The 57,671-nt window shown below is 43.4% G+C and carries 55 protein-coding genes and 1 pseudogene (1 of these 56 only partly in view); 4 read left to right on the top strand and 52 right to left on the bottom strand.

Annotation, left to right across the window (positions count from 1 at the left end; genetic code table 11):
* Positions 1 to 162: 162 nt before the first annotated feature.
* Complete coding sequence (locus AB5Y61_RS03640) at positions 163 to 1,332, top strand: CynX/NimT family MFS transporter (RefSeq protein WP_368403210.1); 1,170 nt, start codon at positions 163 to 165, stop codon at positions 1,330 to 1,332.
* Between the two features lie 84 nt (positions 1,333 to 1,416).
* On the opposite strand, the gene AB5Y61_RS03645 is transcribed toward AB5Y61_RS03640, so the two are convergent.
* The 19 genes from AB5Y61_RS03645 to AB5Y61_RS03735 form a co-directional block, all read right to left on the bottom strand.
* Complete coding sequence (locus AB5Y61_RS03645) at positions 1,417 to 2,550, bottom strand: LysM peptidoglycan-binding domain-containing protein (protein ID WP_368403211.1); 1,134 nt, start codon at positions 2,548 to 2,550, stop codon at positions 1,417 to 1,419.
* Positions 2,551 to 2,920: 370 nt separating this feature from the next.
* Positions 2,921 to 3,544: a V-type ATP synthase subunit D gene (locus AB5Y61_RS03650; protein ID WP_368403212.1), complete on the bottom strand. Its 624-nt coding sequence runs from the start codon at positions 3,542 to 3,544 to the stop codon at positions 2,921 to 2,923.
* A gap of 3 nt (positions 3,545 to 3,547) precedes the next feature.
* Complete coding sequence (locus AB5Y61_RS03655) at positions 3,548 to 4,933, bottom strand: V-type ATP synthase subunit B (RefSeq protein ID WP_003002370.1); 1,386 nt, start codon at positions 4,931 to 4,933, stop codon at positions 3,548 to 3,550.
* Positions 4,920 to 6,710: a V-type ATP synthase subunit A gene (locus AB5Y61_RS03660; protein ID WP_195424260.1), complete on the bottom strand. Its 1,791-nt coding sequence runs from the start codon at positions 6,708 to 6,710 to the stop codon at positions 4,920 to 4,922. Before AB5Y61_RS03660 ends, AB5Y61_RS03655 begins: the two co-directional genes overlap by 14 nt.
* A 33-nt stretch (positions 6,711 to 6,743) precedes the next feature.
* Entirely contained in the window at positions 6,744 to 7,448 is a 705-nt protein-coding gene (locus tag AB5Y61_RS03665; protein ID WP_368403213.1) for a GNAT family N-acetyltransferase, read from the bottom strand.
* Positions 7,445 to 7,765, bottom strand: coding sequence for a V-type ATP synthase subunit F (locus tag AB5Y61_RS03670; protein WP_003009443.1), 321 nt, complete (start codon positions 7,763 to 7,765; stop codon positions 7,445 to 7,447). The genes AB5Y61_RS03665 and AB5Y61_RS03670 overlap by 4 nt, the downstream gene beginning before the upstream one ends.
* Positions 7,746 to 8,765, bottom strand: a complete 1,020-nt coding sequence (locus tag AB5Y61_RS03675; protein WP_368403214.1) for a V-type ATPase subunit — start codon at positions 8,763 to 8,765, stop codon at positions 7,746 to 7,748. Before AB5Y61_RS03675 ends, AB5Y61_RS03670 begins: the two co-directional genes overlap by 20 nt.
* Before the next feature lie 9 nt (positions 8,766 to 8,774).
* Entirely contained in the window at positions 8,775 to 9,365 is a 591-nt protein-coding gene (locus AB5Y61_RS03680) for a hypothetical protein (protein WP_368403215.1), read from the bottom strand.
* Positions 9,366 to 9,435: 70 nt separating this feature from the next.
* Positions 9,436 to 9,915 (bottom strand): V-type ATP synthase subunit K, encoded by a 480-nt coding sequence (locus tag AB5Y61_RS03685; RefSeq protein WP_003009435.1) that lies wholly within the window; start codon positions 9,913 to 9,915, stop codon positions 9,436 to 9,438.
* A gap of 30 nt (positions 9,916 to 9,945) precedes the next feature.
* Positions 9,946 to 11,907, bottom strand: coding sequence for a V-type ATP synthase subunit I (locus AB5Y61_RS03690; RefSeq protein WP_368403216.1), 1,962 nt, complete (start codon positions 11,905 to 11,907; stop codon positions 9,946 to 9,948).
* Entirely contained in the window at positions 11,897 to 12,220 is a 324-nt protein-coding gene (locus tag AB5Y61_RS03695; RefSeq protein WP_049523811.1) for a hypothetical protein, read from the bottom strand. The genes AB5Y61_RS03690 and AB5Y61_RS03695 overlap by 11 nt, the downstream gene beginning before the upstream one ends.
* A gap of 123 nt (positions 12,221 to 12,343) precedes the next feature.
* Positions 12,344 to 13,240 (bottom strand): ROK family protein, encoded by an 897-nt coding sequence (locus AB5Y61_RS03700; RefSeq protein WP_247920023.1) that lies wholly within the window; start codon positions 13,238 to 13,240, stop codon positions 12,344 to 12,346.
* Positions 13,237 to 14,073, bottom strand: coding sequence for a MurR/RpiR family transcriptional regulator (locus tag AB5Y61_RS03705; protein WP_049485587.1), 837 nt, complete (start codon positions 14,071 to 14,073; stop codon positions 13,237 to 13,239). Before AB5Y61_RS03705 ends, AB5Y61_RS03700 begins: the two co-directional genes overlap by 4 nt.
* Positions 14,074 to 14,283: 210 nt before the next feature.
* Positions 14,284 to 14,733, bottom strand: a complete 450-nt coding sequence (locus AB5Y61_RS03710; RefSeq protein ID WP_368403217.1) for a YhcH/YjgK/YiaL family protein — start codon at positions 14,731 to 14,733, stop codon at positions 14,284 to 14,286.
* Between the two features lie 150 nt (positions 14,734 to 14,883).
* The gene (locus AB5Y61_RS03715) at positions 14,884 to 15,993 is read right to left on the bottom strand and encodes a Gfo/Idh/MocA family protein (RefSeq protein WP_000248712.1); all 1,110 of its coding nucleotides are present in this window, start codon (positions 15,991 to 15,993) and stop codon (positions 14,884 to 14,886) included.
* 188 nt (positions 15,994 to 16,181) lie between these two features.
* The gene (locus AB5Y61_RS03720; RefSeq protein ID WP_000587140.1) at positions 16,182 to 16,640 is read right to left on the bottom strand and encodes a YhcH/YjgK/YiaL family protein; all 459 of its coding nucleotides are present in this window, start codon (positions 16,638 to 16,640) and stop codon (positions 16,182 to 16,184) included.
* A 25-nt stretch (positions 16,641 to 16,665) separates the two neighbouring features.
* A complete protein-coding gene (locus tag AB5Y61_RS03725; protein WP_061591044.1) occupies positions 16,666 to 18,207 on the bottom strand; it encodes a sodium:solute symporter in 1,542 nt (513 codons plus the stop codon).
* Positions 18,208 to 18,234: 27 nt separating this feature from the next.
* Positions 18,235 to 19,158: a dihydrodipicolinate synthase family protein gene (locus AB5Y61_RS03730; RefSeq protein WP_061591045.1), complete on the bottom strand. Its 924-nt coding sequence runs from the start codon at positions 19,156 to 19,158 to the stop codon at positions 18,235 to 18,237.
* 16 nt (positions 19,159 to 19,174) lie between these two features.
* The gene (locus tag AB5Y61_RS03735; protein ID WP_347112534.1) at positions 19,175 to 19,849 is read right to left on the bottom strand and encodes an N-acetylmannosamine-6-phosphate 2-epimerase; all 675 of its coding nucleotides are present in this window, start codon (positions 19,847 to 19,849) and stop codon (positions 19,175 to 19,177) included.
* Positions 19,850 to 20,325: 476 nt separating this feature from the next.
* On the opposite strand from AB5Y61_RS03735, the gene AB5Y61_RS03740 reads away from it, so the two are divergent.
* Entirely contained in the window at positions 20,326 to 21,165 is an 840-nt protein-coding gene (locus AB5Y61_RS03740) for a MurR/RpiR family transcriptional regulator (protein ID WP_347112533.1), read from the top strand.
* 116 nt (positions 21,166 to 21,281) lie between these two features.
* On the opposite strand, the gene AB5Y61_RS03745 is transcribed toward AB5Y61_RS03740, so the two are convergent.
* From AB5Y61_RS03745 to AB5Y61_RS03830, 18 genes and pseudogenes are all read right to left on the bottom strand, one after another.
* Positions 21,282 to 21,668 (bottom strand): ABC transporter permease, encoded by a 387-nt coding sequence (locus AB5Y61_RS03745; protein WP_368403218.1) that lies wholly within the window; start codon positions 21,666 to 21,668, stop codon positions 21,282 to 21,284.
* Positions 21,669 to 21,826: 158 nt separating this feature from the next.
* Positions 21,827 to 22,246: pseudogene (locus AB5Y61_RS03750) on the bottom strand (zinc-binding dehydrogenase); the annotation flags it as partial.
* A gap of 172 nt (positions 22,247 to 22,418) precedes the next feature.
* Positions 22,419 to 22,742, bottom strand: coding sequence for a hypothetical protein (locus AB5Y61_RS03755; RefSeq protein WP_003009394.1), 324 nt, complete (start codon positions 22,740 to 22,742; stop codon positions 22,419 to 22,421).
* Positions 22,742 to 23,047 carry a hypothetical protein gene (locus AB5Y61_RS03760; RefSeq protein ID WP_368403219.1) on the bottom strand — a complete coding sequence of 102 codons (306 nt, stop codon included), beginning with the start codon at positions 23,045 to 23,047 and terminating at the stop codon, positions 22,742 to 22,744. The genes AB5Y61_RS03755 and AB5Y61_RS03760 overlap by 1 nt, the downstream gene beginning before the upstream one ends.
* A gap of 9 nt (positions 23,048 to 23,056) precedes the next feature.
* Positions 23,057 to 23,608 (bottom strand): hypothetical protein, encoded by a 552-nt coding sequence (locus AB5Y61_RS03765; protein ID WP_368403220.1) that lies wholly within the window; start codon positions 23,606 to 23,608, stop codon positions 23,057 to 23,059.
* Positions 23,609 to 23,919: 311 nt separating this feature from the next.
* The gene (gene adhE / locus AB5Y61_RS03770) at positions 23,920 to 26,571 is read right to left on the bottom strand and encodes a bifunctional acetaldehyde-CoA/alcohol dehydrogenase (RefSeq protein ID WP_070845585.1); all 2,652 of its coding nucleotides are present in this window, start codon (positions 26,569 to 26,571) and stop codon (positions 23,920 to 23,922) included.
* Between the two features lie 403 nt (positions 26,572 to 26,974).
* Complete coding sequence (locus tag AB5Y61_RS03775; RefSeq protein ID WP_368403221.1) at positions 26,975 to 28,777, bottom strand: acyltransferase family protein; 1,803 nt, start codon at positions 28,775 to 28,777, stop codon at positions 26,975 to 26,977.
* Positions 28,767 to 29,171 carry a hypothetical protein gene (locus tag AB5Y61_RS03780; RefSeq protein WP_368403222.1) on the bottom strand — a complete coding sequence of 135 codons (405 nt, stop codon included), beginning with the start codon at positions 29,169 to 29,171 and terminating at the stop codon, positions 28,767 to 28,769. The genes AB5Y61_RS03775 and AB5Y61_RS03780 overlap by 11 nt, the downstream gene beginning before the upstream one ends.
* Positions 29,172 to 29,199: 28 nt before the next feature.
* Positions 29,200 to 29,625: a low molecular weight protein-tyrosine-phosphatase gene (locus AB5Y61_RS03785; RefSeq protein ID WP_070666655.1), complete on the bottom strand. Its 426-nt coding sequence runs from the start codon at positions 29,623 to 29,625 to the stop codon at positions 29,200 to 29,202.
* Positions 29,626 to 29,798: 173 nt separating this feature from the next.
* Positions 29,799 to 30,365, bottom strand: a complete 567-nt coding sequence (locus AB5Y61_RS03790; RefSeq protein WP_368403223.1) for a nucleotidyltransferase family protein — start codon at positions 30,363 to 30,365, stop codon at positions 29,799 to 29,801.
* A 6-nt stretch (positions 30,366 to 30,371) separates the two neighbouring features.
* Positions 30,372 to 31,370: a Holliday junction branch migration DNA helicase RuvB gene (gene ruvB, locus AB5Y61_RS03795; protein ID WP_368403224.1), complete on the bottom strand. Its 999-nt coding sequence runs from the start codon at positions 31,368 to 31,370 to the stop codon at positions 30,372 to 30,374.
* Between the two features lie 435 nt (positions 31,371 to 31,805).
* Positions 31,806 to 32,846: an aldose epimerase family protein gene (locus tag AB5Y61_RS03800; RefSeq protein ID WP_368403225.1), complete on the bottom strand. Its 1,041-nt coding sequence runs from the start codon at positions 32,844 to 32,846 to the stop codon at positions 31,806 to 31,808.
* 81 nt (positions 32,847 to 32,927) lie between these two features.
* Positions 32,928 to 34,097, bottom strand: a complete 1,170-nt coding sequence (locus AB5Y61_RS03805; RefSeq protein ID WP_368403226.1) for an SIS domain-containing protein — start codon at positions 34,095 to 34,097, stop codon at positions 32,928 to 32,930.
* Between the two features lie 82 nt (positions 34,098 to 34,179).
* Positions 34,180 to 34,584, bottom strand: coding sequence for a PTS sugar transporter subunit IIA (locus AB5Y61_RS03810; protein ID WP_155169899.1), 405 nt, complete (start codon positions 34,582 to 34,584; stop codon positions 34,180 to 34,182).
* A gap of 11 nt (positions 34,585 to 34,595) precedes the next feature.
* On the bottom strand, positions 34,596 to 35,417 hold the full coding sequence (locus AB5Y61_RS03815; protein ID WP_368403227.1) for a PTS system mannose/fructose/sorbose family transporter subunit IID: 822 nt from the start codon (positions 35,415 to 35,417) through the stop codon (positions 34,596 to 34,598).
* Positions 35,404 to 36,318, bottom strand: a complete 915-nt coding sequence (locus tag AB5Y61_RS03820) for a PTS mannose/fructose/sorbose/N-acetylgalactosamine transporter subunit IIC (RefSeq protein ID WP_368403228.1) — start codon at positions 36,316 to 36,318, stop codon at positions 35,404 to 35,406. Before AB5Y61_RS03820 ends, AB5Y61_RS03815 begins: the two co-directional genes overlap by 14 nt.
* 39 nt (positions 36,319 to 36,357) lie before the next feature.
* Complete coding sequence (locus AB5Y61_RS03825; protein ID WP_006595287.1) at positions 36,358 to 36,834, bottom strand: PTS system mannose/fructose/N-acetylgalactosamine-transporter subunit IIB; 477 nt, start codon at positions 36,832 to 36,834, stop codon at positions 36,358 to 36,360.
* Positions 36,831 to 38,618 (bottom strand): beta-galactosidase family protein, encoded by a 1,788-nt coding sequence (locus tag AB5Y61_RS03830; RefSeq protein WP_368403229.1) that lies wholly within the window; start codon positions 38,616 to 38,618, stop codon positions 36,831 to 36,833. The genes AB5Y61_RS03825 and AB5Y61_RS03830 overlap by 4 nt, the downstream gene beginning before the upstream one ends.
* 132 nt (positions 38,619 to 38,750) lie before the next feature.
* Here AB5Y61_RS03830 and AB5Y61_RS03835 point away from each other — a divergent pair, with 132 nt between their 5' ends.
* Positions 38,751 to 39,467: a GntR family transcriptional regulator gene (locus AB5Y61_RS03835; protein ID WP_023920049.1), complete on the top strand. Its 717-nt coding sequence runs from the start codon at positions 38,751 to 38,753 to the stop codon at positions 39,465 to 39,467.
* A 340-nt stretch (positions 39,468 to 39,807) separates the two neighbouring features.
* Here AB5Y61_RS03835 and purB read toward each other — a convergent pair whose 3' ends face one another.
* From purB to purD, 7 genes are all read right to left on the bottom strand, one after another.
* Positions 39,808 to 41,106 (bottom strand): adenylosuccinate lyase, encoded by a 1,299-nt coding sequence (gene purB, locus AB5Y61_RS03840; RefSeq protein ID WP_368403230.1) that lies wholly within the window; start codon positions 41,104 to 41,106, stop codon positions 39,808 to 39,810.
* Between the two features lie 148 nt (positions 41,107 to 41,254).
* On the bottom strand, positions 41,255 to 42,526 hold the full coding sequence (locus AB5Y61_RS03845) for a DUF4041 domain-containing protein (protein WP_368403231.1): 1,272 nt from the start codon (positions 42,524 to 42,526) through the stop codon (positions 41,255 to 41,257).
* 13 nt (positions 42,527 to 42,539) lie between these two features.
* Complete coding sequence (locus AB5Y61_RS03850) at positions 42,540 to 42,767, bottom strand: phosphoribosylaminoimidazole carboxylase (RefSeq protein ID WP_368403232.1); 228 nt, start codon at positions 42,765 to 42,767, stop codon at positions 42,540 to 42,542.
* Positions 42,768 to 42,782: 15 nt separating this feature from the next.
* The gene (locus tag AB5Y61_RS03855) at positions 42,783 to 43,445 is read right to left on the bottom strand and encodes a hypothetical protein (RefSeq protein WP_368403233.1); all 663 of its coding nucleotides are present in this window, start codon (positions 43,443 to 43,445) and stop codon (positions 42,783 to 42,785) included.
* Positions 43,445 to 44,536 carry a 5-(carboxyamino)imidazole ribonucleotide synthase gene (gene purK, locus AB5Y61_RS03860; protein WP_368403234.1) on the bottom strand — a complete coding sequence of 364 codons (1,092 nt, stop codon included), beginning with the start codon at positions 44,534 to 44,536 and terminating at the stop codon, positions 43,445 to 43,447. The genes AB5Y61_RS03855 and purK overlap by 1 nt, the downstream gene beginning before the upstream one ends.
* Positions 44,523 to 45,014, bottom strand: a complete 492-nt coding sequence (gene purE, locus AB5Y61_RS03865; RefSeq protein WP_368403235.1) for a 5-(carboxyamino)imidazole ribonucleotide mutase — start codon at positions 45,012 to 45,014, stop codon at positions 44,523 to 44,525. The genes purK and purE overlap by 14 nt, the downstream gene beginning before the upstream one ends.
* Before the next feature lie 186 nt (positions 45,015 to 45,200).
* Complete coding sequence (gene purD, locus AB5Y61_RS03870; protein ID WP_368403236.1) at positions 45,201 to 46,463, bottom strand: phosphoribosylamine--glycine ligase; 1,263 nt, start codon at positions 46,461 to 46,463, stop codon at positions 45,201 to 45,203.
* Between the two features lie 182 nt (positions 46,464 to 46,645).
* On the opposite strand from purD, the gene AB5Y61_RS03875 reads away from it, so the two are divergent.
* On the top strand, positions 46,646 to 47,665 hold the full coding sequence (locus tag AB5Y61_RS03875) for a GBS Bsp-like repeat-containing protein (RefSeq protein WP_368403237.1): 1,020 nt from the start codon (positions 46,646 to 46,648) through the stop codon (positions 47,663 to 47,665).
* Between the two features lie 51 nt (positions 47,666 to 47,716).
* Here the strand turns inward: AB5Y61_RS03875 and purH are convergent, their stop codons facing one another.
* The 8 genes from purH to purC form a co-directional block, all read right to left on the bottom strand.
* Positions 47,717 to 49,264: a bifunctional phosphoribosylaminoimidazolecarboxamide formyltransferase/IMP cyclohydrolase gene (gene purH / locus AB5Y61_RS03880; RefSeq protein ID WP_368403238.1), complete on the bottom strand. Its 1,548-nt coding sequence runs from the start codon at positions 49,262 to 49,264 to the stop codon at positions 47,717 to 47,719.
* Position 49,265: 1 nt separating this feature from the next.
* The gene (locus AB5Y61_RS03885) at positions 49,266 to 49,730 is read right to left on the bottom strand and encodes a GNAT family N-acetyltransferase (RefSeq protein WP_195529586.1); all 465 of its coding nucleotides are present in this window, start codon (positions 49,728 to 49,730) and stop codon (positions 49,266 to 49,268) included.
* Positions 49,731 to 49,772: 42 nt separating this feature from the next.
* Positions 49,773 to 50,147 carry a hypothetical protein gene (locus AB5Y61_RS03890; protein WP_195529587.1) on the bottom strand — a complete coding sequence of 125 codons (375 nt, stop codon included), beginning with the start codon at positions 50,145 to 50,147 and terminating at the stop codon, positions 49,773 to 49,775.
* Positions 50,144 to 50,701 (bottom strand): phosphoribosylglycinamide formyltransferase, encoded by a 558-nt coding sequence (gene purN / locus AB5Y61_RS03895; protein WP_195529588.1) that lies wholly within the window; start codon positions 50,699 to 50,701, stop codon positions 50,144 to 50,146. The genes AB5Y61_RS03890 and purN overlap by 4 nt, the downstream gene beginning before the upstream one ends.
* Positions 50,701 to 51,723, bottom strand: a complete 1,023-nt coding sequence (gene purM / locus AB5Y61_RS03900) for a phosphoribosylformylglycinamidine cyclo-ligase (protein ID WP_195529589.1) — start codon at positions 51,721 to 51,723, stop codon at positions 50,701 to 50,703. The genes purN and purM overlap by 1 nt, the downstream gene beginning before the upstream one ends.
* A 29-nt stretch (positions 51,724 to 51,752) precedes the next feature.
* Positions 51,753 to 53,192, bottom strand: a complete 1,440-nt coding sequence (gene purF / locus AB5Y61_RS03905; RefSeq protein ID WP_049475214.1) for an amidophosphoribosyltransferase — start codon at positions 53,190 to 53,192, stop codon at positions 51,753 to 51,755.
* Positions 53,193 to 53,204: 12 nt separating this feature from the next.
* Complete coding sequence (locus AB5Y61_RS03910; protein ID WP_368403239.1) at positions 53,205 to 56,930, bottom strand: phosphoribosylformylglycinamidine synthase; 3,726 nt, start codon at positions 56,928 to 56,930, stop codon at positions 53,205 to 53,207.
* 208 nt (positions 56,931 to 57,138) lie between these two features.
* Positions 57,139 to 57,671, bottom strand: partial view of a phosphoribosylaminoimidazolesuccinocarboxamide synthase gene (gene purC, locus AB5Y61_RS03915; RefSeq protein ID WP_023920025.1) — the 3' portion only. 175 nt of this gene lie beyond the right edge of the window; 533 of the gene's 708 nt are visible here — the last part of the coding sequence; its start codon lies beyond the right edge, outside the window; it ends in the stop codon at positions 57,139 to 57,141.

The following is a 57,671-nucleotide window of genomic DNA, read 5'->3' on the forward strand; positions in this document are numbered from 1 at the left end:
TGGCTTTTTCTACGTACCTTAGCAAACGTTAGTGAGCTTAGGTACGTTGACGCAGTTGGAACGACAGTGAGAACTACGATCCTAACCCTTCATTTGTACAAATACTCCAATTTATGCTCGATCTATGTTATAATGAATAGAATTTTTGTCAGAGGAGGATTTATGAAAAAAACACATTCTATATTATTCGTCCCAGGCATCATTATGCTTGGGATTGTTTTACGAACACCATTTACTACGCTTCCGACGGTCTTGTCTGACATCGCAGCTGGTTTGGGGGTTGATGTGAGCTCTCTGGGACTATTGACTAGCTTGCCCCTTCTTACCTTTGCCATTTTCTCACCTTTTGCGATTCAGTTTGCTCAAAAATTAGGAATTGAGCGCCTCTTCTTTCTTGTTTTGATCGCAATGACGATCGGATCTGCCATTCGGATTATCAATCTTCCCTTTCTCTATCTGGGAACCATCTTAATTGGAGCAAGTATTGCCTTTCTCAATGTTCTGCTTCCAAGCTTGATTCAGGCCAATCGGCCTAAGCAACTCGGTGTGCTAACAACTCTCTACATCACCTCTATGGGGATGTCCACAGCGATCGCCTCTTCTGTAGCGGTTCCTATTACCAAAGCCACTTCTTGGCAAGGTCTAGTGACTCTTTTGACTGCCTTGTGCGCTCTTGCTTTGGTCATCTGGATTCCTAACCTTCGCTACAACCACCGTCTCAAAAAGGCTGCTACTGCTGAAGCTAGTAACAAATGGTATACCAATAAATATGTCTGGTCTATCATGATTTTTGGAGGCTTGCAGTCATTACTTTTCTACACAAGTATGACTTGGCTTCCGACCATGGCTGTTCAAGCTGGCCTTTCAAAGGTTGAATCTGGACTACTTGCCTCCGTGTTCACCTTGATCAGTCTCCCATTCTCCTTGACGATCCCAAGTTTAACGACACGGTTATCCGATCGCAATCGACGCTTGATGCTTGCTATTGTTGTTGGAGCAGGGATTCTGGGAGTAGCCATGCTCTTAATCCCAACCAGCAACTTCTTTTACTGGCTCGTCATCAATGCCCTGATAGGAAGTTCCGTTAGTTCGCTCTTTCCTTACCTCATGGTCGCTTTCTCCATGAAATCCAGTACACCTGAAAAGACAGCTCAACTTTCTGGTCTTGCCCAAACAGGAGGCTACGTCTTTGCAGCCTTTGGTCCCATCCTCTTCGGCTACAGCAAATCTCTCTTCGACTCTTGGACACCAGCTATCCTCATGCTACTGGTCTTAACCATTATCATGGCGATTGCCCTTTATCAGGTGGAAAAAGTCGATCATATTTTATAACCATTGACCGGCTGGAAGATTCGTCTTCCGGCTTTTTTGTGTGCACAAAAAAGAACTAGGCTCTAGGCCTAGTTCAATGTTTTATTATCCGTTAAATGAGATATGTACGTGGTCATTGTGGTTTGCTGTATCTCCACCGCGGTCTGGCATTTGGTTCCATGTATTAGCTGGTCCGTAAATGTTATTTACTGGCATGTAGAATTGTTGTTTCCAAATAATATATGAGATACCTGCACGGTCCATGTTATCAATCGCATACTGTGCAACTTGATCTCCAAGCTCTGAATTTGTTGGAACCATCACGTCTACTGCAAGCCCTTTACCATGGTCTTCTGGATCCCCTTCACGATATCCTCCGATATTGGTGATACCGAATTTCGCTGCAATTTCTTGACGGAAAGCTTCCGCTTGCGGTTGAAGATTTGGATCAGTTGGAATAGCATTTGCAGATGTTGGAGTTGATGCTACTGGTTGTACTTCAGGGGCAGCTGCAGTTTCTACTGCTGCAGGTTGCGCTGCCGGAGCTTCCTCTGCTGGTGCTGGTGTTTCAGCAGGAGCTGCTTCTGCGGCTGGAGCAGATTGAGGAGCAGCAGCTGGGGCTGCTTCTTGATTTTGAACTTCAACATTGACAGCTGGAGCACCGTAGCTTGGTGTTTCTGGAACAGCTGGCTGAGCTGGTGTTTCTGCTGCTGGAACTTCAACAACTGGAGCTTCCGCTGGTGCTTCTTGAGTTTCCGCTGCTGGAGCAACTGGAACAGCTTTGTTATCTTCGTTTACTGGTTTTGACAGATCGTTGACAGCGACTGTTTGATCAGCTACTGTCACCTGATTCGTTGTCAAGTCGGCACTTGCAACGGTTGCGTCTGTCGCACCTACTTGAGGAGTTTGGATTTCAACTGAAGTTACTTCTTTTTGATCGTTTACTGTTGTTTTCAAAACAGTACCTGGGTAGATCAAATCCATGTTGCTGATGTTATTCAAGTTTGCCAACACATGGACATCGATTCCTAGTGCTTCTGCGATAGAGCTCAATGTATCGCCGTATTTAACAGTGTAAGTTTGTTGGTTGTCACCACTTTGTTGGATATCATGTTTGATTTCATCTACTGAGCGAGCTACCCAATCTTCAAGTGTTTCTGCAGTGGCTTTTGTAAATGGAATCACTGCAAGAGCTACTGTTGAAGCGATCAAGGCTTTCGTATTAACTTTTAATTTCATCTTTTATCCTCTTTTTTCTTTGTTTTTTTGCTCAAGATTATCTTGGACAAATGAACTACTCTACTATCTTATCACAATTAAAAAATAATTAAAGGCCTTTTTGGCTATTTAACAAAACTGTATTTTTCTTGTAACATTTCGTCTTTCTTGTCACATTGTTACAAACTAGTAACATAAAAAGAGGGTGGTGGAAGAAGAGTGCGAGGGTGCAAAAAACCTCATCTAGGAATGGTCCCTAGATGAGGTTCTTGTCTTTATAAAGCAACTGAACACGCCTACAACTCTTTGGAAAAAGATAAATCCAACTAGAAGCAGACGCTTCGTCGTTGGATTTCCTATTTTCCTTTGAGTTGCTTAACGGCTTTGTATCTTATTTTACCTTCATGATTCTGACGAGGTTGGCGCGTTCGGCTTCTTCGAGTTTCATTTCGATATAGTAGATGGTCTCTTTGAGATCTGGGATGGTCGCATACTCCAGTCCATTTACTCGACGGCGGGTTTTCTCAATTTCGTCTGCCATGAGTTGGCAACTTTTTTCGATTTCCGCTAATTTGAGCAAATCTGGGAGGAGATCTCCCATTTCTTGAATGGTGCTGTCCATTTGACTGTTAGAGGCGAGATAGCTATAAACCACGTCCCCTTCATCATCTCCGTATGGATTATCGATACGAGCATGGAGCTTGGGCACGCGCACACTCATGATATTTTCTTCCTCAATGTGTAGCATCACTTCTCGAGTGGGAACAGCGAAGATTTCTTCCACCATGAGGTCGCTCTCTAGTGACTTGGCCATCACGAAATCTTGCATATTGACCACAAGTGCCGCCTCTACCTTTTGGCGCAGGCGATTATTCTCACGTACAGCTTCAATAAAGCGGCGCATGAGTTCATCCCGCTTATCCTTGAGCAACTTGTGACCCCTGGTTGCTGTCTTGAGGCGCTCTTTGAGAATATTAAGCTCCATCCGAGTTGGTTTTACATTTAATCGTGCCATAGGCTAGTCCTCTTTGTTTGGCAGATACTTGTCAATCATCTCATCCTTGATCCGTTTGAGCTCTGTTCGTGGAAGGATGGATAAGAGTTCCCAACCGAGATCCAAACTTTCCTCAATCGTCCGATTGGTGGTAAAGCCTTGGTTGATGTATTCTTGCTCAAAGCGGTCGGTAAATTTGACATAAAGCTTGTCAGTATCTGACAAGGCAGACTCCCCAAGCACTACAGCCAGTTCTTTGGCTTGTTTTCCTTGGGCATAGGCCGCAAAGAGCTGGTTCATGGTCGCCGCATGGTCTTCCCGAGTCTTGCCTTCACCAGAACCCTTGTCCTTCAAACGAGAAAGGGATGGAAGAACATTGATCGGTGGGCGGTAACCGCTATTGTAGAGATCGCGGGACAAGATAATTTGTCCTTCCGTGATGTAGCCTGTCAAGTCAGGGATGGGGTGGGTGATGTCATCTTCCGGCATGGAGAGGATCGGAATCTGAGTCACAGATCCTTTCTTTCCAACCAAGCGGCCTGCACGTTCGTAGAGGGTTGAGAGGTTAGTATAAAGATAACCTGGATAGCCCCGACGTCCTGGAACCTCCCGGCGGGCAGCGGATACTTCCCGAAGAGCTTCACAGTAGTTGGTCATGTCGGTCATAATGACCAAGACGTGCATGTCTTTTTCATAGGCCAAATATTCTGCCGCGGTCAAGGCGATCCGAGGAGTCGCAATCCGCTCGATAGCTGGGTCATTAGCTAGGTTGATAAAGAGGACTGAGCGGTCAATAGCTCCTGTTTCCCGAAGGTCGTTCATAAAGAACTCGGCTTCTTCAAAGGTAATCCCCATAGCCGCAAAGACCACGGCGAAGTTCTCTTCAGAATTAAGAACCGTCGCTTGACGGGCAATCTGAGCTGCCAACTCCTTGTGAGGGAGACCAGAACCTGAGAACACGGGGAGTTTTTGGCCCCGAACCAAGGTATTCAAATGGTCAATGGCTGAGATCCCTGTCTGGATAAATTCATCCGGATAGTCCCGCGAAACAGGGTTGATGGCTTGACCATCAATGTCCAAGTACTTCTCTGGGATAATCTCTGGACCACCGTCAATGGGTTTGCCCATCCCGTTAAAGATGCGGCCCACCATGTCTTCAGACACAGGGAGTTCTAGGGGACGTCCGGTAAAGCGAACCTTGGCTTTTTCCAAGTTGATCCCGCTAGATCCTTCAAAGAGCTGGACCATGGCCTTGTCTTCTTGGACTTCGAGGACTTGTCCCTGACGGGTTGTTCCGTCATGGAGCTTGATTTCTACCAGTTCATTGTAGTGAACCCCCTCGACCTGATCGACAATCATCAAGGGGCCAACAACTTCGCTGACAGTACGGTATTCTTTAATCACGCTCATTGTCTACTCCTCCTTTTGCGACGATTTGGTGTAGGGTTTCTACGATTTCTTCTTTCAAGGCTTGAATGGTTGCCAACTGATCCTCATGGATGAACTTGCTCCGGGCAATGCGGTCTCGAAGAGTTACGGTTCCTTCCATAATTTCTGTGAAGTAAGCCCCTAATTCCAACGCTTTTTGACTTTCTTGGTCAAAGGTCAAAATGTTGGTCAACAAGGCCACCTGCTTGCTGAAAGAGGTATAGGTATCGACCTCATCAAAGGCATTTTGTTGCAGGTAGTCTTCACGGATCATCTTGGCCGCATTCATGGTCAAGCGGTCTTTTTCAGACAAGGAATCTAGACCAACCAAGCGGACGATTTCTTGCAATTCACTTTCCTTTTGAAGCAAATTCATAGCGCGGGTCACTTTTTCAGACCAGCTGATTTGTTCATGTAGATCGATATAGCGACCGACTTCATCTTGGTAAAGCGAATAAGAACTCAACCAGTTGATGGCTGGGAAGTGACGACGTTGGGCCAATTGAGCATCTAAGCCCCAGAAAACCTTAACAATTCGCAAGGTATTTTGCGTTACGGGCTCTGAAATATCTCCACCTGGAGGGGAAACGGCACCGATAGCGGTAATCGAACCTTCACGCGCAGTGGTCCCGAGTGTCTTGACCCGACCTGCACGCTCGTAATATTCGGCGATCCGGCTACCAAGATAGGCTGGGTAGCCTTCATCCCCTGGCATTTCTTCTAGACGACCAGACATTTCACGGAGAGCTTCTGCCCAACGTGAAGTCGAATCTGCCATGATGGCAACGGAATAGCCCATGTCACGGAAGTATTCGGCGATGGTAATCCCTGTGTAAATGGAAGCTTCACGCGCCGCTACCGGCATGTTCGAAGTATTAGCGATCAGAACCGTCCGCTGCATAATGGATTGACCAGTCGTTGGATCGATCAATTCTGGAAATTCATTCAGAACATCCGTCATTTCATTTCCGCGTTCCCCACAACCAACGTAAATTACAATGTCTACATTGGCAAACTTGGCCACCTGGTGTTGCACAACTGTTTTCCCAGCTCCGAAAGGACCAGGAACAGCTGCAGCTCCACCTTTTGTCACAGGGAAGAAGGTATCGATGACCCGTTGACCGGTAACCAAAGGCTCTACTGGAATGAGTTTTTGTGCAAAGGGACGGCCTCGACGAACTGGCCATTTTTGCATCAAAGTACCAGTAAAGAGACTGCCATCTGCCTGCTCGATCTCATAAACCGGCTCTTCTACTGTGTAAGAACCTGCTGCGATCTTGGTCACACGTCCACTGACACCAAAGGGTACCATGATGCGGTGTTCCACCATATTGGTCTCTTGAACAGTACCGACGATGTCTCCTGCAACCACCTCTGTCCCTTCAGTCACGCTTGGTTCGAAGGCCCATTTGGTGTCCCGATCTAGATTTGGAACTTGCACCCCACGAACCAAAAAGTCACTGGCAGTCACTTCTTGGAAGCGTTCCAAGGGGCGTTGGATCCCGTCAAACATCTGAGAGATCAAGCCTGGTCCCAATTCAACAGAAAGGGGGGCTCCGGTTGTGACCACTGGTTCTCCTGGACCGACTCCAGACGTTTCTTCATATACTTGGATAGAGGCTTCGTCCCGCCGCATCTCAATAATTTCGCCAATCAAACCAAGATCGCCAACCCGGCAAATATCTTGAATATTGGCCTCCTGCATCCCTGATGCAACCACCAAGGGACCGGAAACTTTGATAATTTTTCCTTGAGTCATGTATTCCTCCTGGGAATCCTTTGTTTCTTTGTTTTACTTTTGTGCTATCTCTCTTAGAGATTGCTTTTGTTGGCCATTGGCATCGAAATTGCTTGGATCCAACCAAGCTTCTAGCCGCTGTTTGATAGCTGGCCATTCTTGGTCAATGATGGACAACCAGTCTGTATCACGGGTACGACCTTTATAAACAACAGCCTGACGGAAACAGCCTTCATAGGTGAACCCTAAGCGCTCAGCTGCTTTGCGAGATGCTTGGTTTAAGGCATCGCATTTCCACTCATAGCGGCGGTAGCCTAAATCTTCAAACACGTAGCGCGCTAACAGATACTGGGCTTCCGTAGCCATGCGTGTCTTTTGGAGCGCTGGTGAGTAGGTCACTGCTCCGACTTCGATCACCCGGTTGGCTTGATCGATCCGCATGAGAGAGAATGTCCCCAAAGCTTTGCCTGAATCTTTGTCTACAATCGCATAGTAAAAGCGACCTTGGGCTGTCATGAGATCATCTAACAAGCGGTCCCACTCCTCTTCATTGCGGGCAGGACCTTTGAACAGAAAGGTCCACATAGCTGCTGGAGAGTCCGGCCCGTAAACCTGATAAAGATCTGCTCCATGTTTTTCTTTTGAGAGGCGCTCGATCACGGTATAGCGACCTTCGATCCGCTCAATAGCTGGCAAGCGCCCCGGTGTAAACTCCAGCAGTGCATCGCCAATCGCTTGGCCAAATTCATTTGTTCTCATAAAATATCCTGTCCTACTGCTTTTTCGACATTATCACGAATCCGCTGTTGGCCGAGTCCCGTAGTCCCTCTATGGGTCGGGATAAGGATCAGAGCCGGTGTCAGCTGCTGGTCGTAAAAAGCCACTGTATCTGGAATGGCCTGAGCAATATCCTCTGTCAGGTAGATAATCCCGAAGTTTTCCCGACTGAGTTTTCGCAAAGTATTGATCGCTTCTTGTGGCTCCGTGACCGGATAGGTTTGAAAGCCAATCAGGCGGAAAGGAAGGATGGCGTCCCGATTGCCCACAACGGCGATCTTATAGGTCTGTTTGTCCATAAATCGGTCTCATCCTTTCTTTGATTTCTGCTAGCGGAAAACCATTGTCCAAACCAGAGAGGACCAAACGAAGGTTGGTCACCTCTAACTCTTTTCCGTAAAGATAACGAACAAGGGGTAGGGGTCCATCGACTTCAAAACGGCCAGCGTCTAGAAGACTGAATTTCACCAAACTTTCTAAATACTCCAACTCTGTTGTCTTAAGTTGACCGGTGCGCATCTTTTCTTCATAAGTCTCTAAGGCGAGATCGTACTCTAGCGGATTGACTTGATAAAACCAGGTCAACCACTGACCCGATTCTAGCAGGTCGATCACCTGATGGGCACTGAGGCTTCCTTCATCCGAGAGCAATTGGTGCATAAAACTATGCGGTTTTTGCTGATCCAAGGCCCGTTTGACCGTAATCGCATTGTAAAAATCAATGGTCACATCTACCAACTGCTTCAAAATCGGATGATCTAGGCTGTCTCCTAAGTATCTTAGGTGTTTAAAATAAGCTAAGTCCATCCCGATTTCGAGGACCCGCAAGTCCTGATAGTCTTGGAATTCTTGCCAAGTTGCAGCCACTTCTTCCGCCATAAAGGCCGGACAATGCTCTGCAGAAAAGGTCGCCACCAAATGCTCGAGCACATCGAGAGAATAAGGTCCGATAGGGATCAATAAATGTCCCAACTTGCGCTCTGTAGCCTTGTTTTTCAGATATACCTTGAGATTGTGATAGGTGTACTTCAAGGTGAAGAGGCTAACCAGGTCTGACTGAGGGGTTACCTCAAAAGTCCATTGGTATTCTGCCAACAAGGCTGCCATCAGGCGCTCTTCAAGGGCTGATATATCCTTGATCTCCTGGCTGTCTAAAGCATAAGGTGTCCCTTGCAGCAAGCCTTCTCGGCTCTCACTAGAGGGACTTGCAAGCAACTGCTCGAACTGACTGGGACTGACAAAACTAGCCTCACGTACGCTGATTCCTGTATTAACTTGAGAATAGGTCCGTTCGCTCATTGCAACCTCCTAGTTCTCTTCATCGGTGAAAATGCTGGCTGCCATCTGGTAGCTTTCTTGCTCCCAAATGGAATCCACCAAATCACGGTAGAGATAGTTGTCATCAATCTTCCCAACCGACAAGACAAAGCCTGCCTGAGCTGGAATCGTCGCATCCGCAACTGTCACATTCTGATGAGTTTGCTTTAATTTCTCGAGAGCTGCTGGATCAAATTTGCTAGCACTCACCGCCCCAAAGGTCAGGGTCACAACTTGTCCCTGATAGCGGTCTAAAATCGCATCTACAAACTGCATTTCCTTTTCAAGGGGCCAAGCCGCCATTGCTTCATAAGCATCTGCAAAGAGATCCTTTAAGACTCGTTGCTTGGTGACAAGGGTTGATTGACGTTTTTTATTTTCTATTTGTTGGGTTTCACGTTGCAATTGACGTTGAATCCGCTTGAGCTGCTCGGAGCGTTGATTGAGTTTATCTTGGATCAACCGCTCTTCTTGCGCAGTCTCTTCTTTTAGGATGGTTTCCTTGGCCTCTTCTAAGAGTTTACGCCCTTTTTCGTGGGCTTGGGCCAAGATCGAATCCTTTAATTGGGTTTGTTCATCCATATCGTTTTTTCTCCTATTGCATGCGTCTTGTGTTTTTCGCCTCGCGAGGCGAATTCATCAAAGCTAGCTCTTAGCCGACGCGTAGGGTCAATAGGAAGGACACAACGAAAGCCAAGATGGCATAGGTTTCAACCATGGCCGCAAGGATAACCCCTTTCATCATGTCTTCTGGGCGTTTGGCCAAGATTTGCATCCCTGCTGTCGCAACATTTCCTTGGTGTTTGGCTGAGAAATAACCAACGATCGCAACTGGAAGAGCTGTAAAGAAGTAAGCAACCCCTGTTTCAAGTGGCATATCTGGCTTAATTTGCAACCAGATCAAGATCCCGATAACGAAACCGTACAAACCTTGTGTACCTGGCAACAATTGCAAAATCAGGGCTTGGGCAAATTTTTCGGGTTGTTCTTTCAAGAGCGCTGCTGCTGCTTGACCCGTTTTACCAACCCCAAGGGCAGATCCCATCCCACTAAGTGCAACTGCGATCGCCACACCAAATGCTGCAAAGAAGGCGCCCCCATGGGCTGAAAAATATGATGCTAAAGATTCCATGAATATACTCCTATTTATAAAAGATAATACTTATTTTTTTGTTTTAATATAGCGTTCAGAAGGTTTAAGAGGACGAAATGGCTTGCCTCCTCCTTCGTAGAATTTACCGAAGAACTCCACAAAGATTAAACGGGCTCCATGCACATATCCTGACAAGAAGGACAGGAACATGTTAATGGCATGTAGGACGATAAAGAGCACAAGCCCTACCGTAAAACGTCCAAGCGGTGGGAAGAGATTGACAATAAGGTTAAAGGCTGAACCGATACTAGCTCCAGACAAGCCCAGGGCCATCAAACGGGTGAAGCTGACCAAGTCTCCGACGTACCCACTGACATTGTAGAGGTTAAAGAGACCAGACGCTAAACCGGACAGCTTCTTGGCACTGACAATGGAAACAATCAAGATCCCAATGGCATTCAAAATAGCTAGCCACTTGCCAATCGGAACTAGGACGCTCATCCCTGGTAAGATATTGCCTACTGCTAGAAGCATTAAGCCAAGTAGGATCAAAACCCAAGCAAAGCCCGCATTATAGGCTTCCGTGTAGTCTTTGAGGCGGATATTTTTCATCCCCCCTAGGAACAGTCCAACTAAGACAGTGACAAAACCAAAGACCACTGAGAGGATCAGGATGGTCATAGCGTTGCTGGTCGTACTGATCAGGGCAAAAGGCATCTCAAATCCAAAGAAAGAGCCATAGACCACACCCCAAAGGGCCACTGAAATTCCGAGGAGACTGAAGAAACGAAGATTCTTCGCTGTCCCAGGCTTGAGTTTAAAGGCTTTAAGGGCAAACCCTGTCGCTACCGTTAGCAAGAGTCCATAACCGATATCTGCGACCATCATGCCAAAGAAAACAAAGTAGAAGAGAGATACGATCGGTGTCGGATCTTTCTCGTAATACTTAGGCAGGGCGTACATCTCTGTGACTAATTCAAAGGGCTCTACCAAGGCGCTATTTCGCAACTGGATCGGCACGTCATCCCAATCTTTTTCCGTCACATCGCGTGTCTCTAGTAAGACCCGAGAACCAAAGCCTTGTTGTAAGAAGTCTCGTAACGAGGCCACTTGGGATGTTTCAATCCAACCCTCTAGGGCTACCAAACTTTGCGTGCTGGCTAGCAGCGACTTGGCTTCCTCACGAGCTCCCAAGCTCAACAAGTAATCCATCTGATACTTGAGTTGGTCCAACTCCTTCTGGGAGTTTTGTAACTCAGCTAGGGTTGCTGCAACGACAGCTTCCTGCTCTTTGATTTCCCCTTCTAGGCGATCCAAGTAAGCGGCTGGGACTTGCTCTTCTTCATAGTCCAATTCTTTGAACCCATGGTCTTCTAGAAGCTCCTGAACAGCTACACGGTCTCCCGAACGATACAAGATGACATAGCCGTGTTCAGTCTCAGACGTAAAGACTTCTTCCAACTCAAGCTCAGGATGAGCTTTTAAGGAAGAACGAACAGTGTCTGTATCACTATTCGGGATGGTCCCAATCAAACCATGCACATAATGAAAGGTAGCAAGAGCTGTTGGTGTCACCTCTAACGGTCGCCATTTTTCTAAGCGCTCGATCTCTCCCTTTGCATCCGCAATCTTCTGGCGAGCCTTGTCTAACACGCGCAATTGGCGTTTCAACTTGGTCAATAGAAGATCCTCATCTCGAATCATCCCGTGGGCCTGCAGATCATCAAAAGACAAACTTAAAGGTTCTTCCTTCAGAGCTTGCAGGGCCTTCTTCTCAGGCATATAGGGCTCCAGAGTCTGAATCATTTTTTCGACTTGTTCTTGACGTTTTTGCAGCTCTACCAAGACTTGACGATTGTCCTCTGTCAAGGGTTGAGACAAGGTATTTGCCTCAAAGGCAGCCTGCCACTCTTCCTGTTCACTTAGGTCATAAATCTGGATTTTCGCCTCAGACTGTAGCGCTAGTAGGAGACTGTCCAAGTCATCTTTGGACAAGATAAGGGACAGTTTTTTCATCTGACTAACGGCCATAGCTTGCTACCACCTTTTCTACAATGGCTTCAACTAACCCAGCTCGCTTGTCGGTCATCGCCTGTTGTACCTTGGCATCATTGCGCGCAACCGTTTCTTCCAGATCTTTCGTTAAACGGACGAGTCTTTCCTGAGCGTTTTTTTCTGCCTCTGTGACCAATTGCTTGGTTTCCTCATCGTAATGCTGCGCCACTGTTGCAAGGCGATCGCGCGAATCCGTACGGACTTGCTCGACCTGATCTTCATAAGTAGCGATCACTCCTTGAGCAGCCTGTTCGATCTCTTGCATCATCTCGAGTGTTGCATTCGACATCGTCACACCTCCTTATTCAACTATTGTTCTTCGAACAACAGTACAATTATCTTAAATTATACCATATTTTACATAGTTTTGTTCGGGGATTTAGGGATCGATCACTCCTAAAACGACCGTTTTTTAAGACAAGTTCTTCCCCTGATCCATTAAAAATTTGGCTACTGCTCCCAATCTTCCTGCTTCATTTCCTAATGTAGCCGTTACAATTTCTCGCGGTAAGAATCGTTGGTCCTGAACCGCATGATACAACTCATTTTGCAACAGAGGCAGCAAAACATCTGAGCGAGCAAAGATGCCACCTCCTAAAATCATTTTCTCTGGATTTAAGACATAAGAAAGAGTAACCAATCCTTGTGCCAGATGATGAACGTATGTTTCTAAGACCTTCAAAGCAACTGGTTCACTCTTATCCACCGCCTCAAAAAAAGTTTTACCGGTTTGATGGTGTAAGCCAGATGCTTCCTCATACATCTGAACGAGTGCTGACGCAGACGCTAAGGATTGCCAATCTGTATTCCCAATCGGTAAATATCCGATTTCACCTGCTGTAAAATTATGCCCGGATAAGATTTGTTCATTGGTGAAAATACCACCACCAATACCGGTACCAACCGTAATCATAACAGTAGAATGGCTATTTCTGGCTGCACCTTTCCATATTTCTCCTAACAAGGCACAATTGACATCATTTTCTACTGTAACGGGGATGGAAAATCGTTTCTGAATCTCGCTGGAAAAATCAGTCCCACTGTAAGAAGGAATGGTGTAACCTGCATATACGATTTTCCCTAATTGGCTGTCGACAACACCTGCTGTCGAAATAGCAACTCCATCTAAATCAATAATAGATTGATAGCCAGCAATGAGGTCACAAATTTGATCCAGTATACCATTTGTTTGGTTCTCATGGCATATATTGGTTCTCTGTTCTGAAAAATGTCCCAAAGCATTGCCATCTTCATTATATACATCCGACTTAATAGATGTACCTCCAATGTCGATCCCTAAAATATTCATTGTTCATCCTCCGTTTTATGTAAATTGAGGGCCGAAAGTGTATTAGTGAATATATGATTCCTTCTCTCTCTATCCAAGTCAACATAATAGGCATAAAAAATATCGACTACAACTAAGACTGGGAATTGTGGTGATATGAGCGTACCTTGGGGCAAACTTTCCTTTACTGCCACAGACACCAGTTCATCACACCGCCCTTTTAAAAACGCACTTATTTTCGATGTTATTAGAACAGCCCTAGAACCTTTTTGCTTTGCTTGATACACAGCATCCAGAATTTCTTTTGTCTCACCGGATAACGAAATCCCAATAACCAGACACTCATCATCCAGCATGACCTCATTGACTCGTATCATGTGGTCATCGGTAATAGCCTTACAAATCATTCCCAGCCTCATAAAGCGAAATTCCATCTCACGCGCTACAAGACCTGAACTTCCAATTCCGTATATATAGACCCGCTTAGCCTTGTCTAACATCCGACTAACACGTAATAACTGTTCTTCATCAATCAAAGAAAAAGTCTTATTTAACAACTCTCCATAATCAGATAAGACACTTTTTGTAATATGTCGACTAACATTTTGAATGTCCTGATTTGACTCCTCAAACTCATAAACAAATTGACGATATCCTGTGAACCCACACTTCTTAGCAAATCTTGTCAAAGAAGAGAGGGAAACATACAATCGTTTAGCCACTGATTTTGCAGATAAATCATCTTGCATGACATGATCAGATAAAAAATAGTCAGCTATTTTCTTTTCTAAATCTGTTAAGCTTTCATAGACTGACTCAATGACAGGTTGTATACTTTTTTCTAATGTAACCATTTCTCCTCCACTCTGACAACATCTTCTAAAAACGGGGAAAGAGGCTGGGAATAGTCTCCAACCTCCATTAACAATTCATGAGAACATCCATCATCTTATAGGACCTTTCGATCCACTCAATGAGAGAAATCAGTGACTAGATAACAAGATCCTTCTCTCAAAAATTGTTCTATTTCTCCCGCTCGGAATGAAAAGAATGAATAATGCGCGCTATAACCGCACTTTAAATACTATCTTGCGAATATCTTGAGCCTGATCGACTTTCAAACCTGTCTTATGCGCATCATTTGGATCTAATAATAAAATAGCACCAGGTGTGAAATGAATATCAAACATCGAATGGCCAGACATTTGTTGCCAATCCTCTTCTTTCACATAATCTTCCAAGTTCATATTGGACAGAAAATTATATGAGATTCGTTCTTTTCCTTCGAATAGAACATGAACGTCATAGTAGTCTCGGTGACTTTCCCATACACGATGGTCTTCATCCGTTGTTTCCATTTCAATCACATTGTAAAAGAAATCATCAGAGACTGAATGTGTCCCCTTTTCATCTTGACTGACATCATGTGTTTTTAAATAATCTACAACTTTCTTGAGTGCAGGGTGTTGAATGTCCCGTGCAATCACTGCATCTTTATATTGTACTAATTCCATACTGGAACTCCTTTCGAATTCAACCTGGGCTTCTTAGAAATAGCAAGCAACATCTTCTGATTGCTCTTATTCATTGAAATAGGGCCTTATTTTCTTATCGTATCAATAGCCTATAAAATGACAAGAATTTACTATTCTGTTTTACAATAGTTAAGCATTTGTGATTTCTGAAAGACTTACTTTTCGATCTTCTTTAACTGATAAAGTACATGCATCAGCAGTAGCGATTGATTCTAAAGCAGCTACACCATTGAGAAGTTTTTCGTATTCTTCTGTAATTTCTCCACCTTTAATGATGTCATGTAGATATTCCATTTCTTTATCAATACATGTTTGTAACCATAATGGACAACGTACTCCTGGTTTACCGTACGCAATCGCTCCATCCATACCACGACCGGTATAGATAGCTGTACGGTCATCATCTTCCTCTTGAGTTTCATGTACTAAGAAGTGTGATTCTCCTTCACCTTTAACACGAAGAGTACCTCCAGTATTGAACAAGTCAAGTTTGATAGCTCCTTCAGTTCCTTGAATCAAGACATAGTGTTCACCCCAACGGAAAGCATTACCATATTCCAAAACAGCATAACGATCATCAGAGTATTCTAGGTTTACAATGAGCATATCATCTTCATCACCAAAGTTTTCACCTTTATGATATACATTGCCTCCTACCATTGTCGCTTTTTCAGGAAGTCCTCCCATGATGAACTGAATGCAATCTAATTCATGAATATGGTGGTACAAATGTCCTCCAGATTGAGAACGAAGTTTCTTCCATGATACAGTTGGTTGTTGTTCTTCCCAACCTGTACGAGCGGCATGGCAATAAAGAACTTTACCAATTTTACCTTGAGTAATCAATTCTTTAGCATGGTGTACACCATTAAAGAAGTTCATGATGTGACCAGCCATAAAGATAACATTATTTTCTTTACATGCGTCAACCATGGCTTTACAATCTTCATAAGACAATGCAATTGGCTTTTCACAAAATACGTGTTTGCCATGTTGAGCAGCTTTCACAACAGGTTCACGGTGAAGGTAGCTAGGTGAAGCTACGATCACACAATCAATATCTTCACGTGCTACAAGTTCATCTAAACTTGCACAAACATCTGATCCCAACTCTTGAGCAACTTCTTCTCCATGATTTGGGTCAAATACCGCAACCACTTTTGCATCTTCAATTTTGTTCATTGAGCGAGCCAAATCAGCTCCAAAATATCCAGCTCCAACAATACCGTAATTTACCATAATTTTTATTCTCTTTCTATATATTTTTAAATTTCAGCTTTAATTCTTTTTCAAATCTTCAATCTTAAATGTTATATATGGTACAACATTTTTCATATGAAGTTCATTACGATACCATGAATCAAATTTTTCAAACATCAATCCAATACAGTACCTAAGGTTACATATTGTTTAATATTTTTTTCATTTTATTTTTCCTCGTTTAAAACTTTGATAACAAGTTTTTTAACAGTTTCATCATTGCAATGAATCTTTGGTTGGTGAAGATCTTCTTCAAAAGTCACCAACATATTCCCTGGAAGCAATTCAACAATTTGATAGTCTTTGCTATCGTAAAAAGCAATATCCTTCTCTTCGCTAAAAGGTACACGTGACTGAGCACGAACTGGGGAAGTTACTGCCATTTTTTCCGTATTTTCAACAACAATATGAATATCTAAATATTTCTTATGAGTTTCAAAAATATCTCCTGGAACTCCATCAGCTAGATAAGTCATACAATTTGCAAAAACATTTTCCCCGTCAATATCAATTTTTCCATCAACTAAATCTGTCAAATTTGTATTTTCTAAAAAATCACAGACTTTTGAAAAATGTTTATTAACAGAAGCATATCGTCTAAAATCAGATTGTTCAGAAATAATCATATTATTTTCTCTTTTCTATTAGTGACTAGTGACGAACTTCCCAACTTGAATCCGCTTTAATTTCTGAAATATCATAAATCGTTGTATATTTAGGTGCAGATACTTTATTTTCAGTAAGAACAGATACAATATAACCTGAAACTACTGATACAGAAATTGAAATCAATGAATATGCCCAGTAGCTAACAGCTGTTGGAGGAAGGAAGTATTTAATAAATACCATAACGATGGTTGATACAATCAGCGCTGCATAAGCACCTTGTTTATTTGCTTTTTTAGAAACAAAACCAAGAATGAATACACCACCAAGTAGACCAAGTACAAGTCCCATGAAACTATTGAACCATTCGTATGCAGATTTAATATCTGAATGAGCCATGATAACGGAAACAACAATTGAGAATAAACCTACTGCTAGAGATACGAATTGTGCAATTTTCGTACGACGATCGTCTGACATATTTTTAGAAATGACATCTTGAATATCCAATGTCCATGAAGTTGCAACAGAGTTCAAACCTGTTGAAATAGTTGATTGAGCTGCTGCATAAATCGCTGCCAAGATCAAACCTGTGACACCTACTGGTAACTGGTATGCAATAAAGTACATAAAGATTTGGTCTTGAGGGATATTGCTAGCTGCACTACCTGCATTTTGTACTTGATAGAATACGTACAAGCCTGTACCGATCAAGTAAAAGACTGTTGCAGTTGCAAGTGACAAGACACCATTTGTGAACAACATTTTATTAAGTTTCTTAATATTTTGTGTTGTAGTAAAACGTTGAACCAAATCTTGAGATGAAGCATAGGAAGACAAGATTGTAAAGCCTGAACCCATCACAATTAAGAAGATGGAGTTTGAAAGCAAGTTAGGATCGAAAAGTTTTTCATTTGCAGCAAGGAATTTCCCGTTTGCTAATGTTTCTGCTACTGCACCAAAGCCACCTTTAATATTAGCCATCAGTACAAATAAAGCTACAACGACACCACTAATCAGAACCACACCTTGAATAAAGTCTGTCCATAATACGGATTTTAGACCACCAGTATAAGAATAAACAATTGCAATTGCACCCATCAAAATGATCAAAATATTGATGTCAATTCCTGTCAATACTGATAAACCAGCTGATGGGAGGTACATAATGATAGACATACGTCCCAATTGATAAATAATAAACAAGAGTGCTGAAATAATACGAAGTGCTTTAGAATTAAAACGTTTATCCAAGTAATCATATGCCGTATCGATGTCTATCCGTGCAAAGATAGGTAAGATAAAACGAATTGTCAGTGGAATAGCTACAACCATCCCTAATTGAGCAAACCATAAAATCCAGCTACCTGCATAAGAGTTACCAGCGAGTCCCAAGAAGGAAATCGGACTGAGCATTGTGGCAAAAATGGATACCGAAGTAACATACCAAGGAACCGAACCATCTCCTTTAAAGAACTCTTTTCCTTTCATCTCTTTTTTAGAGAAATAGATACCTGCAACCAATACCACAAGTAAATAAACAATCAAGATAATTAAGTCAATTATTGTAAATCCTGTTGTGCCCATAACATATCTCCATATTGATTTTATTTATTATAAAAATTCTTTTCGTGCTTGTTGAATAAGTTCTGCTGCTTCTTTTGCAATTGTAAGATCTTCTTCATGCAATGGTTCGAGTGGGGCTCTTACAGAACCAAGATCTAATTTTTCATTTAGACGGAGAATTTCTTTGATCACTGCATAAAGATTTGCTCGACCACTGACCATTTTATAAATGACATCATTGATCGCATATTGCAATTCTTTAGCTGTTTCAAAATCGGATTCTTTGATCAATTCATTTAATTTTAAGAACAAATCAGGCATCACCCCGTAAGTACCACCAATTCCAGCTTTTGCACCAATAACGCGGCCACTAATGAACTGTTCATCTGGTCCATTAAAGACAATATGGTCATCTCCTCCATCAGCTACAAACATTTGAATATCTTGTGTTGGCATGGATGAATTTTTAACCCCAATCACCCGTGGGTTCTTGCGCATTTCAGCATACAGGTCACGCGTGAGGGTAGTACCAGATAGTTGTGGAATGTTATAAATGATAAAATCTGTATTTGGTGCAGCTTTACTCATGTCATTCCAATACCGAGCAATGGAATAAGCAGGAAGGCGGAAATAAATAGGTGGGATAGCTGCAATAGCATCTACTCCAAGACTTTCAGCATGCTTTGCAAGTTCAACGCTATCTTTGGTATTGTTACATGCGACGTGGGCAATAACGGTTAGTTTTCCTTTAGCGACCGCCATTACATTCTCTAAAATCAGCTTACGATCTTCAACACTAAGATAAATACATTCTCCAGAAGATCCGTTGACATAAACCCCTTGTACTCCTTTATCAATATGGTATTGAGTCAAAGCACGTACTCTTTCTGGGCTCACTTCACCATTTTCATCATAGCACGCATAAAACGCTGGAATAACACCTTCATATTTCTTCAAATTTGTATTTGTCATTTGGAAACCTCTTTCTTTATTTTGTTGCTTCTACAAATTTTTTTGTAATTAATTGTGGACGTGTAATAGCTGAACCTACGACAACACTATAGGCACCTAACTCCAATACCCTATGGACTTTATCAGGGGTATCGATGTTACCTTCTGCAATTAATGGATGAGATAGTTTACTAAGGGCTTTGCGAATAATTTCAAAGTCATTTGATTCGATTTTATCGCCTTTACTTTGCTTGGTATACCCTACCAACGTTGTTCCAATATAATCAAAACCTATTTGATCAGCCGTCAGCATTTCATCAATAGTAGAACAATCTGCCATCCACAATTGATCCGGATATTTTTTCTTTACTTTTTGGAAAAAATCTTCTAAGCTTTCGCCATTTGGTCGTGTAGAAGTTGTGGCATCTATCGCAATAATATCCGGACGAACCGTCATGAGTTCATCTACCTCTTTCATAGTTGCCGTGATATAAACATCTGCACCTTCGTAATCTCGTTTGATGATCCCAATGATCGGTAAATCCACCGCTTTTCGAATCGCTGCAATATCAACAACAGAATTGGCGCGAATTCCAGATGCTCCGCCCTCCTCGGCAGCCACTGCCATACGAGCCATAATAAAATCACTATGCAATGGTTCGTCTGGTAGAGCTTGACACGAAACAATCAGCTTATGCCGTAACTCTTCCATGATTTAATCACCTGCTTCTTTTTTTAGTTTGTAAGCTCTTACACCATTAATCATAATACTTTAAAAATGTATTTTCAATACTTTTCCTATAATTAGAAAGTACTTTCTAAAAAATCCTGGCAATTCCTATATTTTTATTGTATACCTATTTTATTTATTATACAAATACTTTATGTTATTTATAAAGGTTCTTTCTTATCAAGCCTGAGAAAGAGCTCTTCCAAGGTGTTACCTTACTTCCATATTTATTTCTTATAGCTACAATTTTATGATTTCTATTTCTAGTCTTCTATTCCTGAAAGTAAATTTAATCTTTTGAGCACTTTTAAAATTATTATTTCACCCTTTAAATACTGATACTAGTTTCAATGTTTTTTACTTGCTTTTACTTGAATAAAAGGGTGTCTCCATGTTATAATGTGTAATATATTATAGGAGAATCCTGTTATTTCATCCTGTGAGAAAGGAGGATTGCTGTGAAACAAGATCAAGATTTACGCACCATTATCGCAAGCCATGAAGCTGAGTTAACAGATATGGAACGCGACATTGCCCAATATTTTTTATCATCCGAAGCACGACAGCACTCCCTGTCCTCTTCTCGTGTAACTGAGTTACTCCATGTCTCAAAGGCTGCCTTAACGCGTTTCTCTCAAAAATGTGGTTTCACCGGCTATCGAGAGTTTGTCTATCACTTTAACGAAGAAACAAAAAATCAAAAACAGGTACAAGAACATGACGAACTCACTCTCAGCGTCTTGCAACGCTACCACCATATCGGTAACGTCACTGAAAATTTCGTCAAAGATCCCCAATTAGAGCATGTAGCAGATTTAATTGATCAAGCAGATCGGATCTATTACTTCGGGATTGGAAGTTCCAGCTTGGTGGCTCGGGAGATGAAATTGCGCCTTATGCGACTTGGTGTGGCAGGGGAAGTCGTGACTAATCAAGACGGATTTAATCAGACCACCAGCATTCTAGATTCCTCCTGCTTAGTCATTGGATTTTCTTTATCAGGCAAGACGAGCGCTATTACAGATAGTTTGTTGAAAGCCAAGAAAAACGGCGCAAAAACAGTCCTTATAACTGGCAATCCTGCTGGTGTCCACCAAGATTTCACTGAAGTGGTACCCGCTGCACCTCTTCCAAGCAATACCTATATCGATCGCATCTCGGCGGTTCTCCCCTTACTAATTGTGGTCGACCTCATCTATGCCCATTTTCTTAATATCAACCGAGAACAAAAAGAAATCGTCTTTAATAGCTACTGGGAACACAAAAAACTCTCTAGTCAACGTTCTCGAAAATCTTAATATGGTCTCCCTATTAAAAAAACCAAGAAGGATGAGTTTTATCTCATCCTTCTTGGTTTTTTTGATTATTCTAAAGAAGTATTTCTACTCTATAATATTGAAACCATCTCATCTACTTAGGCCATCTTTTGAGTCGCTTTTTCCTTTACAACAAATACAAAGCCGATAGAGCCGACGACGGCTCCAAGCAAGATCCAATAGACCACATCCGATGAAGCAATTGGGCCTGCCAAGAGACCTGCTAACAAAAAGAGATTGATATACAGTCGGGTATCCCGATAAAAGGTCCAATTGAAATGGTAGCTACCTTCTGGGTACTGCCGTGTCGATACAGGCGGTTGTAAGACCTGCAACAGAATCAAAATCCCAACAAAAGCAAGATAAGCTAGGCTAATACCCGAAAGCGGAGCCCGCATCATCAAAGCTACAACCGCTAAAAGCAAGACCAAGATCCAGAAATGGAAGTCCATCCAGAATTCATGATGATAACGAAACCGTTTCATAAGATCACACCTTTCTCTTTATGTAATCGTTTTCTGTACTTCTATTATAAGATAACAAATTTATTTTGCAAGGAATCATGGGCTATGTGGGGTTGAAAATAGGACCAGAATATCTCTGGTCCGTCTAAAAAAACTATGAACAAATATTAGTTGCCACTTCATTCACTGATGTTATTTTCGATAATCACCTTGAGTGCGTGGTTTTCACCCGCATGTTTAAAGACATCATAGGCTTTTTCAACTTCTGAGAGTTTGAAGTGGTGGGTGATAAGTTTGGTTGCATCGATCTTACCTGACTTCAAGACATTGAGCAACATTTCAGTGGTATTGACATTGACAAGACCGGTGTTGAGGGTAATGTTCTTGATCCACAATTCGTCCAAATTGAAGCTAACTGGTTTTCCATGGACACCGACATTGGCAATATGACCACCGACAGAGATGACGTTTTGGCAGACATCAAAGGTAGCAGGATAACCCACACATTCCATGGAGATATCGACCCCACGGCCATCCGTCACTTCATTGATAAAGGCCTTGATTTCCGCAATATCGCTGGATCAGATGGTGTGAGTTGCAGCTTTCATAAGTGACTCCTTTTCTTTGTTGGTTTGATAAAATCATTTTATTTTCGTTTCTTTGTGAATATTATAACACACTAAGCAAACGCTTACAATATTTTATGAGCACATTTTTAAAAGTTTTTTGAGCAAACAAAAACATTCCTCTTATCTCTACCAGAGGAATGTTTCAATCACCTTGTTCTAATTGTTGGCGCTGCTTATAGTACTCTTGCTGCTCGCGCTCACGCTCTTCTTCTAAACGCTCTTCATAGCGCTTTAGTTCTGCCTCAAACTCTTCTTGCAAGGCAAATAAACGCTCCAAGCCACTTTGAGCCTCCGCACTTGGGGCTTGAAAATGCAGAGCACTCAGCCAGTCTACTAAATTTTCTGTATGTTGGCGGACATCCATACGCATATCCGCATAATCCCACTCCAACTCGCTAAGTTTCTGGTTGAAGCGGTAATGTCGATCTTCTAGTTGTTCTAATTCACTATTTCCTGAATGGTACATCACATACCTCCTTTAATCGGACTCAATAAGATTGGCTTCTTCACTGATTTCAGTGCTGCTTCTACCGCGTCCGCTGCTCCTCCTGTAAATCCATCTTTCAAATCACTGACTAGAGTTGTTGTGGCAAAAGAGCGCATCTTCTCGGATTGACCGGCCAAGGTCACCTGCAAACTCATCCCTTCCAACATCATCAAGGCCTTTTGCGTTGCAATCAAACTTCGGATCGCAATCCGCTCTTGCTCCTTTTTAATCTCTCGATGGAGCTCCTCAATTCGTTCTCTATCCTCTCCCAGGATCTCTAACATCTTTTTCTCCTACTTATGAAAATCAAAGGCCGCTGCTTGTCCCGTATCCAAGTCCACCAATTGGGCTGATGCAGCCTCCAGTTGGCCTGCCAGATCTGACAGACGTGTCGAGTAGGCCTTTGCTTGAGCCAGGTTTTCCGCCTCGACCGCTTGGTCCCAGCAAGTATCCATGGAGAACTCTCCTAATAGTTGCTCCACTTCTGCGTCTGTTAAAAATTGGGCCATGCTGTGGGCCATTTGTGACACCTCCGCAACCTTATGGGAAACCGTCTCCTTGGCCACTTCTAGCTGATCTTTGAGCTCGGCCTCAAAGACCGTCGCTTGCGCTGAAGCATTCTGTGCTACTGCCAATACCAATTCCTCTCGCAATTGAATGGTCTGGGTACCAGATGCTCCTGCCAATTGCTGATGGAGACTCGGAATGCTTGGCTTTTCCTGTCCATACATGGAGACCACCGAGGCAGATGATGGCTGATTTTCTGAAGCGGACGTCGCCCGATCTCGTTGGGGCATTTCAATAATTTTCTGTGCCTGATCTTGCACTTCACCTTCTAACTCCATTTGAGATGGCCTCCTTTCTTGGATTTGTTTTTTCGTTTCCTATAACTGAAAAACTATCATAACCCTTCAGCTACAGGCAGATTCACACACTATAGGGTAACATAAATTAGCCCGGAATGCTATAAAAATAACACAATTTCTGAAAAAAAGTCTAATTCTTTATGAAAGAAAGAGAATTCCAACCCTAAATCACCAAGATAAAGTAGATTTTACAATTTCCATAGTTATCATAAAATTTGAAAATACCATCAAAAATCCCCCACTCTTTCGAGCGAGGGATAGCTGATAAACATCAGTTCTTCCTTGGCGTCTTATTTACGACGTCCTGGGCGTTCCTTGTAACCATAGTAAGCATCTTCGATGATTTCTTGCATATGGTCTACCATTGGAAGACGTGGGTTAGCTGGTGAACATTGATCTTCGTAAGCAAGGAAGGCCAATTCACGAGAATGTTTCTTCCATTCTTTTTCATCGATGCCTTGTGCTTTGAAGTTCATTTCGATACCACAGCGTTCACCAAGTTCGTATACAGCTTTTGCGTAAGCTTCAACGGCTTCTTCTGGTGTAGAGCATGGAAGTCCTAGCATACGAGCGATATCTTGGTATTTTTCATCTGCACGGTAGTAGTTGTACTTAGGCCATGTAGCTGTCTTAGCCGGACGTGTACCGTTGTAACGGATAACGTATGGAAGCAAGATCGCATTGGTCCGTCCGTGAATGGTGTGGAATTGCGCACCAATCTTGTGGGCCATTGAGTGAGAAATACCGAGGAAGGCATTGGCGAAGGCCATACCTGCAATAGTTGACGCATTGTGCATCTTTTCGCGTGAATGGAAGTCCGCGTTCTTCACTGAGCTTTCCAAGTTTTCAAAGACAAGTTTAATAGCTTGAAGGGCAAGACCATCTGTGAAGTCGCTAGCCATTTGTGATACGTAAGCTTCTGTCGCGTGCGTCAAGACGTCCATACCAGTGTCTGCTGCAACAGATCCTGGAACTGTCAATACCAAAGCAGGGTCTACGATGGCAACGGTTGGAGTCAATGAGTAGTCTGCGATTGGGTATTTACGGTTGTTTGCTTTATCAGAGATAACGGCAAATGGTGTTACTTCAGATCCTGTACCAGATGTTGTTGGGATCGCAATAAATTTCGTCTTCTTACCAAGCAATGGGAATTTGAAGGCACGTTTACGGATATCCATGAATTTTTGAACCAAGTCACGGAAGTCCACTTCTGGTTGTTCGTAGAAGAGCCACATTACTTTGGCCGCATCCATTGGTGACCCACCACCGAGAGCAATGATAGTATCTGGTTTGAAGGCACGCATGATCTCTGTACCACGTTCAACAGTTGTGATATCTGGATCTGGTTCTACGTCTGCAAAGATTTGGTAAACCACCTTGTTGCGACGAAGGTCAAGCTGTTCGATGATGCGATCAAGGAAACCAAGCTCTACCATAGCGTGGTCTGTAACGATCATGACACGTTCAACGTCACGACATTTTTGTAGGTATTCAATTGAATCACGTTCAAAGTATGTTTTTGAAGGTAGTTTCATCCATTGCATGTTATTTCTCCGGCGTCCGACTTTTTTGATATTCAAGAGGTTGATGGCACTAACGTTGTCCCCAACAGAGTTGCGTCCGTAAGAACCACATCCAAGTGTCAATGATGGCAAGAAGGCATTGTAAACATCCCCGATACCACCGAAAGTCGAAGGAGAGTTGCAGATCACACGAATGGCTTTAACTGCTTTACCAAATTCTTTGGTCAATTCTTCGTCAGCTGTATGGATGGCAGCTGAGTGACCAAGACCGTTGAATTCAACCATTTGGCGAGCTTTGTTAATTCCGTCTTCACGGCTTTCAGATTTCAAGACAGCGATGACTGGTGACAATTTTTCACGAGTCAAAGGCTCTTTTTCACCAACTTCTTTACATTCTGCCGCAAGGATATTGGTTCCTTCTGGAACTGAGAAGCCAGCTTGTTCTGCGATCCATGCTGCTGGTTTCCCAACGATGTCCGCATTCAACTTCGCACCCGCACAGTTCTTGCTATTGGCTTTTACGCCGAAGCAGAACTCTTCAAGAAGGGCTTTTTCTTTTTTGTTAACAAAGTAAGTGTGGTAAGATTTGAATTCTTCAACAAACTCATCGTAGATTTCTTTATCGATGATGACCGCTTGTTCAGACGCACAGACCATACCATTGTCAAATGATTTAGACATGACGATATCGTGTGCAGCTTGGCGGATATTAGCTGATTTTTCAACATAGGCAGGAACGTTTCCGGCACCTACCCCAAGAGCTGGTTTTCCACAAGAATAAGCGGCTTTTACCATGGCATTCCCACCGGTCGCAAGGATCGTAGCAACTCCTTCATGGTTCATAAGGGCACTGGTTGCTTCCATAGAAGGTTGGGTAATCCATTGCACACAGTTCTCAGGTGCTCCAGCTGCAATTGCTGCATCGCGTACGATTTGTGCTGCATGAGCGGATGATTCTTGAGCAGATGGGTGGAAGGCAAAGACGATAGGGTTCCGTGTCTTCAAGGAAATCAAAGCTTTAAAGATTGCTGTTGAAGTTGGGTTTGTTGTAGGAGTGATCCCGCAGACAACTCCGACTGGCTCAGCAATAAGAGTCAAACCAGTGACGTCATCTTCGGAAATGACACCAACTGTTTTCGTGTGACGCATGTTGTTTACAACGTGCTCACAAGCGAACAAGTTTTTAGTCGCCTTGTCTTCAAAGACTCCACGACCAGTTTCTTCATATGCATGAAGAGCAAGCTCACCGTGTGCGTCAAGAGCAGCTACAGATGCTTTTGCCACGATGTAGTCTACTTGTTCCTGATCCAATTTGCGCATTTCTTCAAGCGCAACAAGCGCTTTTTGCACCAACTCGTCTACGTGTTTTTCAGCAGCGAGTTTCTTTTCTTCAGGTGAGAGAGTTTTTTTATCAGCCATTTGATGCTTTCCTCCAATGTTTGAAACCCTTATCCTTTTCTAGAACTTTTTCATGTTTTCGGAAATTTTCAAGAATAGTGTAAGAAATTTCGATTTGTTAATTATTTCACAATATAATTGTACTCTATTTTGAGGTTTTTGTAAACACTTCCAAGCAACTTTCACAAAGATTTTTTTGAAGTTTGTGAAAGTTTTATCAATTTAATTGATGTAAAAGCAATTCTTTCTCAAAATTGTGAAAAAATAATTTAAAAAACTTTTTCTTCACAAAGTGATGTTTTCAATTGATTTTTGTAAGCGTTTTCTTAATCTTACTAAAAAAAAGCAACTTTTTACAAGTATAAAGTTGCTTTTTGTTTTATTTTGTTAGGATATGTTTTGTTTCAGTTTCAGAGAAGTATTTTTACTTCTTGACTGGTCCTTTTTCAGCCTTATCTAGGGCTTCTTTAACTGTTTGAGCATAGAGTTCCCCGCCATTGGTTTCCATATTGAAGTGAACAGAGTCTGTTCCCACCCAAATGTTTGGATTTTCAATTGCTACTTGATACCAGTCCGCAATGGTGATAAAGTCGTACTTCTTGGCTAGTTCTAACTCATAAAGACGCGTTTGAACCGATTCGCTGGACTGATCGTTGGCATATCGACCATCATATGGTGTCACAAGGATCAGGCGACGGCCTTTTGGAAGTTTTTCAACATACTGATCCAGCAATTCTTTGTAGTTGCTTACAGTATTGGTTCCTAGGGCAATGACTACATTTTTTAGGAGAACTTTATTGGAGATATCGGTCTCAAAGACCTTCATTCCATTTTCCAACTGACGGCTTACCACTGCATCGATCTGGATGCCAGGGATCGCTTTAGTCAGGTAGTCCTGCGCCCGCAAGTTAACGGAGTCACCGATCATGGTCACACCATTTGAGACGTTATAGTCTGTTGCAGTCGCATTGTCCACCTGCGTCCGTGTGACCTGCATTTTGCTGTCTGCTTGATTGAGCCCACTCACTACCAAACTCTCATCAAAAGCTCCGACGGTTGGTGCAAAGGCGGAGATTCCAACCATCAAGAGAGCCAGTGGAATCATGAGGTAAAAGATCGGCTTGGTCAAAAAACTGAGATCCATCTTCATGCCAAAGACACGAGGTTCCTTGCCTGCAATGGTTGGCTCCAAAATGTAGAAGGAAAGAGCTGTTAGAATCAAGGAAACGATCGTCGTCACAAGGGCTCCCATCATATTTCCCAAGTGTTGAGAAAAGATAATAAAGAAAGGCCAGTGGAAAAGATAAACGCCATAACTGGTATCCGCAAGAAAATTAAGGATAGCCGGCTCCTTTTTATTTGGCGTCTTCTCATGAAGAATGCGGGCCGACAGAATCATAGCACAGGCTGCGATCGTTGCTGCTAAAAAGCCAAACAGATAGGTCCACAAGCTATCAAACGGCAAGAAAAGACTGAGGGCAAACAAGAAGGCAAAGCTTCCGCCCAAGACCGATAAGGTCTTTTTCATGCTCCAAGACTGTACGAGTTTTGTAAAGTTTGGACTGACATTAGCAATCCCTGTCACCGTTGCTAGGCATGATCCCGCAAAGAAGGGGAAGATGTGTGTGAAGCTAGAAAAATAGATGGTGGAGAAATTAGCTGTCAGAAAGGCGCGGATGAACATGGACAAGAAGGTGAAGAGAAAGAGCCCGCTGGATGCTAAGAAGAGCATGCCTCGGTACTTTCCAACCGTCTTAGCCCGCTTAGCCAAGAACCATGCCAAAAGCGCCCAGAGCACATAGTAATGCACTTCTAGAGCCAAACTCCAGGTATGAAGGAAGAGATGCGGAATGAAGTTACTTTCGTAACTACCACCCGTTGCCATCTCAAAGAAATTGGTCACAAAACCGAAGACCGCCGCAATCTGAGTCCCAATACCAGCCACATAGTCCCGTTGGACCATAAAGGTAAAAGGCATCACAACCAAAACCATAAAGACAAGAGGCGGTACAATCCGGTAAAAGCGTCGCTTCAAGAAAGCCAGGTAGTCGATACCTTGATTACGCGCAAATTCATCAATCAAAAGTGCTGTAATCAAGAATCCCGAGAAGGTGAAGAAAATATCTACCCCAATGAAACCTCCAGGAAAGGCCTTCTGGAAGAAATGGTAGAGCAATACCAATAAGAGTCCTGTGACACGGACGAGTGAAAACCATTTAATGCGCATTTTGATAAATCCCCTGCTTGAATGTTCCTTTGTATACGACGTTGGCTTCTGTGGTTAAGGTTCCTTTGCCCTCCGGCTGACCATTGACAAACTGTCCCTCATAGGTCCATCCATCCTTGGACTTAAACTTGCCATAGCCACTAAAAGATCCGTTGACGAGGTTACCTGTATAGGTATCCCCATTTTTAAAGGTGACGGTTCCCTTGCCATTCATCTTGCCACGGACTAAACTTCCGTCGTAACGGATCGCCCCCTTGTCCAAGGTCAAGACGCCCTTACCTGGAATGGCCGAAAAGAAAACCAGCAAAGCAGATAAGACAATCACTACTAATGCTGCTATTTCTAAATTTTTTCGCGTTAGGTAGACCTTATAGGTCTCATAAAATTCTTTCATATTCTGTATTCTCTCACATCTCAAACTCTTAGGAAGTGGCTAGCTGATCCAACCAAGCCTTACAGCCAGTCAGGACTCTGGAATAGGTCTCCTCAAAATCACCGGTATACCATGGATCTGGCACACTTTCAGCAGCAAAAAGATGAATCTTGTGCTCTGTCCCTGCAGGAGCCATTCGCTTCAGATCTGCTACATTGTTTTCGTCCATCCCTAGGATCAAATCAAAGTTGTAAAAATCCTCTTCCTTGATCTGTAAGGAAGTCTTAGCTGGATCATACGGGACCTGGTGTTGTTGAAAGATTTTCTGGGTTCCCCGATGGATAGGATTGCCATGTTCCCAGCTAGAGGTGGCCCGACTTTCAATCTCATACTGATCCGTCAAGTCCTTCATGACAAACTCCGCCATGGGGCTCCGACAAATATTTCCTAAGCAGACAAAGACGATTTTTTTCATGATTCCACCTAACTCCTTGTTCGGACTGCCCAACCTAGCTGAGCTCTTCGCTTTCCACTATGGAAAACCAGCATACTATTACTATTATAACAAAAATGTGACAGAAAGATGACAAAGGGACTCCATCATTTTAAAGAAAAATCAGATTCCTTTTTCAAATCTGATCTGTTTCTCTATTTTGGAAAACGAACCTCTAATGGAGGCCATTTACTCTGCCAATTTTTCTTTTTCATACGCTCTGTATAAACCGCTAAACGCTCTGGGCTGGCTAAAAAATGCGGAGTCGGCTGAACGATGAAGTCTTCGATATCCCTTGTCCCATAGGGGAGAAAGAGCTCTAACTGACCATCTTTCCTTAAGCGAACCGCAAGGGCCGTACATTGCTCGGGGTATTTGGAAACCGCATCACAGGCACTGCGATAAGGGGCCGTCCCTGGACTATGCTGGTGCATGTAGACTTGATTCTTCACTTCCCAAGCGTACTGGGGATGATTCTTCTTTAATTCCTGCTCAATCTGGAGAGTCTCCTCATAGCTGATTGCAGGGTCATAAAAAACTAGATCCATATCGGTTGTCGCATCAAACCCTGGTTTTCCAGAGAGCTGGTTCCAGATGAAATTGCGCACCGCGCCCGCTGCTAACCAGGCATCTGCTAAGTCTAGATCCCGAATAATGGCCAAGACAGTCATCATCTCCGGATCCGCTTGGATTTGTTCTACGATTGCTTCTTCCGTCAGCATTTTCTTCTAGTCTCCATTGTAGGGATAACCCAGGTGTTCATAAGCCTTGCGGGTCGCCACGCGCCCTGTCCGGGTCCGCATGATAAAGCCTTTTTGAATCAAGTAAGGCTCATACATATCTTCTACGGTCTCGCGCTCTTCGGCAATATTGACCGATAGAGTCCCAAGCCCGACCGGACCACCGCCGTACATTTCAATCATGGTGCGCAGGATCTTTTGATCGACATAGTCCAGTCCTTCCTGGTCCACATCCAGCATGGAGAGGGCCTTGTCCGTAATGGTATCGTCAATCAAGCCATCGCCCATAATCTGAGCAAAATCACGCACCCGTTTAAGCAACCGGTTGGCAATCCGAGGGGTCCCACGACTACGAAGAGAAAGCTCTTCGGCAGCTTCGTGGGTAATCTCCATCTCAAAGATCTCGGCGGTCCGCTCGACAATCTCTGTCAAATCATCTTGCTCATAGTATTCCATGTGACCCGTAATTCCAAAGCGAGCGCGCAAGGGATTGGACAGCATACCAGCTCGGGTCGTCGCCCCAATCAAGGTGAAAGGAGGAAGGTCCAGATGGACACTCCGGCTAGTCTCGCCAGCGCCAATCATAATGTCGATGTAAAAATCTTCCATGGCGCTGTAAAGCACTTCTTCGACTGACATAGGCAGACGGTGGATCTCATCGATAAAGAGGACATCCCCCGGCTCTAAGTCATTAAGGATAGCTACCAGGTCACCAGCCTTTTCAATGACAGGACCAGAAGTCTGCTTGAGATTGACGCCCAGTTCATTGGCAATGACAAAAGCCATGGTGGTTTTCCCAAGCCCCGGAGGGCCAAAAAGAAGGACATGATCCAGCGCTTCATCCCGAAGCTTCGCCGCCTCAATAAAGATTTTCAGCTGGTCCTTGACCTTATCTTGACCAATATATTCATGTAAATATTGCGGGCGCAGCGTCCGTTCAACGGCCTCTTCATCGCCCATGATTTCATTGTCTAAAATTCTACTCATACAGTCTATTATAGCAAAAAATGATACCTTGGGTACCACAAATAGAATGTGTTTTTTAAGATCCTAGTTCTCACTTGCGTTCGAACTGCGTCAACGTACCTAAGCTCGCTGATGTTCGTGAAAAATAAAGATCGTAGTTCTCACTAACGTTCGAACTGCATCAATGTACCTAAGTTCGTCTGCGTCCCGATTGGACTGCCTTCACCATAATAAGGAACGTAGAAAAAGCCACCGGTTTTGGTGGCTCTTATAGGGAGATTATTATGAAAAAGTTTTAGGAGTTTTATCATTCAAAGTTAGGAGGTCTTTGATGATGGTATTAGTATACAATAGGAAGCTTAAACTTTCCTTATAGTTTTTCTAAATTTTTTTGAGAAAAAGAGGAGGTCTCAAGCAAGAATTTCACATCCTTGTTTGGCCACTCCCCTTTCCTCTTTATTTCTTAGCGATGGCATGGTAGCTGGTCTTGCTAGTGAAGACTTGACCTGCTCTCAGGATGACCTTTTCAGCCTGGTCACTGTGAATGGCATCTGGCACTGTTTGGAATTCTAGAGCCAAGCCATTGTGCTGAACCATTGGTTGCCCTTGCAGATGAACAGTTTCGTCTACGAAATTGGCTGAATACACCACCAAGGCGGGAGCTTCTGACTTGAAGGTCAAAAAGCGTCCAGATGGCTGATGGTAAAGAAAGCCGGCATTTTCATGCCCTTCTGGTAGAGCGAAAGGATGGTCCAATCCTTCTACCAGGCGGATTTGCGGATCTGAATCCTTAAAGAGATCCTCTAAGAGCATAGCTTGGTAGAGATGCTGAACGATTGGACTTTCTCTATCCACGGTCTGAAGAGGAACACCATCTGGGTGGATGGGGTAAAGCCCCTGATGATTGATCTGAAAGACATGGTCATTAATCGGCTGAGTGAAGTTGCCTGATAGGTTGAAATAGCTGTGGTTGGTCGGGTTGACCAAGGTGTCTTGATCCGTTTCTACCCGATAAGCAATCTCGAGTTCACCATCTTCCGTCAAACCATAGGTCACCCAGATCTTGAGATTTCCAGGGAAACCACCAGTCCCATCCGCACGCTCAGTGTACAGAGTGATTTCTTGGTCCGTTACCGACTCCACGCTAAACAAGGCGCTGTCCCAACCAGTCGATCCACTGTGATTGCAGTTGGCACCGTTATTAACTTCCAAGTGATAGGTCTCTCCATTGAGTTCAAAACTGGCCCCCGCAATCCGGCCCGCCACTGGACCAATACTAGCCCCATATTTAGGGCTGTTGCCTACATAGTCCTCAAAGCAATCAAAGCCTAGGATAATATTAGCAAACCGGTCTTCTTTATCAGGTGTCACATATTCTAAAATCGTCGCACCATAAGTCATGACAGACAATTGGTAGCCCTTGTCATTTTCGAAGCGATAAGCCCGAACTTCCTGATTCTGCCATTCCCCAAACACGCTTTCTTGATACTGTTTCACAAATCTTCTCCTCTCACTGTTTTTCTCCATTGTATCAGTTTCACAAGATGAAACACTCCACTTTTTATAGAAAAATAGTGGCTATTCTTTATGAAATGGATGAATGATCACCCCTTGCACAACCCGATTGACGGTACCAGTTGGTGAAGGCGTATCTGGGCGATTTTGAACCTTGAGCGAAGTCAAGAGAGAAATCAATTGACCATAGATAATGTAAGGGAAGGCACGGTAAATATCTAGTGAGTCTGCAGAAGCTTCCACCAACACTTCTCGTACATGCTCAATGCCTGCAACTTGATCGGTCAAGAGAATGACCTGACGGGCAATCCGATCCCCTGCAACTTCGCGAACCAAGTCCAGATCATACTGGCGCGTATAAGGATCAATGGATCCAAAGACTAAGACGAGGGTCTGGTCATTGATGAGGGATTTTGGACCGTGACGGAAGCCGACAGGACTCTCATACATGGTTGCGATTTTGCCTGCTGTTAATTCCAAAATTTTGAGCTGGGCTTCATGGGCTAGACCAAAGAAAGGTCCTGCCCCCAGATAGATCAGGCGCTCGAAGTCTAGATCGACCACTTCCTTGACCTCACGGTCCTTCTCCAAGACCTGCTCTGACAGATGAATCAATTCTTCTACCCGTTTTTCTTTGGTTTTTTCCTCACTTGGATCAAAGACCAAGAGAGCTGTCAGGAGCATAGAGGTAAAGCTCGAAGTCATGGCAAAGCCAGCATCATTGGTTTCTTTAGGTTGGAGAAGCAAAAGGTTGCGCTCATCTCCGTGGGCCTGCTGGGCCAGTTTCCCTTCTTCCGCACAAGTAATGGTGATCTGATAGAGTTCATCGACTAAGTCTTGAGCTAACTCAACTGTCGCAACACTTTCAGGCGAGTTGCCACTCCGGGCAAAGGATACTAAAACCGTCGGAACCTCTTTTTTCAAATAGCTTTGAGGATGAGCTACGATATCCGTCGTCGCAATGGATTGGAAATTCCAGTGGCGTTCATCGTGGACTTCCTGCAAGTAAAGAACCAAGGTATCGCCCACATAAGCTGAGGTTCCCGCTCCTGTCAGGATGACCTTGATATAGTCATGCTCTTGCCCAATTTTTTCTAAGAAAGCTTTTATTTCCGCTTCTCTTTCATGGTACAAGCGGGCTGTTTCTTTCCAAACACTTGGTTGTTGGTAGATCTCACGTGTTGTGATCTCTGCTCCTAGCTCCTGCAAGTCTTCTTTTGTATAGTCTAACATAAAAACTGTTGTTCCTTTCTACAATCTAACATTGATAAATGGGAAAGGAGCCTGAGATGATACTCCCAGACTCCCTACCAACCTACTCATCTTCATCATCATCAAGGTTTGACAAGAGGTCATTGACCTTGACAATACTTTCTTTTGCACGTTCAGGGTAGTCCCCTTCGCTACCAGTCAGACTGCTATTGATGAATTCGATAACCATCGGAAGATTCATCCCTGCGTATAAGTCAATCGCACGTCCTTCAAGGATCAAGCGGCTCACAGTGTTGCAAGGAGTCCCTCCTAATAGATCTGCAAATACAATATAGTCTTCTAGGCCTTGAACTGTTGCTTCAAATTTAGCAGTAAAGTCTTCTGGCCCTTCTTCTGGTAAGAGTGCAACTGTATGGATGGATTCTTGTGGTCCCATAATCATCTCTGTGCTGGCTTTAAGCTCTTCACAGAAGCGACCATGGCTGACCAATACTAACTCTTTTGCCATACCTTACTCCATTATGCCATTCCAAAGAAGAAGTGGCCAAATGCTGAGAATGCGATTGCCGCAAGGATGATGAGCAAGATAGCTTTTGTAGAGTTCATACCCTTACGTCCAAGCAACCAGTAGATTACACCTGTGATGATAGCTGGTACTAAGCGTGGGAAGATAAGGTTGAGCATATCTTGAATTTCAATCGCTTTGTCCCCAATATGTGGAGCCCAAGAAACTTCAACACCAATCATGCTGGCAATCAAGGCACCAACCATGAAGATACCCAGAACGGCAGCTGCATCGATCAAAGCTGTCAAGGTACTTTGCATGTTGTTGATGAGGTTAACCCCTTCTTTATAGGCAAATTCCAATTGTTTCCAACGGAAAATGTCATAAGCAACTGCCACAGCGATCCACAAGAAGATACCGGCTGGGTTTCCTGCAACAGCCAAAGTTGCTGCGATTGAACCCATAATCGCTGGTACCAATGATCCAAAGATTGAGTCCCCAAGAGGAGCGAATGGTCCCATGAGACCTGTCTTGATACCATTGACCGCATCTTTTGATTTGACACCATCTTTTTCTTCCAAAGCGAGGTCAAAACCAGTGATAATGGTGTGGAAGAATGGTGAAGTATTGAAGAATTGCGTATGCAATTTCATCATTTCTTTCAGTTCAGGTGTGCCGTCTCCATACATTTTCCGCAATTGTGGAAGAAGCATATAAAGGTAACCAGAAGCCTGCATCCGTTCATAGTTCCAACCCAATTGGAAAGTAAACAGACTACGTTTGTTAATTTGATTAAAATCCTCTTTAGTGAGTTTGTAGTTCTTAGAATTCGTCATCTTCAATTTCCCCGCTTTCTACATTGCTTGCTGGAGCAGCTACAACCGTACGTTGACTGTTTTTGAAGTGTTGCACTGCAAGGAAGATACCAATGATGGCAACCCCAATCATAGATACACTCTTGAAGTTGTTAACAAAAGTAATAGCTTGTTCTTTTGGAAGTTTAGCGAACACTTCAGAACCAACAATGCTAGACACTGCAGCACCAAGGCTTTGAACATTGCTATAAAGCACTGTCAACATTGCTGTCAAACCAAAGCCAAGTGCTAAGTAGTGAAGGTTACGACGAACAGGAAGGTAACGAAGCAAGATCGCAAATCCAAGACCTGGAAGCATTTGACCTGCAAGTTTCAGACCGTTTGCCAACCATTGTACATTAGCAAGACTTGTAACAACAGTTTCTACGAAAGCTCCACCATAAGCAAGCGCGAAGAAAACTGGGAGAGCTCGAGAAAGAGCCCATGGAATCGCCCCAAGGAGATAGTTGCGTTCGATGCCTTTGTAATCAAAGCGTTCAATCGCAGCATCTACACGGTGAGCGAAGTAAGTTGTAGTCATACGACCAAGAATATCAAAGTATGTCAACAAAGTTGCTACCGGCACAGCGATTGTAGCAATAGCAAGCTCTGCATCAATCCCTTTTGCTACTGAGAAGGCAGTCGCAAGAACGGCACCAGAAGTGGCGTCGATACGAGAAGCTCCACCGAAAGTACCAACACCGAGCACTGTCAATTGAAGAGAAGCTCCGATAAAGAGACCTGTCTTTAAATCTCCCATGACAAGTCCTGTAATGAAACCAGCAAAGACTGGTGATCCTGCTGATGAAACAATCGTCAACTCATCACAGATTTGATAAGCTGAGTACAAAGTAAGTAGTAAAATTTGCCACCATTGTATCATGACAATTTCCTCCTAAAATTTTTCTTTTTTATTTATAAACTATTTGAGCAACTTCAAGAAGTCTTCAACTGGATCATTTGGAACCATTTGAGCAGTTAGCTTAACTCCTTTTTCAGCTAGCTTGTGGAAAGCTTCCACATCGGCATCCACTACATTGATCGAACGAGTAACGGGACGAGTCTCGTCTGATTGAGACATGTTCCCTACGTTTAAGGTTTCAAGTGGCACACCTGCTTCCACCAAACCGAGGAAACGATCTGGTTTGCGAGCTACGATAAAGAGTCGTTGGCTATCATATTTTCCAGCCAAGATATTTTCCGCAGCCTTTGCGACTGGCAAGATACTGAGTTTAACACCAGGTGGTGTCGCCAGTTTCAAACCACTTTTTTCAATATCATTTTGAGCGACTTCGTCATCGATCACCATGATACGTGAAATATTTAGTTTGGTAGTCCAAAGATTGGCTACCTGCCCGTGGATCAAACGTCCATCGATACGGCATCCTACAATAGTCATAAGTTTTCCCCCTTTACTTCTTTGAATGTAGGTTGTTGAACAAGTTGAAGTGTCTCTTGGTAACGCCCTTCTGTCTCAAAGACAATCAGGCTATTGGCTCCTTCTTTGAGGAAACCATGAGGCACGTAAAGTGAAGTAGTCGGTCCGACTTCCCAGAAGCGACCGAGGTTGTGGCCGTTGACAAAGACGACCCCTTTCCCAAATCCTGTCATATCCAGATAAGTGTCAAGGGTGTGGTCCAGCTGAAAATCATATCGGTAAAATGCTGGAGCACCTGCCTGCCATTCCTTTGAAAAATCGAGCTGGCTGAGATCTTGTAAATCCAGTGGGTACTGCTTCCAATGAAGGTGGAAATGCAAATCCACACAAACACCTGTGCGAATGCCCTTGTGCTGGCTATCAGCTAAGAGCTTGTGCCCGTAGTTGACACGTCCCATATTCTCAAGCAAGATTTTTAAATTCGTAACCGCTTTCTTTTTCCCTTTGATAAAAAGATCTTCACCGATCTCTGTTTGGTATTGTGTTGCTACATGACGATCATCCAGGTAAATTTGTACCCGATCCTGACCATCAATGATGCGCAGTTTTTCTTCTTCCGCATCCAACTCAAGGTCCGTCTCATATAGTAGATAGCCTGTGGTTTGCCCCAACTCTTCCATCTTTTTCGGATAGAGACTGGTTTTGACTTGAGCCAGATTGTCCAGATTCCCAAAAAGACTAGTCTTGGCTGCCAATTGCAAGGTTTGTTCTGGCAAGTACTCCTTGATGAGCGGTTCTTGCTGTGGGTATTCCGGATAATAGGTCGCCATCATCTTTTGAATAGCATAATACTTCTCTGTCGGATTGCCCTGCTCATTGAGCAAAGCCCCATAGTCATAGGACGTCACCTGTGGCAAATCTAGCGTTCCCCGAGCTGAGCAACCATTCATAAAGCCGAAATTGGTCCCGCCATGAAACATGTAGAGATTGATGGAGCCGAGCTCCAAGACCTCATGTACAGCTTCTGCCAACTCTTCTGGATCCCTGTGAATCACGGGTTCCTTCCAGCGGGTAAACCAGCCATCCCAGAATTCCATACACATCAAGGGCCATTTCTTGCCGTATTCGTCAAAGAATTCTTGCATCTGACCAAAGTTATAGGCTGCTTTAGAGCCGAAGTTTCCCGTCACAAAGAGGTCTTCTTCAATCAGGGTTCCTGCTCTTAGGGTTGCTCGCCATGGCCCATCTGATGTAAAGAGGGGGCAGGTCACGCCTTTTTCCTTCATCAAATCCCGAATGGCACGAAGATAATCCTTATCTTCTCCATAAGAGCCGTACTCATTTTCCACCTGCATCATGAGGATTGGACCACCCTGATCCACTTGGTAGGGTGTCAACACCCCAAGCAAGCGATCATAATAACGATCCACCGCTTCGATAAAGGCTGGGTCTGATGAGCGGATTCGCAGGTCTTCTTCTAAGAGCCAGGCTGGCAAGCCTCCAAATTCCCACTCTGCACAGATAAAGGGCGACGGCCTTACAATCATGTAAAGTCCTAGGGACTGGGCTGTTTGAATGAAACGCTCTAAATCCAATCGACCACTAAAGTCAAACTGTCCTTTGCGGGGTTCATGCGCATTCCAAGGGACATAGGTCTCAACCGTGTTAAAACCTAAAGCCTTTAGATTATACAAGGAATGATACCAGTCTGCTGGGTCAATTCGGAAATAATGGATCGCTCCGGATAAAATCTTGAAGGGTTGATCTTTTAAATAGAAATCATCGCGAATCTCAAAAACTCCCATAAACGCCCCCCTTTCTTATATGTAACCCTTTTCATTTATTAATATAATAAATTATTTAAAAAATGTCAACACTTTTATAAAAAATATGTTAAAATAGGGTTAAATAAGAGAAATCTAAAGAGAGGTAGCACTATGGCAATTCCAAAGTACCAACACATCAAAGATGAATTGAAGCAGCAAATTATCTCCGGAAAATTTGAAAATGGAGATAAATTTTATACTGAAGCTGAACTCATTAAAATTTATGATGTCAGCTCTATCACCGTTGTCCGTGCTTTGAACGACCTCGCTGCTGATGGCTACATTGTCCGCCAGCAAGGAAAAGGAACCTTTGTTTCTCGTGCTCGAAAACACAAACTGGTTGAATTTTCAGATGTTGAAACCTTCCCCATCCAAAAGGCCAAAGTCAAAGTTCTCTCTATTAAACGCGGAAATACCTTGAGTATCCTAGACAAACTAGGCCTCAACCCAACGCAATTTTACTATAAGATCGAACGGACGCGCCAGACTGGGGATGATACCTATATCTTCCACCAAACCTATGTTCCTGAACAATACATCAATCCAAACTATCCAAATTTGGAATACTACAGCTCTATCTATGATCGCTTCAAAGAAGACTATCACATTCATATGAATGATGAGCACTTCGAAGAAGTCAACGAAATCGTCTTTCCTACACCAAGCAAGATTGCTAAAGTATTGAAGATCGACGAAAATTTCCCAACAGTCAAACAAGTGAAGACGACCAAGCTAGAAGCGACTGGCCAAATCCTTGAATACACTGAAACCTATAAACGCGGTGACTACTACAAGATCAAGTTCATCTCCTGTGACCGCGATCACTAAGAACCAAAAAGACTGAGACATCTCGGTCTTTTTTATAGCTCCAGTATAGCATGTTGAAAACAATTTCTAAAGACCTCTTTAAAAATATATATAATTAGTGATAGTTTAGCTATAAAAAGTTTAAAAAAGAGAGTGGGACAGAAATCGGTAATTCATTAGAATCCGATTTCGTCGTCCCACCTCCGCACAGTTGAGTAGGGCTGTAAAAGCTGATGAAATCAGCATAGTAGAGCCCACTCAACCACTGCGTCTTGCTCGACAATCCAAGAACAATTAAGAGGCTAGGACTTTTGTCCCAGCCTCTTTCGTCTATTTTTCAAATTCCCGTTTTTAGTTGCGCCTAGTCTCCCAAACCGATGCGTTCGAAGATTTCATCCACCCGTTTGGTATAGTAAGTTGGGTTGAAGATTTCGTCGATTTCTTCTTGAGTGAGACGTGATGTCACTTCTGGATCTGCTTCAAGAAGTGGTTTGAAGTCGACTTGGTTATCCCATGATTGGGCAGTTTTTGGTTGAACAAGGTCGTAAGCTTGCTCACGTGTCATGCCTTTTTCAATCAAAGTCAACATAGCTCGTTGGCTGAAGATCAGACCGAATGTAGAGTTCATGTTGCGGATCATGTTTTCAGGGAAGACTGTCAAGTTCTTGACAATATTTCCAAAACGGTTAAGCATGTAGTCAATCAAGATAGTGGTATCTGGTGCAATGATCCGCTCAGCTGATGAGTGAGAGATATCACGTTCATGCCAGAGTGACACATTTTCATAAGCTGTTACCATGTGACCACGGATGACACGTGCAAGACCTGTCATGTTTTCAGAACCGATAGGGTTGCGTTTGTGAGGCATTGCTGAAGAACCTTTTTGCCCTTTAGCAAAGAACTCTTCCACTTCACGTTGTTCAGATTTTTGAAGACCACGGATCTCAGTAGCCATACGCTCGATAGATGTTGCGATGCTCGCAAGAACTGCAAAGTACTCAGCGTGAAGATCACGAGGGAGCACCTGTGTAGAGATTTCTTGAGCACGGATACCCAATTTATCGCAGACGTATTTTTCGACGAATGGTGGGATATTGGCAAAGTTACCAACCGCACCAGAAATCTTACCAGCTTCCACACCGGCAGCCGCATGCTCGAAACGATCGATGTTCCGTTTCATTTCGCTGTACCAAGTGGCCAATTTAAGACCAAAAGTTGTCGGCTCAGCGTGCACACCGTGGGTACGACCCATCATGATGGTGAACTTGTGTTCTTTCGCTTTGTCAGCGATGATGTTAAGGAAGTTTTCAAGGTCCTTACGGATGATATCGTTGGCTTGTTTGTAGAGGTAACCGTAGGCCGTATCTACCACGTCAGTAGATGTCAAACCATAGTGAACCCACTTGCGCTCTTCACCAAGAGTCTCAGAAACCGCACGTGTGAAGGCCACCACATCGTGACGAGTTTGCTGCTCGATTTCCAAAATACGGTCGATATCAAAGTCCGCTTTTTCACGAATCAAAGCCACATCTTCCTTAGGAATTTCTCCCAACTCAGCCCATGCTTCGTCAGCCAAGATTTCCACCTCAAGCCAAGCACGGTATTTATTTTCTTCAGTCCAAATGTTCGCCATCTCAGGGCGGCTATATCTATCAATCATGTTTAATTTTCCTTTCTATTGATGTTTCACTTAAGTGGGGCGGACGTCAGCAGCTTCCTCCGGAATCTCATGACTAAATCTTGAGCCTGAAGTCTCAAGATTTCCGTCGCTTACGCTTTCCCCACGGCGTGAAACATCCGTTTAACGACTAAAAGTCGTTTTGCAATAACTGTTTATCTTCAATAGCTTTGGTTTGTCTATATTCAAACGCTTCAGCATTCTCATTTAATTCTACAGTCAACTCTTCGTGTTTATCCAAAAGTTCTTTTATTTTTTCAAATGGAACTTTGAAATATTCTTTTCGTCCATTTACCTTATTTACTTTATAGTTAGCAAGTTGATTATGTAGCTCTGTTTCTAAAGCAAAGGCTTCTTCACTAAAAATCAAAGCATGGACATCAAATTGAAAAGGTACAGAAGCACTGCTTAATTCCCTGATGCGTTCCAATGGCTCTAAACGACGAGTAACTCCAACTTTATAAACATCTTCACCAAAAGAACCTATGTTAGATATCACATACACATATCCTGCTGTTGCATGACCTTCTCGATAATCAATGTCTTCTTCAATTTCATCTAATTCAGATAATTTATCCTGATATTCAGTCAATTGGCGTCTGAGTTCATCTACTTCATCATTTTTTGCTTCTTTCAGTAACTCTGTTACCTTGGCAACCATATTTTTAAAGTGATCTCTATCTTTTTCTAATTGCTTTCGTTTCGCTTTAATCTCGACTTGAAGTTTTTTATCTTCTCGTTCCTTTTCTCTTTGTTCACGAAGCAACTCTTTTTCTTCTTGCTTTTGAAGCTCGTACTCAACAGCTACTTGAAATTCAAGCAATTTCAGTTGTAAATATTCTGATGTGATCTCCACACCATTACTAGCATAAATTTTATTCAGCTGATCAAACGATCGTATAAGCGCGGTCTTCTTGTTTTCAACATTAGCAGGCGTTGCTTTTACTAGTAAGGCATCTGCTTCTCCATTAAAACCTCTAATTGCCACCTTTTTTAATTTATTTTGAATCGCACGACCTTTTTTTTCACTATTGTTAAAAGTGTAAGTCCAAATAATCTTTGCAGCCTTATCATTTTTAACAAGTTCTTTTTCCTGAAGTCTAAGATTTTCTAAAGCTTCTTTGTATTGAAGTGAATCAGTGAATTTATATTGCCGATTAAAAAAGCCAAATTCTTGTAAGCCTATGTCATCATTTGCTAAAGAAATTTCATAGTTTAAACGATCAAGTTCGCTCCGTTTATTTACTAATTCTTCGTTCAAAGAATATATTTCCTCAGCAGTTTGTATTTGAAACTTTAATTCATCTAAACTCTTTTTCTTTAGTTCGATTTCTTGGTTTAATTTTTGAATTTTATTTTCCAGAACTTCATCTTTAGGCTTCCCAAAACTAAATATCCCCATATACTAAGTTCTCCTACTCAAATTCCTCTTTCCCAATCCATACAGATGGATAATGATCCAGTGTATTCAAATCCGTATCTAACGGGACATCATAGATAGCTAAATAGTTTTCGGGGTATTGAGTAACTAGTTCTTCATACTTAGCTTTCACCTTTTCGTGATTACTACTAGCATACAAAACTTCGACGACTGCCCCCGTCTTCTCTTTTTCAACAAATGCGTTGATGATGAGTTGAATCATAACAATGTCTCCCCTTTAAATAATACCTAGATCAGCCCTTATGACTTGTTCAAGTTCCCAACGAATATCATTCAATTTATTGTTTCTACCATCGTTATATTCTAAAGGTCTACCTGCAATAAAAGCGTTGTCCCTAGTAACATCAAACTCGACTAAGCAATTTTTTACATCTTGACTGGCATACAATTCAATAATCTTATCGGTACTTCTAAATCGTTCATATTCTTTCTTAGCTAAAAAATACTGATTTTTGATTTCTTCTATTTCCTTGATATAGCATTCTCTATTCCGAATTTCTGTTTTGATTTCTTCTTCATCCTTATAAGTAAGACCTTTTCGCTCTAATCGCTTTTGATAATCTTCCTTAATCTGAATTTCCAAAATTCTATTTACCGTATCGAAATCTTCACGATTAAATCCTGGCGAAAACGGTAGGTTCGTCATAACATCATAGGGCGTTTTATTAGGAAATAACGATATTATTCTGATTAACTCGTTATAAGGTTCTGTTAATTTTTCTTGTTTTTGCACTTGACTTTGTATTTTTCGTTCTTGTACCTTCGATTTTCGTTTATCAACATAGATATAAATCCCCCATAAAAAGCCAAGAATGCCTACAATCGCTAATACAGATTGCCAATTAAAATAACCGTGTTCATTTGTAAAAAACTTATCCACTAAAAATCAATCCCCTCCCCAAACTCAGCCACATTGTCAGGCACATCACTAAACAAAGCCACATGTCCCATTTTGCGGTTGTACTTTGCTTCTAGTTTACCATATAAGTGGAGGTGGGCGCTTGGATTTTCTGTCACATATGTTTCAGCAACCTCGACATGCTGGCCGAGGACGTTGAGCATGACTGCTGGAGCATGGAGGTGGATTGCTGGAAGTGGCGCTCCGAGAACGCCCAAGATATGTGTGTCAAATTGTGAAAAATCACAGGCTTCGATTGAATAGTGTCCAGAGTTATGTGGGCGTGGCGCGATTTCGTTGACGATGATGTCGTCAGCGGTCGCAAACATTTCCACACAAAGAGTTCCAGACAAGTTCAGCTGTTCAGCGATTCGCACTGCCATGGCTTTGGCTTTTTCAGCTAGACTTTCTGAAATGCGAGCGGGCACAATGGTTTTTGAAAGAATGTTGTTGCGGTGGATATTTTCCTGAACAGGGAAGACTGTCACGTCCTTGCCATTTCCTGACACGATGACAGAAATCTCCAAGTCGAAATTGACAAATTCTTCCAAAACACAGTCTGCAGAGTCCGCTAACGCATAGGCTTCTTCCAAGTCTGCTTCTGAACGAATAACCTTCTGACCATGGCCATCGTAGCCACCTGTCGCAGTTTTGAGGACATAGTTTTTCGACAGGTCAATATCTGCCAAGTCTTGGCTTGAGGTCACAACCTTGTAGGGCGCAACGGTGACTTGAGCCTTGTTTGAGAGGAAGTCCTTTTCAAAAATACGATTTTGAGAAATGCGAAGCAGGTCGGTCCCTTGAGGAAGCTGGCCTTCTTTGATAACAGCATCCAAACCGTCAGCATCGACATTTTCAAATTCATAAGTGAGAACATCACAGCGGTCTGCCAACTGACAAAGAGCATCCACGTCGTCGTATGGGGCCACGATGATTTCCGCCACACGAGAGGCCGGGCAATCCGCTGCTGGATCTAGAGCGATAACCTTATGCCCCATGTAGATAGCAGAAATGGCCATCATCTGCCCTAGCTGGCCACCACCGATGATCCCAATGGTTTTAGTTGAGCTCATTTGTAGACTCCTCTGCGATTTTTCCTTGTTCTTCTGCGAAATCCGCCAAAGCTGTCGCAATAGCCTGGTCCTCTACTGAAAGGAGACGGAGGGCAAAGAGGGCCGCATTAGTCGCACCAGCTTCACCGATCGCCATGGTTGCGACTGGCACACCACCTGGCATCTGAACGATAGAATAGAGCGAATCCACACCTCTAAGGGCACGTGATTTGACGGGTACGCCGATAACTGGAAGGGTTGTTTTAGCAGCAACCATCCCTGGCAAGTGAGCAGCACCACCCGCACCAGCGATGATGACTTTAATACCACGAATACGTGCTTCTTCGGCATGTTTAAACATGAGGTCAGGTGTCCGGTGGGCAGAGACAACTTTCTTTTCGTAAGCGACGCCGAAGTTGTCGAGGACTTCAGCGGTTTTTTGCATGGTTGCCCAGTCGGATTTTGAGCCCATGATGATGGAAATAATTGGTTTAGTCATAATTTTCCCTTTTCTTTTTTGATAATGGTCTTAGGTGGTGGGGACGGAAGCAAACCTTCGGTTTCATTCCTAAAATTTGAGCCTAAGGTCTCAAATTTTCCCTAGACCAGAACAGATACTGTTCTGGTCTTTTCACCACGGCGACCATTGTCGTGTTTGGCGACTGCGTCGCCTTTTCTTATATCTTTATCTAATTGCCTTGCTTCCGATATCCGTACGATAGAAAAGGCCTTCTGTGTTTTGTTTGTCGAGTTGGCTATAGATGGTGTTTTGCCCGTCTTTGACGGTATCAGCCGTGGTGACCAGCATGTAAACACGGCCTCCGTTTGAAAGAAGGTCTTGCCCATTTTCAGCAAATTTAGCTCCGGCATAGTAAGTGATGATGTCACCTTCTATCTTGGTAGGAAGCTTGACACCTTTCTCATAAGTGAGTGGATAGCCGTTTGATGCTACAACCACACCTAGTGTCACACCCTTGTCCGTCCAAGTGATGGCTGGCTCTTTGCCATCGAGGATATCCGTAATATTTTGTGCAAAGTCAGATGTCAAACGAGGCAGGATAATTTGCGTTTCTGGATCTCCGAAACGAGCGTTGAACTCGATGACTTTGGGTCCATCAGCTGTCAAGATAAGACCTGCGTAAAGGACACCAAGGTAGGGACGTCCTTCTTTAATCATGCCTTCAAGAACTGGCTTGACAATGGTGTCAACCGCTGTGTCAACCACGCTCTGTGGTAAGTGAGGAACTGGCGCATAGGCACCCATCCCACCAGTGTTAGGACCCTTGTCACCATCGTAGGCACGTTTGTGGTCCTGAGCTGTTGGCATGATGTAGAACTTGTCCCCGTTGACAAAGGCAAAGAGAGAAAACTCTTCTCCGTCAAGGAATTCCTCGATGACCACACGCGCACCTGAGTCTCCGAATTTATTGTCCAAAAGCATCTCGTGAGCGGCTTCAACTGCTTGCTCAACCGTCTCCGCAACGACGACACCTTTCCCTAGGGCCAAGCCGTCTGCCTTGACGACGATGGGAGCGCCTTTTTCTTCGATGTAGGCCTTAGCTTCCTCGAAATCTGAAAATGTGCCATAGGCTGCTGTCGGAACGTCGTATTTGACCATGATTTCCTTAGCAAAATCCTTAGACCACTCCAGCTCAGCCGCAGCCTTGGTCGGACCAAATGCCTTGAGACCAGCTGCATTGAAATCATCCACAATCCCAGCTGCAAGGGCATCATCTGGACCGATAAAGGTCCAAGCAATATCGTTGACTTTTGCGAAGTCAATCAGCTTAGAATGTTCGGAAATTCCGATATTGATCAAATCCAGATCGTCCAATCGCATCCCGTCATTACCAGGAGCCACAAAAACCTGCTCAACGTCTTTAGACTCCAATAATTTCTTGGCAATCGCATGTTCACGACCACCAGATCCAACAACCAAAAGTTTCATCTCGAACCTCTTTTGCGAATTATTTTATTAAATTATATCATAATCGTTCGTTTTATTCTAATGATTTCAGCAAAAGTCTCCTATTTCCAGTAGAATCCAAACATTTTTTGCTATTTTCTCCTATTTCTCATTTTTTTCCGAATAGTATAGGTGAGACCTACTAATTGACGAAAAGGAGTATTATGCAAACGATCAAAAAATTTGTAGTACTGACTTGTGCGGCATGGGGGATGCAAGCCTCTCTTGCTCATGCAGATCAAGCGACCAATGCTATCTATGCCGAAAAAGGGCAGCTGATGATTCATCTTGGAAACGTCCCAGATAGATACCAAAAGATCCAAGTTCCCGTCTGGTCTGACCAAAATGGCCAAGATGACCTGACTTGGTATCCTTTGGAGCGCAGTGACAAGGGATTCGACCTACAAGTGCCTTTGACCAACCATTCTGATCAAGCTGGACTTTATCATGTCCATGTCTATGGGGTGGAGGCAAATGAGCAGCTAACCGGCCTCTACCCTCTCACGACAAGCGTCCAGCAAAAAGACCTGGCTTCCTCCCAGCCCAAGATCACGATCACACCCATCACCTCACAAGAATTCGAGATAGACCTAAAGTTATTCGAAGACGTTGACGAGATTGTCTTTCCCATCTGGTCTGAAGAGAATGGGCAGGATGATCTGGTCTGGTATCCAGCAAAGAAAATCACATCTGGACATTTCAAACTGCGCTTTCAAGCTCAAAAACACAAGGGAAGCGGGCTATTTCACCTACACGTTTACCAGAGAAGCAAGGGACAACTAAAAGGGCTATTCCCCACTACCTTTCAAGTAGAAAAGGCAAAGCCAAAGCTCACGCCACTCGCAACACACCCGGGAAACACCTACCCTATCGGTGAATGTACCTGGGGAGCCAAAGAATTAGCCCCTTGGGCCCACAACTGGTGGGGAAACGGTGGCATGTGGGCAGCTAGTGCACGCGCTGCGGGGTTCCGGACAGGAAGTAGTCCAGAGGTCGGTGCCATCGCCTGTTGGGATGATGGGGGATACGGACATGTCGCCTTAGTTACGGACGTCGAACATGACCAAAAAATTCAGATCCAAGAAGCCAATTACAACGGCCATCGCTATATCGACAACTTCCGTGGCTGGTTCGACCCGACCAATCCCGTCTGGGGAACGGTCAGCTATATCTATCCAAATTAAAGGTCGCTTGACTAATAAAGGCACTCATCAATGAATGAGTGCCTTATTTGATTAATGTCTAAAATGTCTCACGCCTGTGAAGACCATCGTCAAGCCATATTTGTCCGCCGCTTCGATGGACTCTTGGTCACGAACAGAACCCCCCGGTTGGATGATCGCTTTAATCCCTGCTTTAGCAATTTCTTCCACGTTATCCGCAAATGGGAAGAAGGCATCTGAAGCAAGAACAGCGCCGTCAAGACGGTCTTTAGCTTGGTCAATAGCGATACGGACTGAAGCCACACGGTTAGTTTGACCAGGGCCAACTCCAAGTGTCATGTGGTCGTTGGTCACGATGATACCATTTGATTTCACATACTTGATAGCTTTCCAAGCAAACTCAAGAGCTGTCGCTTCTGTTTCAGTTGGTTGGCGTTTGGTAACTACTTGCCAGTCAGCTGGACTTTCTTTCACAACGTCTTGGTTTTGAACGAGAAGTCCACCGACAACACCAGTGTATTCTGCTTCCACTTCGCTAGCATCTTGAGCGTCAAATGGCAATTCAAGGATCCGCAAGTTTTTCTTCTTGGTTGTCAAGATTTCAAGCGCTTCATCTGTATAGCTTGGTGCAATGATGATTTCAAGGAAAACACCATGCATTTTTTGAGCTGTCGCAGCATCTACCTCACGGTTGAGAACGACAATACCACCGAAAATCGATACTGGGTCAGACTCATAAGCGTAGTCCCAAGCTGTTTCGATGTCGTCAGCTTGACCAATCCCACATGGGTTCATGTGTTTCAAAGCCACAACGGTTGGACGGTCTTTGAAATCACGGATAATCCGGATAGCGGCATCAGCGTCACGGATATTGTTGAAGGACAATTCTTTCCCGTTCAGTTGTTTAGCGGAAGCGATGGAGTAATCCGTTGGCAAGGCCTTTTGGTAGAAGTCTGCGTCTTGTTGAGGGTTTTCCCCGTAACGCATTGGTTGCTTGAGATCATAGGTCAGAGTGAGTTTTTCAGGTTTTGTTTCACCCACTTGAGCTGTGAAGTACTCTGCAATCAAAGCGTCGTATGAAGCTGTGTGGCGGAAAACCTTAGCCGCCAAGCGTTGGCGAGTTTCGTAACTTGTTTCGCCCTTGGCTGCCAATTCGTCAAGCACAACAGCATAGTCAGCAGGGTCTACCACTACTGTTACGCTAGCGTGGTTTTTTGCTGCTGAACGAAGCATAGATGGCCCACCGATATCGATGTTTTCCACCGCGTCAGCGTAAGTCACGTCTGGTTTTAGGATGGTTTCCTTGAATGGGTAAAGATTGACCACAACAAGGTCTATCAGTTCGATCTGATTATCCTTAGCAGCATCAAGGTGACTATCGAGGTCACGACGAGCGAGGAGACCACCGTGGATATTTGGATGGAGAGTCTTCACACGGCCGTCCATCATTTCTGGAAAACCAGTCACATCGTCAATGGCAATGGTATCAACACCGGCATTATCAAGGGCAATTTTTGTCCCACCTGTTGAGATGATGTCCCAACCGAGTTTCTTGAGTTCTTGGGCAAATTCAACAATGCCCGCTTTATCTGAAACACTAATTAGTGCGCGTTTAGTCATTCTATTCCTCTTTCTTTAGATCCAAGCGCATAGCGACTTCGTTATTTTCTTCTATAAATCCTGTTTCCTGAAAACCCAAACTAGTCAGCAGGTACTTCATTTTTTCATTTCCAACTACATAATCTGCGATAATATGATTGCAAGCTCTATCCATCTGAGCCTCTTTGACCAGAACTTCCAAAGCTTTTCGTCCATAACCTTTTCCTTGGTACTGCTGGCCAATCATTATCCGCCAGATAAAGTATTCCGCTTCATCCTTGTCTATTTCCAGCAGGAGAAAGCCAACCACTTGCTCATCCCAATAGATTGCCATGGGAAACACATCACCATTCTCTCGGTAGAGCCATGCATCAGCTAAAGAACGCACATTTGGAGCTACGAAACGTGCTCGTTCATCAGCTTCAGATATTTTCAAATCCAGCACTGCCTGAAAACTGCTTTCATCTACTAATTTCAGCTCAATCATTTTTTCTCCTTTTGAATGAATAGGGTTTGAGGTGATTAAAGATTAATCTAACTCATATAAAAGGTAGTTATCAAAGTTTATGATTCCTTTGAGGTAATCTCTGTCTGATTTAGACAACTCAAATTCTGGAAAAGTCGCAATTAAACTGGATAAATAAAAATAATTCGGATGCCTACGATAAGAAAAACCTGCTTGACCGAATCTCCCTTGACAGAAATCATAGGCAAGTTTTAATTCTTGACTTGTGACACCATCTAAAATTTTATCTAACTCTGAAAGCTGACTTTTATCAGTATTTTCTATCATAGCTTTCACTGTATTTACTAAAACAAAAAGAAAATCATTAGTATTATCCAGTAGGATTGGTCTGTTAGATAACTTATTTTTTAAATCCATATAGTATTGGTCAATATTCATTCTTTCCTCTCCACTCCCAAATGTTCCAAGACTTCTGGATAGAGCTTGTACTCTGTTTCATGGATGCGAGTCTCGAAAGCGTCAAGGGTATCCCCTTCAAGGCGTGGCACACGGACTTGTTTGATAACCTTACCAGTGTCCACACCAGAGTCCACCCAGTGAATGGTCACACCGCTCTCAGCAACGCCTGCATTCCAAGCATCCTCAATGCCATGAGCCCCTGGAAATTCTGGAAGATAAGCCGGGTGAATATTGATGATACGGCCTTCATAGGCCGCTAGCAAGGTTGGGCCAACGATTTTCATATAGCCCGCCAAACAAACCAAGTCAATCTGGTGCTCTTCCAAGAGTTTGACGATAGCCTCTTCATAAGCCGCTTTATTGTCAAATTCCTTGAGTTCAAAGGCATGGCTAGCCACACCAAGGTTTTTCGCACGTTCTAAGACATAGGCATCCCGGTGATCTGAAAAAACAAATTCTACTGGAAATTGTTCTGCAATCACCTGAAAGTTTGAGCCGTTGCCAGAGGCAAAAACAGCAATCTTTTTAGCCATTATTTAATCACCACACTTGCGCCATTTTTCTTCACAATCCGACCGATTTCATACACAGGTTCGTCAAGAAGTTCTTTGACACGTTCCACATTTTCTGGTTTCACTGCAAGCATGAGACCAATCCCCATGTTGAAAATTTCAAACATTTCTTCATGTTTAATTTCACCATATTTTTCAAGAGCTTTGAAAATTGGAAGAACCGGGACTTTGCTTTCGTCAATTTCAGCAGCCAAATCATCAGCGAACATCCGTGGTACATTTTCGATGAAACCACCACCTGTGATGTGGGCAATTCCATTCACCAATTCTTCTTTGATGAGTGGCAAAGCCGCTTTGACGTAGATACGAGTTGGCTCCAAAAGAACGTCTTTGAGTTTCTTGCCTTCCAATTCTGGGAGGACTTCTTCACCTGTATAGTCCGCAAAGACACGACGCACGAGTGAATAACCATTTGAGTGGATTCCGCTTGAAGCAAGTCCAAGAATCACATCGCCTTCAGCTACTTTTGAACCGTCGATAATTTGAGATTTTTCTGCAACACCAACAGCAAACCCAGCCAAATCATAGTCATCTTCACCATACATACCCGGCATTTCAGCTGTTTCGCCACCGATAAGGGCTGCACCAGCTTGCACACACCCTTCGGCTACCCCAGCAACCACTTGTTCTAGTTTAGCTGGTTCATTTTTACCAGTTGCTACGTAGTCCAAGAAGTAGAGGGGCTCCGCACCTGCAGCGATGATATCGTTGACACACATAGCCACACAGTCTTGACCAATCGTATCGTGTTTGTCGTACTTGATAGCTAGCATCAGCTTAGTACCAACACCATCTGTACCTGAGATCAAAACAGGCTCTTTGACACCTGTTTTTGAAAGGTCAAACATACCACCGAAACCACCAAGAGCTCCCATAACACCCGCACGTTCTGTACGTGCTACGTGTTTTTTGATCCGTTCAACAACTTCATAACCCGCTTCAACATCCACACCAGACTGCGCATAAGCATTTTTATTTGTCATTTGTTTATTCCTTTTCTTTTGCACTGCTCTTAATAGAAAGAAGTATGTTCTTTCAAACTTTCTACATAGCGTTCTTCGTAGTCATACAAAGGCGTAGGATATTTTCCATCAAAGTAAGCCACACAAAGACCGCCATTCGGGGCATCTGTATCGATTCCAATAGAATCAATCAAACCATCGATTGACAAATACGTCAAGCTATCTGCACCAATGATTTCGCGTGTTTCCTCTACTGTATGATTAGCAGCAATCAATTCCTTACGTGTTTGAATATCGATCCCGTAGAAACATGGATAAGCCAGAGCTGGACTACCGATTGCTACGTGAACCTCTGTTGCTCCTGCTTCTTTTAGCAAATTAACGATACGACGTGAGGTCGTCCCACGTACGATAGAATCATCGATCATAACAACCCGTTTGCCTTTCACGACACCGGATACGGCAGAGAGCTTCATACGAACCCCTTGCTCACGCAATTCTTGTGTTGGTTGGATAAAAGTACGTTGAGTGTATTGGTTTTTAATCAAGCCCATTTCATTTGGTAGGCCAGATTCTTCCGCAAATCCCATGGCTGCGCTAAGTGATGAATTAGGCACACCGACCACAATATCTGCTTCATGTTTAAATTCACGTGCCAATTGAGCCCCCATACGTTTACGGGCTGTATGGACATTCACGCCTTGGATATTGGAGTCAGGACGGGCAAAGTAGATATACTCCATCGAGCAAACAGCCAATTGGGTGTCCGTTGTATAGTTATCGTAAGTAATGCCATTATCATCAATGATAACAACCTCACCTGGATTCACATCGCGGATCCACTCAGCACCAACCACTTCAAAAGCACAGGTTTCAGAGGAAACTACGATTGCGCCATTGGCCATTTTCCCAATCGAAAGAGGACGGAAACCATTTGGATCCAAGGCCGCAATCAGCTTATCTTCCAGCATGAGAAGGTAAGCAAATCCACCTTTCACCGTATTCAAGGCTTCTTTCACCTTACCCATGAAGGATGGGTTGTGGCTCCGACGAATCAAGTGTGCCAAGATTTCTGAATCAGAAGTTGAGCTAAAGATCGCTCCGTTATTTTCTAACTCCCGTTTGAGGGACTTGGCATTGGTCAAATTCCCGTTGTGAGCAAGTCCAAACTGGGTATCATGAAAGCGAAAGAGGAAAGGCTGGATGTTATCCACCGAAGCTTCCCCAGCTGTCGCATAGCGAACATGTCCAATCGCACCCGTACCTGTCAACTTATCCAAGTTAGCAGGATTTCGAAACACCTCTGAGAGAAGCCCCGTATCACGATACCGTTTTAATTGACCCGCATCATTTGAAAGGATCCCTGCCCCTTCTTGACCACGGTGTTGAAGACTGTGTAATCCGAAATAAGTCAGTTTTGCAGCATCTGGGTGTCCCCAGATCCCAAAAATACCACATTCTTCATTAAGAGATTTAACTTCGTATGTCATTTTTTATACCTTTTATTTTCCAGTAAAGTATTTAACCGCTGACGCAAAGAGATGTTGATCTTTATTTCCTGGAATATTTTGGAAGAGACCGTCTTCAAAACGTTCTGAGTGTCCCATCTTCCCGATGATTTGACCGTTCTTACTTGTGATACCTTCAATAGCATTAACAGATCCGTTAGGATTGTATTTAGAATCCATGCTTGGATTACCTTCGAAGTCAACATATTGGGTAAAGATTTGACCATTGTCACGAAGCTCTGCAAATTCTTCAGCTGTCACGACAAACTTCCCTTCACCGTGTGATACTGGGATGGCATGGATGTCACCAACTTTCACGCCTGCAAGCCATGGTGAGTTCGTGTTGGCAATCCGTGTTTCAACCATCTTAGCCACGTGTTGGTTGGCATCATTGTAGAAGAGGGTTGGGCTAGTACTGCTTGCATCCTCAAAGTTACCGTATGGAAGAAGACCTGATTTGACAAGAGCTTGGAATCCGTTACAGATACCAATAATTAAACCACCACCTTCGATGAAGCTATCGATAGCTGCACGTACTTTTTCATTGAGCAAGATGTTCACGATAAATTTAGCTGATCCATCTGGTTCATCGGCTGCTGAGAAGCCACCTGCAAAGAAAATAATATTAGCTTTTTCGATGTTGTCAACCATAGTGTCAACGGACTTGACAATTGCTTCTTCATTCAGTGTGACAAATGGTACCAAGTTGACTGTTGCACCTTCTTTTTCAAAGGCCTTAGCTGAATCGTACTCAGAGTTCGTACCCGGGAATACTGGGATGTAAACCACTGGTGTCTCAACTGTTTCTTTAGCTTTGATAACAGCATCTGATGCCACAGCAGGTACTTCTTCCAACTCAGTTGCTTGTGCAAATTCCGTCGGATAAACCTCTTCCAATTTACCTTGGAAGGCACTGTCAAGTTTGTGTCCATCAAGCGTTACACCATTGACAGTAAGTGTAAAGTCAGCTGCTGTTTGTCCAATCTTGGTAATACCTACAATTTCTTCAGGCGATGTGAAGATGAATCCACCCAATTGGGCTGTCAAGCTGGTGTCAAGGTCAGCTAATTCAACAGTAGCTCCAATATGGTTCCCAAATGTTGCAAGTGCAAGAGCTTCAAGGACACCTCCATATTTGACAGCTGATGCAGATGTGACTTTATGATTAGCTTGGATGGCTTCAAATTGAGCAAAGTTAGACTTGATGAGATCGAAGTCGATTTCTTGTGCTAAAGCTTGACCTGGAATATAGTAAATATTTTCACCAGCAGTTTTAAATTCTGGAGAAAGAACTTTACGACTATCTGCTGTTGTCACCCCAAAAGCAACCAAGGTTGGTGGTACTGTTAATTCTTCAAAGGTACCAGACATAGAGTCCTTCCCACCGATAGATGGCAACCCAAGTTGAATCTGAGCTTCAATGGATCCAAGAAGAGCCGCTACTGGTTGACCAAAACGCTCTGCTTGTTTATCCATCCGCTCGAAGTACTCTTGGTAAGAGAAACGAGCCTTAGACCAGTTTGCACCAGCAGCAACCAAACGAGCAGTTGCTTCGATAACTGCATAAGCCGCACCATGATATGGAGACCATTCTGCCACATAAGGGTTGAAGCCTTGCGCCATGACAGAGGCAGTTGTTGTCACACCATGTTGAACTGGCAATTTCTGTACAGAAGCTTCCGTTGGTGTGATTTGGTAGCGACCACCAAGTGGGTGATTGACTGTTGAACGACCAACTGAGCTATCAAAGATCGTTTGTAACCCTTTTTGACTGGCATGGTTCAGGTCAGCCAAGACTTCAAGCGTATCTGCCTCAAGGGTCTCAGCAGATGTTTGACGTTCTTCTGGAAGCTTGACATCCTTGTCAACCACCTTAGCATTTACAACCACACGTACACCGTTTGTATCAAGGAAACGACGTTCCAAATCAACGATGGTTTCCCCATTCCAGTGCATGACAAGATTTGGTTTTTCAGTCACTGTCGCAACAACAACAGCGTCAATATTTTCTTTATTACATGCTGCAACGAAGGCGTCTACGTCTTCTGGACGAACTACAACGGCCATCCGTTCTTGAGATTCAGAGATAGCAATTTCGGTACCGTTCAAACCTTGGTATTTCAATGGCACTTTGTCTAAATCAATTTCAAGACCATCTGCCAATTCACCGATCGCCACACAGACACCACCAGCACCAAAGTCATTTGATTTCTTGATCAGACGTGTCACTTCCCCATTGCGGAAAAGACGTTGAATCTTACGTTCTTCGATGGCATTCCCTTTTTGAACCTCAGCACCAGCTGTTTCAACAGATTCAACCGTTTGAACTTTAGAAGAACCTGTCGCACCACCGACACCGTCACGTCCAGTCTTACCACCGAGCAAGATAATCACATCCCCTGCTTCAGGTTTTTCACGGACAACATTTTCCTTAGGAGCCGCACCGACAACGGCACCTAGCTCCATACGCTTAGCAACGAAACCTGGGTGGAAGTATTCACGAACATAAGTTGTTGCAAGACCAATTTGGTTACCATATGAAGAATAACCGTGGGCTGCTGTTTTAGAAATCACTTGTTGTGGTAATTTACCAGCACGAGTTTCAGCAATTGGTGTTGTAATATCACCAGCACCTGAGATACGCATGGCTTGATAAACATAGGAACGACCTGACAATGGGTCACGAATGGCCCCACCGATACAAGTAGCAGCCCCACCAAATGGTTCGATCTCCGTTGGGTGGTTGTGGGTTTCGTTCTTGAACATGAGAAGCCATGGCTCTTTCACACCATTGACATCCACTTCAATTTCAACAGAGCAGGCATTGATTTCATCAGACACTTCCATGTCGTCCAAACGACCATTGGCACGCTCATAACGACCAAAAATAGTCGCCATATCCATCAAGGTTTGAGGTTTTTCTGTACGTCCCAACTCATCACGCATGGCAATATACTTGTCATAAGTCGCTTGCAATTGTTTTTCAAATTTAGAAGCTGAGAAGTCGATATTTTTCAACTCAGTCTCGAAAGTAGTATGACGACAGTGGTCAGACCAGTAAGTATCCAAAACCTTAAGCTCAGTTTCAGTTGGCACACGTCCAATAGACTTGAAGTAATCTTGAATAAAGAGAAGGTCATCCACTTCCATTGCCAATCCTTGCTCTGCCTTATACTTAGCAAAATCTTCTGCCGTATAGCTTTCAAAGAAATCCAAGCTTGGAATGGTCTTGTCAGACTCAGAGAAATCCTGTTTAGCAATGCCAACAGTGATGTCTTTGAAACGAGAATCCACTGGGTTCAAGAGGTAGTTTTTGACAGCTTCCAACTCATTCGCATCAATATCCTTGTTGACCAAGTAAAGTTGCGCTGTATTCACTGTTACATCATTTGAACTACCAAGCAAAAGCAAAGCTTCTTGTGAAGATGCCGCACGTTGGTCAAATTGACCAGGCAAACTTTCGATCGCAAAGAAAGCATGCTTTTCAAGATCAGCCTGAACCGCAGCTTCATCCAAAACAGTATCGGTCACTTGCTCAGAGAAGATATGTTTTTCCGCACGCGCAAACAAATCCTCTGCCAAATTAAAGACATCATAAACTTGAACAATCCGAAGATCCTTCAACGTTTTCAACTGAAGATTATGCTGCAATTCTTTTACTAAAGAGTCCGATTTCACACGAAAATCAGCTTTTTTCTCAACGAAAATACGTTTATCCATTTTATTTCCTTTATTTCTATTCAAACATGTTATCGAAGACGAAGGTTTTCTATTTCAAAAAGATCACTTCAAACCTTGCAATTTTTCCAATACAACTTCATAAACATCTGTCAAGCTACCAAGATCACGACGGAGTGAAAAGGTCTAGTAGTCCTTGTCAGCCTGAGTCCTTTTACTTGAAAGACGAAGGTTTTCCGTTTCAAAAAGATTACTTCAAGCCTTGTAATTTCTCCAACACAACCTGATATACATCCGTTAGACTGCCCAAATCTCTACGGAAAACATCCTTGTCCATGTGGTGCCCTTCCGCATCCCAAAGGCGGCAGTTATCTGGAGAGAATTCGTCTGCCAAGATAATCTTGCCATCCTTATCAAAACCAAATTCCAATTTGAAGTCAATCAAACGAAGACCAATTTGTGCAAACCAATCTTTCAGCAATTCATTGATACGACGCGTTTCTTCCTTAATATAAGCAATTTGTTCATCATTGGCAATATCCAAAAACTTCACATGCTCGTCATTGATGAATGGATCGTCCAACTCATCGTTTTTATAGTAAAATTCAACGATTGGAGTTTCCAAATCCAAACCTTCTTCAACGCCAAAACGTTTAGAAAAAGAACCCGCAGTAACATTACGAAGAACAACTTCCAAAGGAATGATTTTCACTTTCTTGTTGAGTTGTTCGGTATCAGAGATACGTTCGATAAAGTGCGTCGCTACTCCCGCAGCATTCAATT

Source organism: Streptococcus parasanguinis, from assembly GCF_040908565.1.
Taxonomy (GTDB): domain Bacteria; phylum Bacillota; class Bacilli; order Lactobacillales; family Streptococcaceae; genus Streptococcus; species Streptococcus parasanguinis_AC.

What these genes read in the sequence shown, in the direction of transcription:
- AB5Y61_RS03640 (WP_368403210.1), top strand. Translation starts at nt 163, where the DNA reads ATGAAAAAAACACATTCTATATTATTCGTCCCAGGCATCATTATGCTT.
- AB5Y61_RS03645 (WP_368403211.1), bottom strand. Translation starts at nt 2,550, where the DNA reads ATGAAATTAAAAGTTAATACGAAAGCCTTGATCGCTTCAACAGTAGCT.
- AB5Y61_RS03650 (WP_368403212.1), bottom strand. Translation starts at nt 3,544, where the DNA reads ATGGCACGATTAAATGTAAAACCAACTCGGATGGAGCTTAATATTCTC.
- AB5Y61_RS03655 (WP_003002370.1), bottom strand. Translation starts at nt 4,933, where the DNA reads ATGAGCGTGATTAAAGAATACCGTACTGTCAGCGAAGTTGTTGGCCCC.
- AB5Y61_RS03660 (WP_195424260.1), bottom strand. Translation starts at nt 6,710, where the DNA reads ATGACTCAAGGAAAAATTATCAAAGTTTCCGGTCCCTTGGTGGTTGCA.
- AB5Y61_RS03665 (WP_368403213.1), bottom strand. Translation starts at nt 7,448, where the DNA reads ATGAGAACAAATGAATTTGGCCAAGCGATTGGCGATGCACTGCTGGAG.
- AB5Y61_RS03670 (WP_003009443.1), bottom strand. Translation starts at nt 7,765, where the DNA reads ATGGACAAACAGACCTATAAGATCGCCGTTGTGGGCAATCGGGACGCC.
- AB5Y61_RS03675 (WP_368403214.1), bottom strand. Translation starts at nt 8,765, where the DNA reads ATGAGCGAACGGACCTATTCTCAAGTTAATACAGGAATCAGCGTACGT.
- AB5Y61_RS03680 (WP_368403215.1), bottom strand. Translation starts at nt 9,365, where the DNA reads ATGGATGAACAAACCCAATTAAAGGATTCGATCTTGGCCCAAGCCCAC.
- AB5Y61_RS03685 (WP_003009435.1), bottom strand. Translation starts at nt 9,915, where the DNA reads ATGGAATCTTTAGCATCATATTTTTCAGCCCATGGGGGCGCCTTCTTT.
- AB5Y61_RS03690 (WP_368403216.1), bottom strand. Translation starts at nt 11,907, where the DNA reads ATGGCCGTTAGTCAGATGAAAAAACTGTCCCTTATCTTGTCCAAAGAT.
- AB5Y61_RS03695 (WP_049523811.1), bottom strand. Translation starts at nt 12,220, where the DNA reads ATGTCGAATGCAACACTCGAGATGATGCAAGAGATCGAACAGGCTGCT.
- AB5Y61_RS03700 (WP_247920023.1), bottom strand. Translation starts at nt 13,240, where the DNA reads ATGAATATTTTAGGGATCGACATTGGAGGTACATCTATTAAGTCGGAT.
- AB5Y61_RS03705 (WP_049485587.1), bottom strand. Translation starts at nt 14,073, where the DNA reads ATGGTTACATTAGAAAAAAGTATACAACCTGTCATTGAGTCAGTCTAT.
- AB5Y61_RS03710 (WP_368403217.1), bottom strand. Translation starts at nt 14,733, where the DNA reads ATGGAATTAGTACAATATAAAGATGCAGTGATTGCACGGGACATTCAA.
- AB5Y61_RS03715 (WP_000248712.1), bottom strand. Translation starts at nt 15,993, where the DNA reads ATGGTAAATTACGGTATTGTTGGAGCTGGATATTTTGGAGCTGATTTG.
- AB5Y61_RS03720 (WP_000587140.1), bottom strand. Translation starts at nt 16,640, where the DNA reads ATGATTATTTCTGAACAATCTGATTTTAGACGATATGCTTCTGTTAAT.
- AB5Y61_RS03725 (WP_061591044.1), bottom strand. Translation starts at nt 18,207, where the DNA reads ATGGGCACAACAGGATTTACAATAATTGACTTAATTATCTTGATTGTT.
- AB5Y61_RS03730 (WP_061591045.1), bottom strand. Translation starts at nt 19,158, where the DNA reads ATGACAAATACAAATTTGAAGAAATATGAAGGTGTTATTCCAGCGTTT.
- AB5Y61_RS03735 (WP_347112534.1), bottom strand. Translation starts at nt 19,849, where the DNA reads ATGGAAGAGTTACGGCATAAGCTGATTGTTTCGTGTCAAGCTCTACCA.
- AB5Y61_RS03745 (WP_368403218.1), bottom strand. Translation starts at nt 21,668, where the DNA reads ATGAAACGGTTTCGTTATCATCATGAATTCTGGATGGACTTCCATTTC.
- AB5Y61_RS03755 (WP_003009394.1), bottom strand. Translation starts at nt 22,742, where the DNA reads ATGTACCATTCAGGAAATAGTGAATTAGAACAACTAGAAGATCGACAT.
- AB5Y61_RS03760 (WP_368403219.1), bottom strand. Translation starts at nt 23,047, where the DNA reads ATGTTAGAGATCCTGGGAGAGGATAGAGAACGAATTGAGGAGCTCCAT.
- AB5Y61_RS03765 (WP_368403220.1), bottom strand. Translation starts at nt 23,608, where the DNA reads ATGGAGTTAGAAGGTGAAGTGCAAGATCAGGCACAGAAAATTATTGAA.
- adhE (WP_070845585.1), bottom strand. Translation starts at nt 26,571, where the DNA reads ATGGCTGATAAAAAAACTCTCTCACCTGAAGAAAAGAAACTCGCTGCT.
- AB5Y61_RS03775 (WP_368403221.1), bottom strand. Translation starts at nt 28,777, where the DNA reads ATGCGCATTAAATGGTTTTCACTCGTCCGTGTCACAGGACTCTTATTG.
- AB5Y61_RS03780 (WP_368403222.1), bottom strand. Translation starts at nt 29,171, where the DNA reads ATGAAAGAATTTTATGAGACCTATAAGGTCTACCTAACGCGAAAAAAT.
- AB5Y61_RS03785 (WP_070666655.1), bottom strand. Translation starts at nt 29,625, where the DNA reads ATGAAAAAAATCGTCTTTGTCTGCTTAGGAAATATTTGTCGGAGCCCC.
- AB5Y61_RS03790 (WP_368403223.1), bottom strand. Translation starts at nt 30,365, where the DNA reads ATGCTGACGGAAGAAGCAATCGTAGAACAAATCCAAGCGGATCCGGAG.
- ruvB (WP_368403224.1), bottom strand. Translation starts at nt 31,370, where the DNA reads ATGAGTAGAATTTTAGACAATGAAATCATGGGCGATGAAGAGGCCGTT.
- AB5Y61_RS03805 (WP_368403226.1), bottom strand. Translation starts at nt 34,097, where the DNA reads ATGTTAGACTATACAAAAGAAGACTTGCAGGAGCTAGGAGCAGAGATC.
- AB5Y61_RS03810 (WP_155169899.1), bottom strand. Translation starts at nt 34,584, where the DNA reads ATGGCAAAAGAGTTAGTATTGGTCAGCCATGGTCGCTTCTGTGAAGAG.
- AB5Y61_RS03815 (WP_368403227.1), bottom strand. Translation starts at nt 35,417, where the DNA reads ATGACGAATTCTAAGAACTACAAACTCACTAAAGAGGATTTTAATCAA.
- AB5Y61_RS03820 (WP_368403228.1), bottom strand. Translation starts at nt 36,318, where the DNA reads ATGATACAATGGTGGCAAATTTTACTACTTACTTTGTACTCAGCTTAT.
- AB5Y61_RS03825 (WP_006595287.1), bottom strand. Translation starts at nt 36,834, where the DNA reads ATGACTATTGTAGGATGCCGTATCGATGGACGTTTGATCCACGGGCAG.
- AB5Y61_RS03830 (WP_368403229.1), bottom strand. Translation starts at nt 38,618, where the DNA reads ATGGGAGTTTTTGAGATTCGCGATGATTTCTATTTAAAAGATCAACCC.
- AB5Y61_RS03835 (WP_023920049.1), top strand. Translation starts at nt 38,751, where the DNA reads ATGGCAATTCCAAAGTACCAACACATCAAAGATGAATTGAAGCAGCAA.
- purB (WP_368403230.1), bottom strand. Translation starts at nt 41,106, where the DNA reads ATGATTGATAGATATAGCCGCCCTGAGATGGCGAACATTTGGACTGAA.
- AB5Y61_RS03845 (WP_368403231.1), bottom strand. Translation starts at nt 42,526, where the DNA reads ATGGGGATATTTAGTTTTGGGAAGCCTAAAGATGAAGTTCTGGAAAAT.
- AB5Y61_RS03850 (WP_368403232.1), bottom strand. Translation starts at nt 42,767, where the DNA reads ATGATTCAACTCATCATCAACGCATTTGTTGAAAAAGAGAAGACGGGG.
- purK (WP_368403234.1), bottom strand. Translation starts at nt 44,536, where the DNA reads ATGAGCTCAACTAAAACCATTGGGATCATCGGTGGTGGCCAGCTAGGG.
- purE (WP_368403235.1), bottom strand. Translation starts at nt 45,014, where the DNA reads ATGACTAAACCAATTATTTCCATCATCATGGGCTCAAAATCCGACTGG.
- purD (WP_368403236.1), bottom strand. Translation starts at nt 46,463, where the DNA reads ATGAAACTTTTGGTTGTTGGATCTGGTGGTCGTGAACATGCGATTGCC.
- AB5Y61_RS03875 (WP_368403237.1), top strand. Translation starts at nt 46,646, where the DNA reads ATGCAAACGATCAAAAAATTTGTAGTACTGACTTGTGCGGCATGGGGG.
- purH (WP_368403238.1), bottom strand. Translation starts at nt 49,264, where the DNA reads ATGACTAAACGCGCACTAATTAGTGTTTCAGATAAAGCGGGCATTGTT.
- AB5Y61_RS03885 (WP_195529586.1), bottom strand. Translation starts at nt 49,730, where the DNA reads ATGATTGAGCTGAAATTAGTAGATGAAAGCAGTTTTCAGGCAGTGCTG.
- AB5Y61_RS03890 (WP_195529587.1), bottom strand. Translation starts at nt 50,147, where the DNA reads ATGAATATTGACCAATACTATATGGATTTAAAAAATAAGTTATCTAAC.
- purN (WP_195529588.1), bottom strand. Translation starts at nt 50,701, where the DNA reads ATGGCTAAAAAGATTGCTGTTTTTGCCTCTGGCAACGGCTCAAACTTT.
- purM (WP_195529589.1), bottom strand. Translation starts at nt 51,723, where the DNA reads ATGACAAATAAAAATGCTTATGCGCAGTCTGGTGTGGATGTTGAAGCG.
- purF (WP_049475214.1), bottom strand. Translation starts at nt 53,192, where the DNA reads ATGACATACGAAGTTAAATCTCTTAATGAAGAATGTGGTATTTTTGGG.
- AB5Y61_RS03910 (WP_368403239.1), bottom strand. Translation starts at nt 56,930, where the DNA reads ATGGATAAACGTATTTTCGTTGAGAAAAAAGCTGATTTTCGTGTGAAA.